A 57,671-nucleotide genomic window follows, 5' to 3' on the forward strand; every position below is an offset into this window, starting at 1 on the left:
AGGACTCAACAAGCAGGAAGATAGAAAAGGTAGTCTTTTTTGAGGAATCTCGAGAGATGAAGACGATGTAACATAAGGACCAATGAGTTTATTATACTCCTATTTGTCGATAGAATCACCTACTTTTTAACACCGCTACTATTGCTCCGATACCAAAAGAACAGTATACTCATAATGTATCCTCAAAATGGATTCCTTTGTGGATTCTAAAAAGCTTGACATCACAGAGGGCGTATGGGGATCGATCATCTCGGCAGAGAGAAAATGGAGGGAAGAAAAAATGAAAAGAACCTTTGCGCTGGCATTGCTGGGCACCCTTATCGTAACTATCCTGTCTACCGCGGTATCGGCGAATCCTAAAAACGGGGGAATCCTCAGATGGAGGATAATAAACGACCCACCGTCGCTAGACCCGGTAACATCCAACATAACCACAGCCACGAGGGGAACCAATCTCTATCTAGAGACACTGGTCAAGACGAGTCCTTCCGGTAAGGAGATACTCCCCTGCCTCGCCGAAAACTGGGAGGTCGACGACGACTCCAGGGTATGGACCTTCCACCTCAGAAAGGGAGTGCTCTTTCACGATAACGTACTGGGAGAACCTACTCTCAACGGAGGCAGAGAGATGACCGCCGAGGACGTAAAATATTCCTTCGAGCGTTTGGTAAAGATGAAATCTGCCAGGGTCTTCTTCGCAGACAAGATAAAGGGCTACCAGGAGCTCAGCGATGGCAAGGTCTCCGAGTGGGCCGGAGTGGAGGTCCTGGACGACTACACCGTTCGGTTTACGTTGGACGAGCCTTTCGCGCCGTTTCTGGCGGTACTGACCTATCCGTCCTTCGGGGTGATTCCTCGAGAGGACGCCGAAAAATGGGGCAAGAATTTCACGTTTCATCCCGTAGGGACCGGCCCCTTCGTCCTCCAGGAATGGAAACACGACAGCGTCGCCTCTTTCCGTAAAAACCCGAATTACTGGGACAAGGACGATAGGGGAGTGAAGCTGCCATACCTGGACGGAGTCGATCTCATGGTCATACCGGACAACGGCGTAGCCTATCTGGAGTTCAAAAAGGGCAATATAGACGTCCTTCCGGACATACCGGACGAGTACTATCAGGAACTCAAGGACGGCTTCGGCCCCTCCTTCCAGGAGCGCCCGGGGCTCAACACCTATTACTACGGCATGAGCCAGTCTGGCGAGCCGTTCATGGACAACCTCAAACTCCGTCAGGCTCTCAACTACGGGGTGAACAGAGAGGGCATAAACGAGCTGGTCCTCAACGGCAGATACCAACCGGCCAAAGGAGTGCTACCTCCTGGAATGCCGGGATACAACGACAATCTGAAGGGCTACGAGTACGACCCGGAAAAGGCTAAACAACTCCTCTCGGAGGCAGGTTATGCGAAAGGTTTGGAGCTTACGCTGTACTTCAACAACAACCCCAGACACCGCTCCATAGCGGAGGCCATGCAGGCCCAACTCGGAGAACTGGGAATAAAGATCAAGCTGTCCTCCTCCGAGGTAGGGGCTCATTACGACGCGGTTAGGCGAGGAGATTTCAAGTTCTTCCGGGCCGGTTGGGCCGGAGACTACGCCGATCCGGACAACTTTCTCTACACCCTGTTCTGTTCCGACAACTTCGGCCCCAAGGGCAACTACTGCCGATATAAAAACGACGACGTCGACCGCTGGCTGAAAGAGGCCAGAAGAGAGACCGACCCCGACAAACGTTGGGAGCTCTACGGAAAGGCGGAGCAGCAAATAGTGGACGACGCGGTCTGGATGTTCCTCTTCTACCAGACCACCAGCCTTGTCACCCGCCCCGACGTCCAGGGGGTAGAGCTGGCATTTTTGGGAGATTACATGACCGAACTGACCGAGGTCTGGCGGGACAGATAGGGGCTCGGGTAGGAGAATCGATCCAGAACTACAAGACGATCGGGAGGCCGCATCCTGCGGCCTCCCGATCTCTAAGTTTATTAAAATAGACCAAAAGAAAGGAATGATGAACTATGAAAAAGGGAAACATGTCGCCTGAGGACCTGCTGGAGTTTCGCTTTCTATCCGGTCCGTCCATCTCTCCCGACGGAAGATCGATCTGCTACTCGGTCCACAAGGCTGACCTGGAGAAAAACCGCTACGATTCGAAGCTGTGGCTACATATCCTGAACTCCGGAGAAAATCGCCCTCTGACGGGATCCGGACGGGAAAAGTGTTTCTGCTGGAACAACGACGGCGAGGAGATCGTCTTCGCCAGCGACAGGAAAGACCCAGAAAAGGGAACCACCGACCTGTACGCCATAGCTCCAGGGGGAGGGGAAGCCCAGCCTATCGGATCCCTGCAGTTCACGATCTCGTCCATCGTCCACCTTGGAGGGAACCGCTATCTCCTGTCGGGAGAGGCTCCCAGGGAATCGGAAAAGCTGGCGGAAGCGGACTACATGGTCTTCGAGCAGGTGCCTTTCTGCTCCAACGGCAGGGGGTACACCGCCCAAAAGAGAACGGCTCTGTACCTCTACGAAAGGGGTGGCAAAGCCAGAAAGCTGACCCCCGACACGCTGGACGTGGATCGCTACAGGCTCTCACCGGACAAGACCAAGGTACTGATAACCGGGCCGGATTTCATCGACGTAAGGCCCATAAAAAGCGGCCTCAGGGAGCTGGACCTTGAAACGGGGGTGATCGTCGAGCTTATCCCCGACGGGACCTTCGCCTGCAAGTGCGCCGACTATCTGGATGGAGCCGTGGTGCTCACGGGGTCGAAACTCGACAGGCACGGCATAAACGAGAACGTCACCTTCCACGTGCTCAAAGACGGCGTCCCAAGTGAGATCACACCCGGACTCGACAGAGGACTCAGAAACTCCATAGGCTGCGACTGCCGTTACGGAACCTCCGATCTCAACCTGGCCTTCTTCGTGGACGGCGGCAAGATCTGGTTCGTCTCCACCGACGGAATCGAGTCGCATCTGCACTCTCTGGACCTGTCGGGAAAGATCGTTCAGGAGACCGTAAAACTCTCCTCCGTGGACGATTACCACGTAAGTGGTGGAAAGGCCGCCGTGATCGGCCTCAAAGGGCTCTCCCTCCAGGACCTCTACATAGTGGAGAACGGAGAGGAGCGAAGGGTCTCGGACTTCAACGGATGGACTACGTCCGACAGGAAGCTGTCCGTTCCCGAACCTCTTACAAGCAGCTCCGACCCGAACTGGCCCATCGACGGTTGGGTGATGAAACCCACGGATTACAGGGAAGGCGAGAGGTATCCCGCCATAATCCACATCCACGGGGGCCCCAAGACGACCTTCGGCGAGGTGTATTTTCACGAGATGCAGCTCTGGGCCGCCAGAGGCTACGTGGTGGCCTTCTGCAACCCCAGGGGAAGCGACGGAAAGGGCAACGACTTCGACGACATCAGGGGCAAATACGGCACGGTGGACTACGACGACATAATGGCCTTCACGGACGAGGTGGAAAAGCTGCCATTCGTGGACGAAAACCGCATGGGGGTTACCGGAGGGTCCTACGGAGGCTATATGACCAACTGGATAATAGGCCATACCGATCGATTCAAGGCCGCGGTATCCCAGAGGAGCATCTCCAACTGGATCTCCAAGGCCGGGATCTCCGACATAGGATATTATTTCGTCCCGGACCAGCAGGACGCCGACATATGGGACGACGTCGAGAAACTCTGGTGGCACTCCCCTTTGAAATACGCGGACCGCGCGACGACGCCTACTTTATTCATCCACTCCGACGAGGACTATCGGTGCGAGCTGTCCCAGGGGCTTCAGATGTTCACCGCCCTTAAGCGCCACGGGGTGGACAGCAAAATATGCGTCTTCAAGGGAGAGAACCACGAGCTAAGTCGAGGGGGGAAACCACGAGAGAGACTGGCCCGTCTGGAGGAGATCTCCCGTTGGTTCGATAGATATCTCAAGGGCTAGAGAAACGATCGGAGGAAGAGCGATATCGCTCTCCCTCCGATTTATCACAGAGATGGATCAGGGAAGTATGGCAAAACAACGGGCGGGGAAACCCGAGCCGTCCTTGAGCTTCGGGAAAGCCGCTATTATCAAAGCCCCTGTAGGTGGCACCTTATCCAGGTTCGCCATCAACTCTATCTGATAGCGATCCTGAGCCAGCACGTAATGCTCGCAGACCATGTTACCGTTGGAGGAATCGACGCCGCAGTCGGTATCGGCGGTCTCGTGTCCCGATGCAGTCACTCCCCTCTCCTCGTAGAGGAACTTGAGGGAATCCAGACTGTACCCGGGATAATGGGCAATGCCCTTCTCGTCCTTGTTGTCCATGGCATCGCAGTCGAGCCAGCGCTTGGACCAGTCGGTCCTGAGGGCGAAAAAGCAGCCCTCCGGGACCCTGCCGTAGGAGTCCTCCCAGGCGAGTATATCCTCCCTGGAGAGACATCTGTCCGGATTTTCCGAGACATCCCGAGAGAGGTCCAGGACGACCAGAGGCAGAAACATCTCCTTCACGTCGATCTGATCCACCGTCCTTCCTCCCGGGACAAAGTGTCTCGGAGAATCGACATGGGTTCCCCATTGGCCCACCAAAGTCATCTTCTCCACCCAGAAACCGTCGTTTTCCACCGTGTAGAGGTCTCGCCTCTCCATATCGTGAAGGGCGGGGTAGTGGGGAATTCCGGGACAAAAGGAGTGGGTGAGGTCGACGAAAGTCCTGCCCTTCAGCTCGCGGTAAAGCTCCATCAAATCCATTACAGACACCTCCTATCGGTCATCCGGACCTTAGGGATCACACCTTGAACTGATCCAGATGCCTTCTCAGCTGCTCCATACCCTCCAAAAGGACCTCTGTCTGAGAGACCACCGATTCGAAAGCGTCCTTGGCCTCCTCGGTAACCCCTCCGATGTCGCCCAGACGCTCGACTATCTCGGAGGTCCCCTTCGCTATGCTGTCCACGGCGTTGGCCATCTCCGTACTGGACATGGACTGAGCCTTGCTCAGCTCTGAGACCTCGTTCATGACGCCATCCACCGCCTCGATCTCCTTCATGCTGGAGGCTAGATCGTTCCTGAGCCTATCGGCCCTATCCACCACCTCACCCAGGATCTCCTCCTCCTCGACCGTTCCCTGGATGGATTCCTTGGCGTAGACCGACAGGGTCTCTATCAGTGAGGATATCTCCTGCGCCGCGGAGTTGGACTCCTCGGCAAGCTTGCGGACCTCCTCGGCGACAACGGCGAAACCCTTTCCGGCGTCTCCCGCCCTAGCGGCCTCGATAGCGGCGTTGAGGGCCAACAGGTTGGTCTGATCGGCTATACCGGTTATGGCCCCCACAAAGCCGGTTATGGACTCCACAGCGTTCTCCAGAGAGGACATTTTTTTTCTGTTCTCCTGGGATTTAACGCTTACGCCGTTTATGTCCTGCACCACCTGCTCCATCTGATTCGATACACCTTCGGTAAACTTATAGGTCTTGGACGAAGCTTCCACTCCCCGTTCCGAGGCCTTCGCCACGGATTCGGCTGTGGCGGCCATCTCCTCTACCCCGGCGTTGGACTCCTCCACGGCGGCGGCGTTGGTCTGAGAGAGCCCCATAATCTCCTCCATCGAGGATTTCACCGTATCTATCGTGCCGAGAGAGCTCTGCGATCTCTCCGCCAAGACGTGGGAATCCTCCCCGAGCCTTCGAGCTATGGACATCATGTCGACCACGAGAGCCGAAAGCTTGTCCATAAACTGGTTCAACGATCCGCAGAGCCTGCCGACCTCGTCGGAGGTCTTTATGTCCATACGGACCGTGAGGTCTCCCTCTCCCTCGCCGAGATCCCTGACTACCTCGGTCATCTTACGAAGAGGCGAGGCGACCCTTAAAAGGACGAAAACGTTCAATGCCAACACGGCGGACAACAGCACTATCGATATGGTTACGGTTCTGTTCCTTATGGCCCTCTCGGTCTCGGAGGCCTGCCGGTTGAACTCGGCTATCAGGTGATCTCTGGTCTCCTCGCTGCCCTTTCTGAGATCTCCCAGATAGGACAGATCGAGACCGACCTCCACGGAGCCGATGACCTCTTCCTCGTGGACGATGTCTGCCTTGAAGGGGGAAAAGCCGTCACCCTCGGGCTTCTCTCCCGCCGCAACCGCACCGCCGTCGTCGTAGATCACTGCATAGGCGACGTTGGGGACCTCCAACATCCCGGCGGCGTAATCCGACAGTGACTCCTCGTTGAAATTCCACAGAGGGGCGGCGGATATCCAGGCCAGATAGCTCGACATGGCCTTACCGTAGTCCTCGGCTCCCTTGGCGTTCATGGCGTTCTTATTCTCTATGTCCTCGTTCAACATACGTTCAGCCACGGAACCGACGGAAAGGGACATATTCTCCACACCTCTGATGGCAACGAAGGCCAGGGCCCCTATCGACAATATTAAACTGAATGCCGTCAGGACCCCCAATTTGGAAACGATGCTACGAGACAAATAAAGCCCTCCTTTTCACTCTCATCTAGGAAAAAAAACAATCCCATACAAGCTATATATGTCAGTATATATCGAATCCATCAAAAAAACCAAAAACTATTTAGGGGGATTACAACGGGAACATGGAGAATATCCCAGGGATTTAGCCTTATCCAAAGACATCGGCTCGCCCTTACCCTTCAGATACGAGCATCCCTTGGAGTGATACTTTTTACCCGTCGCCGTCACGTACACGATCTGTTCCTTTTTCTCTAAGTCTTCGACGTCTTTCGTCGAGGATGGGCTTCCATCCCAGTTCAGGTCCAAAAGCACCATATCGTGATCGGGACTCTGGCTTCTCTTAGTAGACCTGGCGGGGATCGACGTCTCCACCTCGATTATCCTCCACGAGTCGGACATCTCTATTCCGCGGTAGCCGATGTAATCCAGACGGCTCTTTCTATCGTCGTAGCTGTAGCTCCCCTTCGGCAGAGAGAGAAGTGGAAAGTTCGTTCCCTTTGGATCGTCCACGTTGTAATCACCTAGGATGAAGACCGCCCCCTTGAGAGAGCCGACTATCCCGTTTATACCGTCGATCTGAGCCCCTCTCTTGAAATCGTTGTAACGCTTCGCCCTGTCCTGATCTTCCTTGCCCCTGGTACTCTGGCTCTTGAGATGGACGTTGACCATGTGGAACCGCCTGTCTCCCTCGATATCGAGAAAGAGCCCCACCATTGGAGGCCTGTCGTGGAGACGATAGCTTTTTCCCTCGAACCGGAAGGACCCGTTGGCGCCGTAAACAACGGGGCCGTCCAAGATCCGAATCCTGTCCTTACGCCATAGAAAATAGAGGTCCTGTCTGCCTCCGGTGTCGTTGCCCGAATAAGCCCATCCGGGCAGGAATTTGGTGACGAAAAACCTCATGGTAGCGTCGCCCTCTATCTCCTGCAGGGCCAACAGGTCTACATCGCTCTCCTCTATTAGCCGAGCCAGATAGCTACAGTCCTCCGGCGAATATGCCTTTTTTCCCGACACGTTGAAATACTCGATGTTGAAGGTCCCTATGACCAAAGCGGAGGCCTGAGCCGCCCATATGACCGCCAAAAGCGCCCCCAAAATCACCTTTTTCGTAAACCTTCTCATAAAAAAACTCCCTTCTACTACAGACATTACCGAGGTTCGTGAAGATAAGCATACCAAAAAGCAAATAGGGCGGGGATAAATCCCCGCCCTATTTGCTTTTTGCGATAACCCAGAGGATCCCTACACAGCCAGACGTTTTTCGATCGATTTAGCCATCCATGAAACCAATCTGGTCAAGACAAAGTAGATGATAGCTACAGAAAGGTATACCTCAAAGGGACGAAACGTTCTCGTATATATCAATTGTCCCATCCTCGCTATCTCCGTTATGGCTAAAACCGACACGAGAGAGGAATCCTTGAGCAACGAAGAAAACGAATTCACAAGGGAGGGGATAGAGACCCTGAAGGCCTGAGGCAATATCACGAATCTAAGAGCCTGTAGGGTCCCTAAGCCTAAAACCTTACAGGCTTCTTCCTGACCTGACGATACAGACATAAGCCCTCCCCTTACTATCTCAGAGATATAAGCTCCTCCATTTAACCCTAACCCTACGAAAGCGGCTCCCAAGCGAGGCAAAGATATACCGAGACTCGGAAGACCGTAATATATAAAAAACAACTGTATAAGAAGTGGAGTCCCCCTGAAAAACTCTACGTAGAGAGATAACAGCCATTCAAACGGTCCTGGACGCCAACGGAGAACTCCTACAACTACGCCGACCATAAAAGCCAGTGCATAAGAGACAAGAGAGACATAAACAGTAACGCAAAGAGCGTTAAGAAGAGCTGGGCCATTTGACCATATAAGGCCTAATTGAAAACCGCCCACAACATATTCTCAGATCAATCTACGGACAACCATCTATCTACCAAAGCCTGCCACTTTCCATTGGAACGCAAAGAAGCTAGAGCTTTATTCATTTGAGCGGTAAGATCGTCGGACCCTTTAGGCATGACTGCCACTATCTCCGCAGCGTCACCTACAGGAGCGACCACTCGATAAGACGGATCTTCGTTAATACGTTCCACGGCATAAGCCAAGCCGACTATAACGGCATCTATGCGGCTATTTTTAAGGTCCAAAAAAGCCTCGGGATTATAGTTGTAATACATCTTTTCCTTTAGACCATCCAATTTATCCAAGACCTGCATAGCACCAGATCCCTGTTGAGCTCCAACGACCATACCCTTAAGATCTTCTTCGGAGGAGAATCTGTCGTCGTCCGCCCTGACGACTATAACATCTCTTAACTCGTAATACACATCCGAAAAAGAAACGTTTTTACCTCTTCCTTCAGATTTGGACATACAGGTCATGAGAACATCATAGTCACCTTTAAATAAACCACCTATCAGCCCTTGCCATTCACCATCGACAAATTTAACGGAAACTCCCATCTCTTCGGCAAGAGCTTTTCCTAAGTCGACGTCGAACCCCTCGAACTCTCCGGACTTTTCGTTTCTTGACTCAAACGGAGGATAGGCCGCACAAAAACCGACCAACAAGCAACCTCTATCCTCGACTTTTTTCCATGAATCATCGGCACCAAAAGCGACAGATCCGAAAGCAATAAACGTTATAGCCATCAAAGCACAAATAGATTTTTTTACCAAAATTAACCCTCCCTTGAATTCAAACCCAACTTTAGCTCTATAGAGTTCCAAAAGAGCTCCTCCGGATTTTCCTCGTCCACCGCCGCAAAAGGTAAAGCGATATCTCTTTCTTTGAACATATCCGACAATACCTTCATGAAAACCCCTTGTCCCGAACCCATTCTGCCTGACTCTACGCTTCGGGCAACGGCATCCCCTCCTCCGATCATGCCTCCGGTGTAACCGTAACAGGTGCAGTCGACCCCGCAGCTCGGACTTCCGTCCACCCCCACAACGCCTAGAACCGACACTCCGTTGGCTAGATCGTCCTCGACCTGATCTACCACCTGTTCCAACAGCCATCTACTGTGACGACGATAGGCCGGTATATCGTACTGTTCGACGGTCATTCCCCATCGCCTAGCTCCGGCGAAGGTGGCCTCGGGACATGGAAGCTGAAAGATCCCTATCCCCGACTTTATCAACGGAAGGACCAGAGGCTCCAGAGCTCCGGGATATAGCCCGTAGCCATCGACTTTAGCGTTTACGTTCAAAAGGCAATGAGATATAAGTACATAGCGCCGAGATCTGTTCACAGGCACCCCTCCAATCAGGCATCTTGATTATAACAAAAAAGACGCCTTTATCTGCACGGGAAGACGGCTTTTCCGAAAAGATATCCACTAGTACAATGGGAACCGAAAGGAATGGTGGTCATGAAGGGAAAGATACTGACGATGCTCAAGAAAAGACAAGGCGACTTCGTCTCGGGGCAGTCCATCTGCGACAGTTTGGGGGTAAGCAGGACGGCGATATGGAAGCACGTCAATCAACTTAAAGAGGACGGCTACCGGATCGAGTCCGTGCCTAGAAAGGGATACAGAATTGTCTCGTCTCCCGATATCCTGACCTCGGAGGAGATCGTTCCTCTTCTATACACCGACTTCATAGGCAGAAACGTGATAAACCACCGCGAGGTGGAGTCGACGAACTTGACCGCCAAGGAGGAGGGGAGATCGGGCTGTCCGAACGGCACGGTCGTTACGACGGAGCATCAGACCGGAGGAAGAGGAAGGAGCGGCAGAAGCTGGAGCTCCTCTCCCGGCGAGGCCGTTCAGATGTCCATCGTGCTCAGACCGGGAACCCCTCCGGCAACGGCGCCGCCGATAACCCAGATAGGGGCGGCCGCCGTCGCAGTGACCCTGGAGGCTATGGGATTCGCTCCCAAGGTAAAGTGGCCCAACGACGTCCTTATATCCGGTAAAAAGGTATGTGGCATACTGACCGAGATGACCTGCGAGCTGGACAGAATAGACTTCATAGTGATGGGAATAGGCATAAACGTCAACGTAAAAGCCTTTCCGAAGCCGGTGGACGAGGTGGCGACATCGCTTCTGTTGGAAGGGGGCAGGTCTCTCGACCGAAGAAAAATCTCCGCTGAGGTTCTGAACCGTTTCGAGCCTCTCTACCGAGGATACCTGGAAGGAAACGGGGATGCCTATCTTGAGATATGCCGCAGGCTTTCCTGGCTCGAAGGCAAGGAGATATCCTTCGAGAAAGACGGAATCACCGTGACAGCTACGGCAGGAGACATCGACGAAGATGGAAGACTGGAGGTCCATTTTCCGGATGGACGCAGCGAAAAGCTTCTGTCCGGAGAGGTGCATCTAGGATCCGTTTAAAACGGATAAAATCGGGAGAGGAGGAAAAAAACCTCCTCTCCCGATCGCATCAGGAAATAGAGTTTCTGGCCGATACGACCTCCTGGGAGGACAAAACGCTCTCGGGAGACAGGACCAAGACCATCCTCTCGCCCTCTACGTCCGTTCTGGCCACCTGGGACACGAAGTCCCTGGCCCTTCCCAGCTCCTTCATGGAAAGAGGGGGCTCGCTCATGTGGGACAGGGGGACCTCCATCACTCCGGTGACATCGTCGACCATGAAACCGAGAAAGGAGTCGTCCAGCTCGACCACCAAGATCCTGCCGTCCTCCTCGGAGCCCTCGCTGGGGTTAAGGCCCAGTCTCTTGCAGAGGCTCACGACAGGTATGACGTCCCCTCGAAGGTCCAACACTCCCTCCACGAAATCCGGCATACCGGGGACCTCGGACAGGTTGCCAACCCGATTGATCTCCTTGATCCTGGTTATCGGAAGACCGAAAGGCTGGCCGCTGACCTTGAAGACCACCAGGGTCTCCGAGCCTCCGCCGTCCTCCTTATCCGCAACGGCCCTGTCGTCCTCCGAGGCCATCTCCCTCAGCCTCTCACGATCCACCAGACCGTCCTTATCCAATATGGTCACGATATCATCGTCGTGATGGACGATGGCGCTCACCGTCTGCCTGTTCGAATCGCCTCTGACCACGGAAGGGGGCTCGCTGACCTCCGACATGGGGACCTCCAACACCTCTTTTATCGCGTCCGCGACGAATCCTAGCCGGAAGTCCCCGTAATCCGCCACGAGGATCTTACCCTTCTCCTGGTCCAGCTCCCCGCCTCGGTGAAGCCTTTCCCTCAGGTTGACCACAGGAAGGATATTGCCCCTTACCTGGAGTACTCCCTCGACGAAAGGAGGCGCATCGGGAACCGACACCGGAGGCTGGTACCGAAGGATCTCCCTGACCTCCTCCAGGCGAAAACCATAGTTATCCCCGTCTAGATCGAAGGTCACTATTCTCATCGTTTCGTATTTACTCTGAGAGTCCATGTGATCGTCGTTGTTTTCAGCGGCTATGCGCTTCAACATCTCCCTGTCCACCGACAGTATGTCCGCCGCGTCGAGAAGAACCACAAGACGGTCTTCGTGTCTGACCACTCCCTTGACGGCACTCCTGTCCAATCCGGCACCTTCATTCCCCTCCGGTTCGGAGAGGTCGCCGAGATCCAGCTCTGCGACCTGCGACGCCGAATCCACCATGACCCCTGCGGTAAGACCGTCCAGGACCAGAATAAGGACCTCGGAGCGATCGACCTTATCTTCGCTGCTTCCCAATCGTATCGCCAGATCGACCACCGGAATAACGTCACCTCGAAGATTGATTATCCCTCTGACGTGTTTCGACGCCATGGGCAAAGGGGTAATCTCAGGGCGGGAAATTATCTCCTTGACGTTCTCCAACGGCAGAGCAAAATAACGCCCGTCGAGGACGAACTCGATACAGCTGTTTTTAGCCATCATCTCACTTACCTCCCTCCACAGATTCAAATCCACTCTCAAAAAGACTACATATAACACCCCGAATGGGTCATTCTACGACAGCGACACCGGGTCTTTCCGCTCAATCTATCGGAAAACCGGAGAAGAAAGACAACATAAACTTGCCTAAGGCACCGTTTTTGTTTAAAGTGTCGGAGGCTGCCTACACGATCTCTCGGAAAAGAGCTGTTATTCATGAAATTGCGATCCCAATCTCTATCGGTGATAGTCATAGCCACGACAGCCCTGCTGTTCATGGCAACATTGCTGGTGGGGACCATCCAGATGGCTCGCTTCCGGAAACTGGAGGTACAGCAGCTGGAGGACCTCTCGACACATATGACCTCCGCCGCCGAAAAGATGCTGGAAGCCCAGCTTCGTCTGAACGAGGATTGGTCCTGGTGGGACGCAACCTACGACTTCGCTCGAGACGAAGACCTCTCTTATATAGATGAAAACATCCCCCCCGAATCTCTATGGGACAACGGACTAGCCTTGATAGCGGTCTTCGGCGAGGACGGTATGCCGATCTGGACCGCTCTTAGAGGCGAAGAGCGGCCGACCGTCGTAACCATCCCCAACCCTATAATACATTCTATTCGAGAAATTCTCACGGGTCAGATTCAATATGAAAACTGTAGCCTATCCGGGTACGGAGCACTGCCCATACTCGGGATAACCGCCGTCACGGCGTCTCCTATTCTCCACAACGACTGTTCCGGGCCGTCGGCGGGATGGATGGTCATGGCATCGATCCCGGATAAAAGCTGGTTCACCCCTTCGAGAGAGACGACGGAGGTAAGGCTGATCCCGGAGGACGGCATACCAGGGAGGTCGTTCCCGGAAAACATCTTCCAGGATCGGGTGTACCTGACGGTCGACCTACCAGAGATAAAAGGCCTTACCCCCGTAAAGATGGTCGTCGACCGCCCGTCTCATCTGGTGCACGCCGGTGAAAGCCTCCTTCTTTGGTGTATATTGGCCTTAGTCGTATCCAGTCTTATCGTGGGGTCCGGAACGTTGTTATGGCTGGACCGAAAATTCTTCAAGAGGCTCGAGTCCCTGGAGAAACAGGCAGCCAGGGATACCCCTCTTTTGTTGGACGACTATCAAGACGACGAAATAGGGACGCTTTGCCGGGCCTTCAATAACCTTCTCAGGACCAGAAAGAGAGAGTCTCTCGAGGATGTCCTGACCGGTCTCGAAAACCGAAGAGCACTGGAGGAAAAACTCACCGGCGCCCTCGACAAATCCCTACCGGAAAAACTTCAGGTGGGACTGATAATGATAGACCTCAACGGCTTCAAGGCCATAAACGACAGGTTCGGACATTCCGTGGGAGACCGATTGCTGAAAGAGGTCAGTCTTCGGTTTTTATCGGTCATGGACGGAAGGAACTCCATCGCCCGAATAGGAGGGGACGAATTCTCCGCCGTAGTGGTAGGACAAGACGATATATTTTCGAACACCATGGCACAGAGCAAGAGAATCCTGAACTCGCTGAGAGAGCCCTTCGCCATGGAGGACTCCTCCCTCCTTGTGTCGGCCAGTTTAGGGATCGCTTTTTATCCTAAAGATGGCGAGACCCCCGATTCTCTCTTTCGATCCGCCGACTCCGCCATGTACAGGGCCAAGAGAAAAAGTCTGGGCATCGCGGTGTACGACGAAAAAGAGGACGGAGTCGACGAAGAGGGAATGAAGCTCGACAAAAACATCCGAGAGGCAATGGAAAAGGACGCCTTCCACCCCCACTACCTACCGGAATTCCACATACAGAGGGACAAAGACCTCAGGGCTATAAAGGTCGTCCCCAGATGTGACGAACTAGAAGGGCTACCCTACATGGAAAGAGCGGAAAACACGGGAATAGCCACACAGATCGACCTGGCGGTTCTCAGAAGAGCCATGAAGGAAAAGCCTATGACACCTCTGACCATGGATCTTTCTTCCTGGCATCTCTGGAACGGCGGCCTCTCGCTCTGCCTCTCCGGGATGCTTAAAGACGAGGGCAGAGACCCGTCGTCTTTGGAGCTGTCTATCGACGACGCTCTTCTGACCAAGGACGTAGAAAGACTGATCTCCCTGTTGGACGAGCTATCCTCTATCGGGGTTTCTCTGGCCATAAGAAACTTCGGCAAACACTACATCCCGATCGACGTGCTGAAGAAGTTGCCGCTTAAATCGCTGAAGATCTACCCGGAGATGACGAAAAGAGACCGAACGGAGGAAGAGCTGTCCTATTTCGCCCTGAAAACCATGATCGGCCTGGGTGAAAAGCTGAGTCTGGACACTGTAGCGACGGGGATAGACACGGAGGAACAGCTGGATTTCGTCAGAAAAGCCGGGGCGTCCGCCGCGGCAGGAACCGCTCTAGGCTAGTGATAGGCGTTCTTGACAGGGAAAGATGAGATGTTATAGTTAGTAAAGGATAAAATCATACCAAGGGAGGCGGAATTATGGCAGGGTATTTCGAACCCTATGAAGCGCTTGACGACAAAACCAGAGAGATCTCTCGTGCTATCAGCAGCCTGAGAGAGGAACTGGAAGCTGTTGACTACTACAACCAGAGGGTGGCGACGTCCACCGACGCTCAACTGAAGGCCATAATGGCCCATAACAGAGACGAGGAAATAGAACACGCCTGTATGACCATCGAGTGGCTGCGCCGCAACATGGACAAATGGGACGCTGAACTGAGAGATTACCTCTTCACCGAAGCCGAGATACTCTCTCTGGAGGACGGCGGGGACGCCGATTCCAGTGGAACATCGGCCGGAGGATCGGACCTCGGCCTCGGCAAGCTTAGCTGACGAATAAGGAGGAACAGACATGGACCTTTTGAGAAGATCTTTGGCTCCTATCACTCAGGAAGCCTGGGACGCTATAGACGAACAGGCAAGGGACGTCCTCAAGGGCTGCCTCTCGGCCAGAAGGGTCGTTGACGTCAAGGGTCCCTTCGGCTGGGATTACCACGGCTGGCCTATGGGGAGATTGGACGTCTCCGATTCCCCTTTCGTGGAGGGAGCAAGCCATGGAGTAAGGAGAATTCAGCCTCTGGTAGAGGTCAGGGTTCCCTTCTCCATGAGCCGCTGGGATCTGGACGATATCAGCAGAGGCAGCGAGACCACCGATATGGGGCCCCTTGAGGAAGCGGCCAGAAAGATCGCCCTCTTCGAGGAGAAGGCGATCTACACCGGAATGGACTCCGGCTGCATACTGGGGATGGAGAACTCCTCCGAAAACGGAGCTGTAAAGGTATCCTCCGACGACGACGGAGCCATACAGGCCATCGCCGACGCCGTAATGACCCTGAAAGCCAGCTCGGTAGAGGGACCGTACGTCCTCATCGCCCAAAAGGAACTGTGGAAGAGGATAGCCACCCTCTCCAAGGGATATCCCCTCAGGAAAAGGATAGAATCCATGGTGGACGAAGTCGTGTTGTCCCCCATGGTGGATCGTTCCTTCGTCATCTCCAAGAGAGGCGGAGACATGGACCTGGTTCTGGGGCAGGATCTCTCCATAGGCTACTCCGGATCCTCCAACGGAATGGTGGAGCTGTTCCTCACCGAATCCTTCACCTTCTTCGTTCCCGGACCGGAGGCAATCGTACCTCTGAGTCTGTAATAACGGAAAAACGGCATAGCCGACGGGGAGGAAGCGATATCGCTTCCTCCCCGTTTTTTCGCTACCCGCGGTAGACGGGCCGTCCGTCCATAAAGGCCGTACTAACCCAAGAGAAACTCCAGGCAGGTTCTGACCCCGAAGGCGGTGGCCCCCTTACCGTAGCAGTCGAAGGCCTTCTCGTAGAAGTCCACCCCGGCTATGTCCATGTGAGCCCAGGGTATCTCGGAGCTCACGAACTCCCTGAGGAACATACCGGCCGTGATCATGCCGCCACCGGGGCCGCCGGAGTTAAGGACATCCGCGACGGGAGAATCTATCTGCTCCCTTAGTTTCTCGTCGTCCATTGCGAAACGATGGAACCTCTCCCCCGACTTCAGGGAAGCCGACAACAACTCACTGCTCAGATCGTCGAAGTCGCAGACGAGACCTGCGGTGTAGTTCCCGAGGGCAGTCACGGCGGCGCCGGTGAGGGTCGCCATGTCGATTATGGCATCCACCTCCAGCTCGGAGGCGAAGGATAGACTGTCCGCCAAGGTTACCCTGCCCTCGGCGTCGGTGTTGACTATCTCTATAGTCTTACCGTTTCTGGCCCTAACTATATCGTCCGGACGGTAGGAGGCCCCGTCGGGCATGTTCTCCGCCGCCCCCACTATTCCGTGGACCTCGACGTCCGGCGTAAGCCGGCCGACCGCTTCCATTATCGCCAGGACGTTGCAACCTCCGGTCTTGTCGCATTTCATCGTCCTGATGCCGGTCCGGCCTTTTATACAGAGGCCACCGCTGTCGAAGGTTATTCCCTTGCCCACCAAGGCCACCTTTCGACGAGGCTTTCCCGCGGGACGATAGACCATGTGGATAAAGCAAGGCTTGTTCTCCGAACCTTTCCCAACGTGCCACAGGGCCGACATCCTTTCCTCCTGGAGGCGATCTTCGTCCCAGATATCGCACTCCATACCGTATTTTTCCGCAATTCTCACGGCCTCGTCGGCCATCGTCTCCGGGATAACGTCGTTTCCGGGACGATTTGCCAGATCTCTCGAGGCGGCCTGGGCCTCGCCTAGGACGATTCCCCTGTCGAGTCCAGCTCTCTGTCCGTCCTTGAGGTACAGGGTATCGACCGATACGGAACGCTCCTCTTCCTTGGGGGAACGGAAACGGTCGAAACGATAGTTCCCCAAAACGGCTCCTTCCGCCACGGCGGAGCTGATCGCCTCGTCGGGAGTTATCGGAAGGACGAAGGCCAACTCGGAGATTCCAATGGCCCCGACCTTCCTCACGACATCGGACACCGCGTTTCTGTAGTTCCCAAGACCGCATTCATCCCTCTTCCCCAGGCCGACGAGGAAGAGATCCCTTACCTCTCCATCCAGGGGATAACGAAAGAACTCGCCCTTTTTACCCTTGCCATCGAAATGGGCCATAGCCCTGGTCGGAGCTCCATCCAACACGTCCTCCGAGACTCCATCGTCAAAAAACAAAACCGCCACCGCCCTAACGGCGGGGAGTTCACCGCTGAAAACCTCTATATCCATCGGTATCACCTCCGAAAAAATGTATCCGTTAACGAGTATAACACCCAAAATCCAAAAGAGAGGTCCCCCCCAAAGGAGGACCTCTCCGTTTTTTCGATCGAAGATTGGGTTACTTCTTCTCCATCCATACCTCGGTGAGATCGGTGGTGTAGTCTCCCATAGCCGGAAGATAGACGTTCTCAATGTCGGCGCCGTGTACCAGGCTGGTGGTGTAGTGAAAGAGGAAGATCCACGGGGCGTCGTCCACTATCTGCTGCTCCGCCTTCTGGTAAAGCTCGACCCTCTTATCCCAGTTCGTCTCGGAACGGGCGGCCCTGAGCCACTCGTCGACCTGAGGATTGCTGTAGCGGGAGTAGTTACCCTTGGAGCCTATGTTCGAGGAATCGAGCAGTACGAAGAGGAAATTGTCCGGGTCGGGATAGTCGACGACCCAAGCCATCCTGAACATCTCGAACTCGCCTCTGGAACAGGCGTCCAGATGGGTTCCCCAGTCCTGAACCTTCAGGTTCAGTTTTATCCCCAGCTCCGACACCTGAGCCTGTATAGCCTCGGCGATGGATCTATGTCTGGGGTTGTTGTTATACATGAGGGTAAGCTCTATACCGTCGGGATATCCGGCTTCCTTGAGAAGCTGCTTGGCCTTCTCAGGGTTGTACTCGTAGCCCTTTATGTTCGGGTTGTAACCGGGCATTCCGGGAGGCAGTATTCCCTTGGCGGGGCCGTAACGTCCGTTGATGACCAGCTCGCTGATCCCCTCACGGTTGACGGCGTAGTTGAGAGCCTGACGAAGCTTTTTGTTGCTCTTGAAGGGCTCCTCGGCGTTGTTGAAACCGTAGTAGTAAGTTCCCATATGAGCCCTCTCCTGGAACTGACCGCTCTCGGAGTAAGAGCCCTTGATCTCCTCGTAGAACTCGTCTGGGACGTCCTGAAGGATATCGATGTTGCCCTTCTTGAACTCCAGATAGGCCACGCTGTTGTCGGGAATGACCCTGTAGACGATCTTGTCCAGATAGGGAAGGCTGTTGCCTTCGGCATCCTTCTTCCAATAATCGGGGTTTCTGACCAGGACGACCTCGTTATCGTGATCCCACTTCTCCAGCATGAAGGGACCGGACCCTACGAGGTGGAAGTTGAAGTCCTTGCCCCACTTCTCGGCGTCCTCCTTGGGGACGACGGTGAATGAGTTATAGGCAAGTATGGACAGGAAGGGAGCGAAGGAATAGTCGAGAGTAAAACGAAGGGTATAGTCGTCCACGGCCTCTATGCCGACCCACTCGTCCGCCTTGCCATCGGTGAAATCCTGATAGCCCTTTATCTGCTCGACGAAATAAGCCCTGGGGGAGTTCTCCTTCACGAGGCGCTCGAGGGAATACTTGAAGTCCTGAGCTGTGACCTCCCTCCCGCCGTTGGCGGTGGGCTGTCCCTCGCAGGTCTTGTGGAACTTGACTCCCTTGCGGAGGTGGAAGGTCCACACCGTGGCGTCGTCGTTGACGTCCCAGCTTTCCGCTATCTCCGGAAGGACTCCCTCTCCGTCGGGATGGTACCCTACGAGCCCCTGACAGATCATGTTGAGGGCACGGCTGGACGTAGTATCGGTTGAAAAAGCCGGATCCATCTTGGGAGGATCGTTGACCAGACGCCATACCAGAGTCCCGCCGTAGACGGGCTCCTCCGCCGCCAGGGAAACCCCGGAAAGACAGAAAGCCAGAGCTACACCGAGAGCCAACAAAGCACATATTTTCTTCATTCGCCAAAACACCTCCTGATATGATAGCCTCTATACTTAGACATATTACGAAACGGCTGAGGCTCAACCGTTCATTTTCATAATACCACCTCTGTCAATATATTGCTAAAAATAAATACACCCAATCTCATGACAGAGCCCGACAAGGAAAGTATAATAAGTCGGTATACGGCTTGGGCCGTGGAAATCAGTTCGAGGAGGATTTTCTATGCAAAGCTTAACCGATCTACTGGTAAACAACCCCTTCATACAGGGCCTGGTGTTGGGCCTGGCCGTAGCCGCCATCGCCTGGCTGCAGGGGATAGTGAAAAACGGGAAACTCAACAAGGAAGTCAACAAACTCAAGGACGGTCTAAACGCCCAGATATCCACCTCGGCTCAGAACAACGCCCAGTACATCAGGGAAAACGAGGAGATGAAGAAGAAGCTGGCCAACATGGAGATGACCCTGGCCACTCTCTCCCAAAAGCCGAAGAGAGCTGAGCTCAAGACTCTCTACGTCTACGACAAAGCGGTCCACCTGATGTACGCCAGGACCCCGGGATTCGCCACCGCATGGGAGAGCGTGATAAAGGAGGCCGAACAGGAGGTCGCCAAGGCGGAATCGGGAATCATACCTCTGATGAAAAAAGTCTTCCATCCGTCTCTATCGGCCAAGACCGAAAGCGACGAGACCGTGACGGAGACCGACACGGAACGAAGCGAAGAGGTGCAGTAGACGAGGAGGGGATCGGTTCCCCTCCTTTTTTGGAATCAGGAGGTGCTGCTATGAGAAAGGGAGCTATCTGTTTCATCGTCGCCATCTCGTGGGCGATACTGGGCACAACCTGCACCTTTCAGCCGAAAGCGGAGGCGATCGTCCTCCCCTGGAACAAGGAGCACGCCGACGCACTGAGGGTCTTCCAGTTTCTGAACTACATAGATTTCGGGCTATCCGAAGCTATACAGACCGAAGACGCCCTCGTACTGGCCAGACAATACGAGATACTGGCGGGAAATTTGGATCTAGCGGTCATCAAAGACGAACAGTTGATAGAGGTGATAGAAGCTCTAGGAGAGCTGGTCGACAGGACGGAGACGGACAGGCTCGACGAACAGGTCAGAGCCGTCTTCTCCGCCAAGACCAGGGAACGGATCTACGGGAACCTATCCGGATCCGAAGACATCCTGGACTCTATAAGACAACAGATACCCCGTCTAGGAGCCCCATGGTACGACTATCGCAAGAACCGGGACGAATACGCTGCCATACTGCGTGGAAAGATAAAGCTTACGGAGGGGCAGCTCAGAAAACTGACGGAGCTGCGAAAGGAGATGCTCAGGGTCTCTTGGGAACTCTTCGGAAAGTACCAGATAGGCGAGGAAGAGAGGATCATGGAGAAGGAGATAGACCGATTCGTCGCGGTGATAGACGAGTACGATCCAGATCTCATGGCAAGACAGCTCAGAAGACTCCTCAAAGACCAGCCAGCCTTCGAAGCCTTCCCCCCCTTCTGGTTCTACTCGGGAATGGCAGAGATAGAGGCAGGAAGAGTCCACGACAACTACGGACTGAACTGCTTCAACCGATATCACCAGACATACAGGGACCTATTCAAAAAGGACCCGCTTCTGGCCATGACGGCGGTCGAGAGACTTTACCTCCTTCATGCCGGAGAGAGGGTCCAGCGGCTTAAAAACCTGGAGCTTGTGAGAGCTAACTGCTCGTCCACCGACTGGCAGTTCTATCTCTTCGCCTCCATCCTGGAGGGCGAGATGGGGATGATACCCCAGGCTCGAGAGGACCTCTACAGAAACATCGACAACGGAAGACAGGTCTCCCTTTGCAGCGCCGTTCTCGGAAGGATCCTTATGGACAGCAAGGACATAAGGGGTTTCTCCGATGTAATGGCGGATTTCATCGATGACGACAGAGTCCTTCCAGGAGACATACTCATGCTGGCCTCCTACTGCGACCTGAAAGGATGTCGGGAATGGCTGGACGGCGAGATGTTTAAATTAAACCTGTCCATAGCGAGAAGCGACGAAAGCTGCATCAGGATGGAGATACCGTCGGGATGGCTATCCTTCCCCTGCTCTATGGACGTAGACGTCTCGTGGTCGAGGGACGAGAGGGGATGGAATACGTCACTTTCGCCTACCGCCATAGCGGTCCTGCCGGAGGGAACTGTCGACGATAAAAACCGTCTCGTCGAGACATACAGCACCCCTAACGGACCGGAACTTCCAGAAAAACTGTATGCCCATATAAACCACCGGCTCTTCGAGGTCTCCTCCGAGTGGAAGCTGATCCCTCCGGACGAGGGGATCGGCAGAGACGTAAGGTTGGCCTTGGGGAAGGCATTCCCCTTCTATAGACCGGAGATCGGCCGTTACGAGCTGGTCTATTACCGTATCGGAGACAGATCCATAAGAAAAGAGCCGGTGGAGCGGGAACATCCCTCCGAAGAGGAAACCACCGCTCCATCCGCTACCCCGTCGGACGACACGATATCGGAGGACTCTCTGCCGAATAGACCGGGAGATGCAATATCGGAGGACATCGCATCTCCCGATAAAATCCTCGAAGAGAAGGTCACGAACATATCGGAGGACCTTTAGGCTCCCTCTAATAACTCACGTCCGAGTTTTCTCGGAAAGGTCCCACATGTCTCCGCCCTGTCTCGCACGGCACATCCCTTGGGGCGACATCCTGTCGCCCCATTCGTATTATTCCATTAGATCGCTTGCATAGTACGTAAGAGGGATCAGGTCGCTTCTATCCAGATATTTAAGATCAAACTTACGATTTAAGGCTGCAAAATGTCTCAGACCGCAGCCTAGCTTGTTGAGATAGGAGAAAACCCCAACGGCTCCGGTGGAAAAACTATCCGCTTCCTTTCCGTATATTGCCCTCAGGTCCGCCAGATCATGGAACACCTCGTTAACGGTGTTACCGAACTTTTTGAAAAGCTCCGGCGTATTGCCCGCTTTTATATCATCTCCAACTTTCTTTCCCGTCATGGCAGCTGCCATAGAGGCACGGCAGACACCGATGCCGCTTATAAATCCGTCTCCAAACGCGAGGGACTTGAAAAGCTGATCTTCACTGGCGAAACCACCGGCCATTACCATGGCAGGAAGGATCTTGCCCTGTTTTTCCAGTTTTGAACAGATATCCACGACAGCCTTTTCGAGCAGGATCGTCGGTAGAGACCATTCGTTCATCATCTTTGAAGGGCTGTAACCCGAACCGCCACCAGCACCGTCAAAGGTTATCATGTCCACTCTGTTTTCAATGGCCATGTCGATAACCCGTTCGATATCTGGAAGATCAAAGCCAGCCATCTTAAAGTAAACGTTCTTCATACCCATGGCACGAAGCTCGGAAATTCTCTTTGCCATGGACTCTTCGGTCCACATCGGGAGCCTGCCGTATGTGTAGAAATTAGGACAGCAGCCCTTTTCTCTAAGAGCCAGTATTTCAGGATCGAATGGGTCTGGCATGACGAGGTTCCCACTCTCTACTTTTCTCACAGCCTCGTCATAATCCTTAAGCCTGTTAACCGGCTGAGTCCCCTTTGCACCCTGTCCAAACTTAAACTCCAGGGCCTCAAAGCCGTATTTATCGAGAGCAATCTCGGGAACTCCCATAAGATGGTCGTCTACGTTACACTGAAGCACCATCTGACCGAAACCCCGGTGATATTTATAATAACTATCGTGAATTTCCTTGAGCATGGGAAACGAGGTGATCTTACCCTTCTCTATTTCAAGCCTGGAGTCCTTATTTCTAGCGTCTTCCCCTACCATACAGGTAACGCCTGACATGGCAGCTCCGGCAAAGTAATCTGCCCAGTTCATTTTAACCAGTGCGGGCAGGACGACAGGCAGCTCAAGCTTTATTTTATCGTCATAGCCATATTCGGAAGCCAAGTTAACCTTGAATATCTCAGCATCTCCGCAATCGAGATCCAGCCCTACCGCACCGAAAGCCCGACCATTTATATTAAAATGAGAAAAATCGACAGGGTAATCTTTTTCCGACGCTATTTGATTGGAACCTGTAGTCGTCGGATAGACAGACAGCTTTCCTAAAACCGCGGCCTGAGCGATCTCACAAGTTCCTGCACATTCCTCCGTACATAAAGAACACATTCCAGATTGAGGAGAGATAAAATTACTTCTGTTCCTCGCTGCCGTAAAACCGGAACTCAAACTAGGTGAAAAGGACATCACAATACCCCCTATAAAAACTCTCAACGATTACTTCCTGTAACTACGCCGTACTATCTCTCATAATACTGCAAAAAAACAAAACATTACTATCGGAAAGATCGTTTCGGCGGAGCCCGTTAGAGCCCGTCTCTCCGAGCTGCCGTCGTGTAATACAAATGGGGCGACATGACGTCGCCCCAAGCAACTCGGCTTTTGCCGTCATTTAGTCCCAGGAGAGCAACGGAGTCCCTCAACGAAACCATTTATCGTATAGGGTCCTCCGAGCCTCAACCACCACGGAGTCGACCACCTTCCTAAGAGCCTCCTCCCCTTTGGGAAACACCACCCCGTATCTCTCGGTGGTAACCATTCCCTCGAGAGCGATCAATCCGTCGTACTTATTAGCCGCAGAGATCACTATGGTGGCATCGGAGAGAGCACCGTCGACCTTCCCGGCCCTTAGGGCATCGACGGTCTCCTGAGGGCTATCCATAACCACCGTCTGGGCAGCCAGATCCCTCTTGGCCGTCTCATAGCCGGTGGAACCGGCCATCACCGCGATGGTCTTCCCCTCCAGATCGAGAGGGGTCTCGTAACCGTCACCCTCTCTGACCAAAAGCTTCTGTCCCGTGTAGAAATACCAGTCCGAGAAATCGCAGGCTCTGGCTCGACTCTGCCTTATGGTTATGCTGGCGATCGCCATATCGTAACGACTCCAGGGGTAACGGCTGTACCAGGCCAGGGCTATCAGACCGTCCCATGGAACCCTGACGAAGCGGACGTCCACCCCGATTTCCTCCGCTATCATCCTGCCCAGATCGACGTCGAAACCGACGAGATCGCCATCATCGACGAAGAAAAACGGCTCGTTCTCGAAATCGCCGACAGCCACAACCATCTCGCCCCGTTTTACTATATCGTCCAGTCTGTCTCCGGCCCAAGCGCAGGAGGCGGAGATAAAAACCGTCAACAAAACCGAGGATATAAACCGCACAAAGGCACCCGCTTTAAACGTATTGAACATCGCCGATATCCCTCCCTGCTACCATTTAAGCCCGGCCACGAAGATGACCAGTATACATATCGGAGCCACGAAACGGAGGATGAAAAGCCAGATCCTCTTTCCTCCGAACGGCCTGGTTCCTTCGTTGGTGATGCCTTCTTCCGCGACCGAGGGGACGACCCAACCGAGAAAAACGGAGATGAGGAACCCGACGATCGGCATTATCAGATTAGAGGCGAAAAAATCGGCTGCGTCCAGAAAGGAAAGCCCGAAAACGTTTATCCTCGCCGCCCCCTGGGATAGGGCGGATGGGATTCCGACCAAAGTTATAAGACATCCCAAAAAGATCGTCGCCCTCCGCCTCGCCCAGCCTAGACTGTCGATGAGATAGGACACAGCCACCTCGAGAAGGGACACCGACGAGGTCAGAGCCGCGAAGAAGAACAATACGAAGAAGGACGCCGACCAAAGCACTCCCCCGGGCATCTTGGAGAAGACCACCGGCAATGTTATGAAGGTCAGTCCGGCCCCGGCCCCTGGTTCCATTCCGAAGGCAAAGAGAGAGGGAAATATTATCAGACCGGCCATCAGGGAGATCAGAAAGGTGAGGAAGCAAATCTGGAGGCTGGACTTGGGGATGTCCGAATCCTCGGGAAGATAGCTGCCGTAGATTATCATGGCCCCGATACCGAGGGAGAGCGAGAAGAAAGCCTGTCCGAGAGCGGAAAGGAAGACCTCACCGGTGACCTTGCTGAAGTCGGGCTTTAGAAAAAAGGCGACCCCCTCCATGGCTCCCGGCAAGGTAACCGATCTCCCTATCAAAAGCAGCATCAGGACGAACAAGGCCGGCATACAGAAGGTACAGAGTCTCTCGATACCTCCGCTGACCCCTCGAAAAACGACGAACACGGTCGCCCCCATGAAGAGACATTGGAAAAAGACCATCTGAGTCCCGCTGGATATGAAATCCTGAAAGACCCTGGCGACCTCACCGGCACCGGTAACCTCCATAAGCCCGAAAAAGGACTTGAAGATATAGGCTATGGTCCATCCTCCTATGACACCGTAGTAGGATAATATGACGAAAGCCGCCACGACGCCTCCCCAACCGACCAGAGACCATCTCCGTCCGCCCAGCTTACCGAAGGATCCTACGGCGTTTAGCTTTCCCTTTTTGCCTATGACTATCTCCGCCATCATCAGGGAGATCCCGATCGAAAAGACGAGGACGAGATAGACCGCCACGAAAGCAGCGCCTCCCGATTGCCCCGCGATATAGGGAAACCTCCAGATACTTCCCAACCCTATGGCGGAACCTGCGGCTGCAAGAATGAAACCGATCTTACTGCTCCATTCGCCCCTGGACGATTCATCCTTCACGATAACGCCTCCTTATGATAGAAAGTTAGTCAGACTACTCACACAAGGAGTGTATCATAAGCCATAAAATAATAAAAAAGACTAAAAATAAATAATCTGCAGATTACTGCATCTTAGAACATTCCCCATGTCGAAAACAATCCACTAGGTGGTCGTTGACCAAGCCTGCCGACTGGATCAAGGAATAGATTATGACGGGACCGACGAAGCGGAATCCCCTTTTCTTCATATCCCTGGAGATCCTCCTGGACAGATCCGTCTCTGCCGGGACCTGTGAGATAGAGTTCCATCGATTCTCTATAGGCCTTCCGTCGACGAAACCCCATAGATACTCGGAGAAGCTCCCCTCCCTTTCCTGCAAAGCCAGAAAAACCCTGGCGTTTTCCACGACCGATCGGACCTTGAGCCTGTTTCTTATTATCCCTCGCTCCGTCAGGATCTCGTCTATCCGTCGCTGGCCGTAACGGGCCACCGCCCCAGGATCAAACCGATCGAAAACCCTTCGGTACGCCTCCCTTTTCTTGAGAACCGTTATCCAGCTGAGACCAGCCTGAGCCCCCTCGAGACACAAAAGCTCGAAAAGCGCCCTGTCATCCCTCAGAGGCACACCCCATTCTCTGTCGTGATAATCGACGTAGAGGGGATCTTCCCCGCACCATGGGCACCGAAAGATATCTTTCACGAAAATCGTCCTCCCGACTAAAATCCAATCCTGAAATAAAAGCTACTCTAAGCCCTTGGGTAAATAAGAGCAACAACCGTCACATGGACGACCTCTCTGCGGGATGCTCCAGCAAAATGGGGGATCCTATCCCATCAAGAGGAAAAGAAAGCCCTTACGATTTAGACATTTAAACTATATACGGCAATTGTGAAAACAGACCATGAAGCGTATAATCCATACGCTTCATTTACGTTTCTTCATAGGGCATGCTTCACCGAAGCATCCCCACGTTTTCAGGCAAATCTCCTTCAGCCGAGGTGTAATGATTGTCCATTAAATTAAGATCTTTTTTATCGTCGTTGGCTGCATCGATCTGTGTCCTTTGTCTTTTCGGTCTGATCGAGACCTCCGAGGGAACGATCATATACGTCAAGGCCGGTTCGTCGGGAGACGGATCCTCCTGGGGCGCCGCCAGCTCCGACCTGACCGCAATCCTGGACGGCGCCGTAAGCGGAGACGAGGTGTGGGTGGCAGCCGGGACCTATCGGCCCGATGCTGCGTCTCGAGACGTATACTTTACGCTCAAGGACGGAGTCGGCCTCTACGGCGGCTTCGCAGGCACGGAAACGGACCTCAGCCAGAGGGACCCGGCGACGAATGAGACGATTCTGAACGGCGGGGATCTCAGCTACCACGTCGTCTACTCCGGTCCGGGCGTGACAGCCTCGGCGATCCTGGACGGCTTCACCGTCACCGGCGGCAAAGCCAACGATCCGACCGTCGACAACCAGGACGTCGGCGGCGGGATGTTCAACGTCGACTCCAGCCCCACCGTCTCCAACTGCACCTTCCGCGACAACAACGGGAGAAACAACGGCGGCGCCATGTTCAACTACAGGGCAAGCCCGACGGTGACGAACTGCACCTTCTCGGGAAACCTGGCCTCCAACTACCACGGCGGTGCGATGTACAATTTGCAGGGCTCCCCGACGGTGAGGGGCTGCACCTTCTCGGACAACTGGACCAAGGAAAGGGGCGGAGCCATCTACAACGACGGGGAAAGCCCGACGGTGACGGACTGTACCTTTTCGGACAACAGAGCGCTCACTGAAAGCGGCGGGGCGCTGTACAGCAGCGGCGGCACGCCGTCTGTGACGGGCTGCACCTTCTCGGGTAACAGCGCCGCCGGCGACGGAGGCGGGATGTCCAACGCCAGCGGCGCCGCGACGGTGAGTGCCTGCACCTTCTCGGGCAACAGCGCTAGATGCGGAGGCGGGATATCCAACGCCAGCGGCACCGTGACGGTGAGTGCCTGCACCTTCTCGGGCAACAGCGCCTCCGTCTGCGGAGGCGGGATATCCAGCAACGGCGGCACCGATGAGGTGATGAACTGCACCTTTGCAGACAACAGCACTGTCGGCAACGGCGGCGGGCTATACGCCCTGGGGAGCGTCGCGACGGTGAAAAACTGCACCTTCTCGGGCAACGGCGCCCTGGTCGGCAGGGGGATGTGCCAATCTGGCGGCACCCTCACGGCGACCAACTCCGTCCTCTGGGGGCCGGACGCCACGGCGGGCCAGCTTTTCAGCGCCGGAAGCGCGGTCACGACCATCACCTACTCGGTGACGGATTGGGCCGACACTGGCAACGTCGAGGCCGATCCCAGGCTAGGTCCCCTGGCGGCCAACGGGGGGTCCACCAAGACCTGCGCCCTGTTGGCGGGAAGCTCGGCTCTTAACTCCGGTACCTCCATCGGTGCTCCTGCCACGGACCAACGTGGCGTAGCCAGGCCCCAGGGGCTCTCCTTCGACATGGGGGCCTACGAGGCGGAGCCGACTCCGGTCCCTCCTCCCGCTCCGACGCCGACGCCTACGCCGGAACCGACTCCGACCCCTACGCCGACTCCAGAGCCGGAGCCCGAACCTGTGCCGGAGCCCATACCGGTTCAACCCTCTTTGACGCCGATTCTGTCCTCTGACGTGATCCTGCCCAGGTCGGACCGGGTGACCGTGGCTGTTCCCATAATCGTCGAAATATCCGGCGACGCCACGGAGCAGGAAAGGACGGATCGGCTGATGGAGGCCCTGAGAAGGGCCCTGGTCCCGGAGCCCCTTATAGAGGATCTGGTTCCCCTTCTGGCCATAGACGATACGGGGCAGGTCTATATAAAAGGCGAAGCCATGGACGGGCTTTTGCCCCTATCCACCGATATGGAGATAAAGGAAGGGACCTCCGGTCTGTCTCTGCCCTTTTTCAGGGCCCTGATCCAGGCCAGGGCCCAGGACCAGGCTACGAACGAGCCGACAACGGCTGTGGTGTTCTTCCAGATCCCGGACTGCTTCAGGGGTAAGAGCTCCGACCTGCTACAGATAGTGAAGGTGCTCTCCTCCGATATGGTTCTGCCCTACTCCAGGGTCTACGATCTGTCGGATCTCACCGACGGATGCTTCGCCGTGTTGGATACCGAGGCGACCTCGGTGGGACCTGAGGTCAAAGGAGCTATTTCTGGGGACGATACTGTCTCGGACCGATGCGTCGTGGCCATGGCTCTCTCCGACGGTGGCAGCTTCGACCTGGACGGCAGGGAGGACGGCGGCGTGACCGACCCGGCCTTCATGATAGAGGGCGTAAGGAGAGAAAAGACCCCTTCCTCGGGAGGTGGCGGCTGTTCGGTGGGGCACATCGGCGGATGGGCTATCTTCATGGTCCTGCCTCTGCTTGTGTTCGTGAAGAAATAAAATCTGAGATCTTTTTTTGATCCATAGGATCCCGAAAAGCGATTGAGGAAGTATAATAAACCCTTCAACTGTGGCTATTTTCTGACTCTATGTCGATGGGGTGCGTAAGTATGTCCGTGATGCGAAAAAGTAGCTTCTTAGCGTTGTTTTTTCTCTCAATTATCTGGGCTCTATCATTTCCGTGGATCTCCGAGGGGACGGTCATCTACGTCAAACCGGGAGGGGGCGGAGACGGATCCTCCTGGGCCTCCGCCAGCTCGGACCTGACCGCGATCTTGGACAGTGCCGTAAGTGGAGACGAGATATGGGTGGCGGCTGGAACCTATCGGCCCCATACAGTGTCTCGAGACGTATACTTTACGCTCAAGGACGGAGTCGGCCTCTACGGAGGATTTGCAGGCACGGAATCTCTTCGCAGCCAGCGTGACCCGGTGGCAAACGTGACGATCCTGAGCGGAGGAAATCTGAGCTATCACGTAGTATACGCAGGGCCGGGTGTTAGCGCATCGACGGTTGTCGATGGCTTCACAGTCGCTTACGGTAAGGCTAACGGTTCTTCAGGGAGTTACCAGGGCGAGCGCGGAGGGATGTTTAACCAAAACTCCAGTCCTAAAGTAATTAATTGTATATTCAATAACAATGAGAGCAATACTGTCGGAGGGGGCATGTACAACCTTCAAGGGAACCCCACCGTGATTGGTTGTTCCTTTGGGCTAAACCAATCCATATTGAATCACGGTGGAGGCATGTGTAACATTATTGCCAATACGACCGTGACAAGCTGTACCTTCTACAATAACATCGCGGGACAAAACGGCGGTGGAATGTACAACGAAGGAGGAGAGGTCACGATAACAGACTCTTCTTTTTCCTCCAACGGAGCCAACCTCAGCGGAGGTGGAATGTTCAACCAAGGCACCATTTCCACTGTCATCAACAACTGCACTTTTTCGGGCAACTCCGCAGCAGGTGACGGAGGGGGTATCTTCAGCGTTTTTTCATCTTCAACGCTAAAAAACTGCACCTTTTCTGGAAACCACGCAAACAACGGCGGAGGGACATACGCCGCCGGTGGTTCTTTTACGATGACGAACTGCACCTTTTCGGCAAACACGGCTACCACCAACGGCCATGGAGCATGCAACAATAGTTCCACCTTTACTTTGACCAACTGTATCCTCTGGGGCTCAGGTACCACTGTAGGCCAGATAACCAACAGCGGAGGAACGCCGACCTTCGCCTACTCGGTGACGGACCAGGTTGGGACGGGCAACACGTCTGCCGATCCCAGGCTCGGGCCCCTGGCGGCCAACGGGGGGTCCACCAAGACCTGCGCCCTTCTGGCGGGAAGCTCGGCTCTTAACTCCGGTACCTCCATCGGTGCTCCTGCCACGGACCAACGTGGCGTAGCCAGGCCCCAGGGGCTCTCCTTCGACATGGGGGCCTACGAGGCGGAGCCGACTCCGGTCCCTCCTCCCGCTCCGACGCCTACGCCTACGCCGGAACCGACTCCGACCCCTACGCCGACTCCAGAGCCGGAGCCCGAACCTGTGCCGGAGCCCATACCGGTTCAGCCCTCTTTGACGCCGATTCTGTCCTCTGACATGATCCTGCCCAGGTCGAACCGGATCACCGTGGCGGTTCCCATAATCGTCGAAATATCCGGCGACGCCACGGAACAGGAAAAGACGGACCGACTGAGGGAGGCCCTGAGAAGGGCCCTAGTCCCGGAGCCCCTTATAGAGGACCTGGTTCCCCTTCTGGCCATAGACGGCACGGGACAGGTCTATATAAAAGGCGAAGCCATGGACGGGCTTCTTCCCCTATCCACCGACATGGAGATAAAGGAAGGTATCTCCGGTCTGTCTCTGCCCTTTTTCAGGACCCTGATCCAGGCCATGGCCCAGGACCAGGCTACGAACGAGCCGACAACGGCGGTGGTGTTCTTCCAGATCCCGGACTGCTTCAGGGGTAAAAGCTCCGATCTGTTACAGATAGTTAAGGTGCTCTCCTCCGATATGGTTCTGCCCTACTCCAGGGTCTACGATCTGTCGGATCTCACCGACGGTTGCTTCGCGGTTCTGGATACCGAGGCGACCTCGGCGGGCCCTGAGGTCAGGGGAGCTATTTCTGGGGACGATACTGTCTCGGACCGTCGCGTCGTGGCCATGGCCCTCTCCGACGGTGGCAGCTTCGACCTGGACGGCAGGGAGGACAGCGGCGTGACCGACCCGGCCTTCATGATAGAGGGGGTAAGGAAGGAAAAGACCCCTTCCTTGGGAGGTGGCGGCTGTTCGGTGGGGCACATCGGCGGATTGGATATCTTCATGGTCCTGCCTCTGCTTGTGTTCGTGAAAAAATAACCCCATAAAAAGCTTTCTTTGGTCCTTAAGCCCCACTGGAATATAAAGTCGAATAAGTATAATATATTTGTTAACTACGACTATTTATCGACTCTAATTCTATGGGGTGCATAAGATGTTCGTGACTCAAAAAAAGGGATTGTTATCGTTGTGCGTTCTCTCTCTCCTTTTGGTCCTCTCAGTTCCGTGGATCTCCGAGGGAGCGGTCCTCTACGTCAAACCGGGAGGGGTTGGAGACGGATCCTCCTGGGCCTCCGCCAGCTCGGATCTGACCGCGATCTTGGACTGTGCCGTAAATGGAGACGAGGTATGGGTGGCGGCTGGGACCTATCGGCCCCATACAGTGTCTCGAGACGTATACTTTACACTCAAGGACGGAGTCGGCCTCTATGGTGGATTTGTGGGCACGGAATCTCTTCGCAGCCAGCGTGACCCGGCGGCAAACGTGACGATCCTGAGCGGAGGAAATCTGAGCTATCACGTAGTATACGCAGGGGCCGGAGTCACGACCTCAGCGGTGCTGGACGGCTTCACCGTCACAGGTGGAAACGCCAATGATAGTTCATCAGTTCAGGTCTATGGCGGGGGGATGTGCAACAACGAAGCCTCACCGACTGTGATCGGCTGTACCTTTTCGGGCAACAACGCCAGCAACGGCGGGGGGATTTACAACTACAGATGCTCCCCTAGGATAATAAACTGCGCCTTCTCTGACAACAACGCCAGCGGCGGTGGTGGGATGTACAACTATAACAGCATCACTACCGTGATCAACTGCACCTTTTCGGGCAATCACACCAACATCCACGGCATTGGTGGAGGAATGTATAACCTCGGAGGTTCCCCGACTGTGACGGACTGCACTTTTTGGGCCAATACCTCCTACTTAGGAGGCGGAATGTACAACTACAGCAGCAACGCTAATGTGACAAACTGCGCCTTCTCCGGCAACACCACCACCAACTATGGTGGCGGAATATACAATTACAACAACAACACTACTGTGACCAACTGCACCTTCTCGGACAACAGTGCCGCCCACTATGGTGGGGGGATGTATAACAATACCGGCTTTCCAAGGATAACCAACTGCACTTTTTCGGCAAACACCGCCACCGACGGCGGCGATGGGATGCATAACTACAACAGCGACGTTACAGTGATGAACTGTATCCTCTGGGGATCGAACACCACGGTTGGCCAGACCACCAACGACGTAGGGACCACCACAATAACATACTCTGTAGTGGACACTACCCTCTTCGGCAACCCCACTAATATTTCGGCCGATCCCAGGCTCGGGCCCCTGGCGGCCAACGGGGGGGCCACCAAGACCTGCGCCCTGCTGGCGGGAAGCTCGGCTCTTAACTCCGGTACCTCCATCGGTGCTCCTGCCGCGGACCAACGTGGCGTAGCCAGGCCCCAGGGGCTCTCCTTCGACATGGGGGCCTACGAGGCGGAGCCGACTCCGGTCCCTCCTCCCGCTCCGACGCCTACGCCTACGCCGGAACCGACTCCGACCCCTACGCCGACTCCAGAGCCGGAACCCGAACCTGTGCCGGAGCCCATACCGGTTCAACCCTCTTTGACGCCGATTCTGTCCTCGGACGTGATCCTGCCCAGGTCGGACCGGATCACCGTGGCGGTTCCCATAATCGTCGAAATATCCGGCGACGCCACGGAACAGGAAAAGACGGACCGACTGAGGGAGGCCCTGAGAAGGGCCCTGGTCCCGGAGCCCCTTATAGAGGATCTGGTTCCCCTTCTGGCCATAGACGATACGGGGCAGGTCTATATAAAAGGCGAAGCCATGGAGGGGCTTCTGCCCCTATCCACCGACATGGAGATAAGGGAAGGGACCTCCGGTCTGTCTCTGCCCTTTTTCAGGGCCCTGATCCAGGCCAGGGCCCAGGACCAGGCTACGAACGAGCCGACAACGGCTGTGGTGTTCTTCCAGATCCCGGACTGCTTCAGGGGGAAGAGCTCCGACCTGCTACAGATAGTTAAGGTGCTCTCCTCCGATAAGGTTCTGCCCTACTCCAGGGTCTACGAACTTTCCGACCTCACCGGCGGGAGCTTCGCCGTGCTGGAGACCGAGGGCACACCAGCGGATCCCACGGTCAAGGGCGCTCTTTCAAGGGACAACCTGGTCTCCGATTGCTGTATCGTGGCCATGGCCCTGTCCGACGGGGGCAGCTTCGATCTGGACGGCAGGGACAACGGCGGCGTGACCGACCCGGCCTTCATGATAGAGGGCGTAAGGAGGGAAAAGACCCCTTCCTCGGGAGGTGGCGGATGTTCGGTGGGACACTTCAACGGCTTCGCCCTCGCTCTGATTCTGCCGCTTCTGCTGATGGTCGGACGATACAGATAAAGGAGGCTCCCTAGGAAGCCTCCTTTTCTTCTATACGACCTTGTAAAAGAACTCCGTCAGTCCTGAGCCAGAGATACTATGGCGGCGGCCATTATCTTGGTACTGGTCATCATGTTCTCGATGCTCCAGCACTCGTCGGCCTCGTGTATGTTGGACGGCTCGCCAGGAAGGGTGGGACCGAAGGCCAATACGTTCGGCATGGCCTTGGCGTAGGTGCCTCCTCCGATGGACATGGGCTTGTCGTCCATCCGACCGGTCTCCCTACGATAGACCTCCATCAGCTTGACCACCAGTTCGGAATCCTCCGGCATATAAAGAGGCTCGTCCTTTCTCATGGACAGGATCTCGAATCCAGCATCGGAGAAGGTCTTCTCCAGGATCTGCACCATGTCCTCGGTGCGATAGCTCACGGGGAACCTCGGGTTAAGGCTGAAGACGACCCTGTCCCCCTCGGTCTTCATGGTGCCCCAACAGACAGAGGTGTATCTGGATACGTCGTCGTAGACGCAGACTCCCAGGCTCTCTCCGTGACAGTCGATCCCCACGTAGCGATCCAAGGCGGCCAGGATACACCCCTGCTCGCCGGTAACTCCAAGTGTGAGCAGGACCTTGACCAGCCAGGCCACTGCGTTGACTCCCTGCTCCGGAAGACTCCCGTGGGCAGGAACTCCCTCCATGGACAGCAGGAAACGTCCCTCACCCTTATCGTCCAAAGAAAGCTTTGCCCTCTCGGGGCCGTGCCAGTTCGATACGGTGTACTTGACCCTTTCGGCCATATCGGTCTTCACGAGGATCTCCGCCTTGGCCACCGAAGGCACCGAGTTAGGCGCCACGCCTCCGTCGAAGGAAACCACCTGAACGTCTCCTTCTGCCTTGAAGGGAGCGGAGAGCCTGGCTATGACGATACCCTTTTCGCCGTTTATCAGCGGGTACTCCGCATCGGGGGTAAAACCAGCGACGGGGAGGTCCTGTCCTGCCTCTACGTAACGGGCTACGGCCTTGCTGCCGCTTTCCTCGTTCGTTCCGATCAGGATCCTAACCCTCTTTTTGAGGGGGATCTCGAGATCTTTTATGGCCTTTAAAGCGTAGAGAGCGCAGATCACCGGACCCTTATCGTCCATGACTCCTCGACCGTAGAGTTTGCCGTCCTCTATTTTGCCCTCGTAGGGATCACAGCTCCAGCCGTCTCCCTCTGGGACCACGTCGACGTGACCGAGTATGGCCACCATGTCGGCATCGGGATCTCCGAATTCGGCCCAACCGACCATATCCTCGAAGACACCTGTTTCGAAACCGAGGCGACCGGCTATCTGAACGAAGTTATCCATCGCAGCTTTAGGCCCGGGACCGAAGGGAGCTCCCGGCTCGGCGGGACCTTCCACGCTCTTGACCGCTACGTTTTCCCTGATGGCCGCTACGATATCGTCCTTCATGGCATCGATGCTCTGTCTAAGTCGTTCCACGTCTCTACCTCCTAAAATATTTCGATAAAATTCACCGAATTCGATTATAGGGGATATCCGACGGAGCCGGGATAACACTTGTTTACAAAACCGGGCAGGTCTCCTTGATTATGGATAGTCCAGAACTGGTTCCGAAGACGTCTCCTCCGACCACGACGAACCTCTCAAGGTCGGCCATAGACCGTACCCCTCCGGAGACCTTTATCCTCTTCTCGCCCATCATGGTCTCCGCCAAAATCCTTACCTGGTCCTCCGTGGTGGGGCTTCCGCAGAAACCGGAAGAGGTCTTGACGTAGTCGAGCCCGTCGACGCCGGCGCAGATACGGCCAATTTTACGTATCTCGTATTCGGATAAAAGAGGTGTCTCGACTATAAGCTTGAAGATCCTGTCCGAGAGCCTACCGGCCAGAGCTCTTATCTCGCTTTCCACGTAATCCCACATTCCGGACTTCAAGGCAGACAGGTTCAAGACCACGTCGAAATCGGTCACCCCTGACCCCATTTCCATATAATGATCTATCTCGGCCAACTTCACTCCAAGAGGATGGTACCCCAGGGGAAAACCGATGACGACGGATACCCCGGTTTCGCTGTTCTCCGTCATGGAGACTGCATGGGCTACCATCCAGGGGGGAACCACCACCGTACGAAAACGGGCCTCCATCGACCGGGAGACGAACTCCTCAACCTCGACCACCGACACATCCTGACGGAGAAGGGTGTTATCTATCGTTCTGCAAAGATCCCGCAACGAATCCAAGACATCGACCTCCTTTTATCATCGGATACATAATATCCCTTCCTCCTAAGGGGGAACAGGGACGAGGGTACCGTTATAGAGAGTATAATGGCTCATGAATCGGAAAGGAGAGATAATTTTGAGGCTAAAAGAAATCGACGAAATCCGCCGCTGGTTCGACGACTATGTGGCTTCTTTCTACAGCACCTGCGGGAGACTTCCTCAGCTGGAATTGAAGGAAAGACACAGCCACAGGGTCGCGGAAAACGCCGGACTCCTGGCGGACGAACTCGGATGGGACGAAACGAACAGACACCTGGCAGTTGCGGCCGGTCTCCTTCACGACTTGGGAAGGTTTCCTCAATACAGGGACTACGGGACATTCTACGACTTCAGATCTCTGGATCACGGAGACAGAGGGGAGAGGGTTCTCAGAGAGGATTTCCCCGGGAACATTATCGACCCTATCGAGCTAGAGCTTATCGCCTTCACGACGAGAGAACACAACAAGAAGGACCTTCCGGTAGAACGCACAGACAACGAGATGGAACTTCTGAAACTCATAAAAGACAGCGACAGGATAGACATCTTCCGGGTGGTCCGAGAGCACATCAAAAGAGGGGAGACCGACTCCATATACCCCGGGATAGGCCCGGAAGGACGGTTCACCCCAGCGGTGCTGGACGAATTGAGACGTTACGGCAAGGCCCGCTACGACCAGTTAAGGACTCTGTCGGATGTGCTGCTGTTTCAGCTCTGCTGGATCAAGGACATGGCTCACCCTCAATCGGTAGAGCTCCTAAGGGACAGAGGGGACCTAGAGTGGATTCTGGACCGTCTGCCGGAGGATTCCACCGCCGCCGAGATTCTGGAATCCCTGACGGGATCCGTGCTGCCATCGCAGACCTGCCGATGATGTTGACAGCTCTTACATTCTTGTAGATAATCCTTTTTATAGACCCTAGGCATAATAGAGGAGGGGGAAAAATGAGAAAGGCTACGATTTTAATAGCTTTATCGGCGGTCTTGGCGGTGGCCTCTATCTCGTTCGCACAGACGGACAAACCCTTGGCAGGGCAGAGCATCAGCATTTTCGTCGCCGCCACCGGCATAGACGAGACCTTCGCCGAGTTCACCAAGGATACGGGGATCAAGGTCAACTATCTGGAGATGTCCTCCGGAGAGGTCCTCACCAGGCTTAGAGCGTCCAAGGGCAAGAATCTGGCGGACGCCTGGTTCGGAGGCGGAGTCGACAGCTTCATGGTCGCGGGCCAGGAGGGGTTCCTGGAAAGCTACGTCTCTCCCGAGGCGGAGAAGATCCCAGAGGAATACAGGGATCCCGATGGATTCTGGACCGGACTGTCCCTTGTGGCGGTTGATTTCATCGTCAACAAGGACATATTGAAGGAAAAGGGACTTCCCGCCCCTAAAAGCTGGATCGACCTGGGCAAGCCGGAGTACAAGGACGAGGTAATGATGAGCAACCCGACCATCTCCGGCACCAACTACTCGGTTATCTTCGAGATCCTCGAGATATTCGGAGAGGAAAAAGGCTGGGAGGTCATCCGAAACATCGACGCCAACATCCCGTTTTACACCAAGAGAGGCTCCGCTCCGCCGAACAAGGCAGCCATGGGCGAGGTGGCAGTCGGAATAGACCCCTACGACGTGGGAGTCAAACTGATAGCTCAGGGACATCCGGTGATCTCCGTCTTTCCCGAGGAAGGCACCCCCGGATCGTTGGCTCCGGTCGCCATAATGAAGGGAGCAAAGAACATGGAGGCGGCTAAAGCCTTCGTCGACTGGTGTCTCTCCAAGAGGGGCCAGGAGGTCCAGATGGCAAACACCGCAAAGGTCGGGACCAGGCCGGACGCGGAGGTACCGGAGTATCTCAAGGGACTGAAGGACGCCAAGATAATTCTGGTGGATCCGATAAAATCCGGAGAGAAACGCAAAGAGATACTTGGCAGATGGCAGAAGGAATTCGGTGAGAAAACCGAGTAGACACGCAAGAGGGGCATCTCACGATGCCCCTCTTTTGCCGTTCGTCCTTCTCTCCGCCGGGGTGTTGGCATTCGTCCTGTGGCCGACCATCGCAATCCTAAGGGAGAGCCTTTATCCCGACGGCAGCTTCAGCCTGGCCTGCTATGAAGACCTCATCGTAAAAAACTACGGACTGATCGAAAACAGCCTGTTCATAGGGTTCTGGACCACGTTGTTCGCCCTGTCAATCGGACTATGCTGCGCCCTATACGTCACCCACACGGACTACCGCGGCAAGAGAGCCGTTCTGGCGGTGCTAATGATGACCCTGATATCGCCGCCATTCATGTCCTCTCTGTCCTACATCATGCTGTTCGGCAGGAGGGGCCTGATATCGTGGAAACTGCTGGGACTTCACTGGAACCCCTACGGTCCTCACGGCATAATACTGATGGAGTCGGTGGGATTGGCATCCATAGCCGCCTTTCTCATAATGGCGGTGCTCAAGGGAATGGACAGGGACCTCGAGACGGCGTCTCTGGACCTCGGAGCCGGGAAGGGAGCTACCCTGACGAAGATCACCCTCCCCCTGGCCAGACCGGGCATAGTTACGGCGGGGCTTATAGTCTTCATAAGATCTCTGTCCGATTTCGGAACCCCCATATTCATAGGGGGAAACTACAGCGTCCTCGCCACCCACGCCTACACCACCGCGGTGGGATCCTACGACCTTCCCAAGGCCGCAGCCATATCCACTCTGCTGCTTCTGCCCGCCCTCGTGGCCTTCGTGATATACAGAAGGCTTATGGGGAAAAACTCCCTCTTCTCGGTGAAACCCGGAGGCGGAACATCGTCCGAATCCCGCCTTCCCAGGGCACTGGGGACGGTCATATACCTAGTGGTCTGGAGCTACGTCGCCTTCGAGATCGCCAAATACGGTGCCATCTTCTGCGGTGCCTTCGTGAAGACCTGGGGAGTGGATTTCTCCCTCACCTACAGACATATGGAAGCCCTGAAGATAGCCAAGATGGGCAGCCTGTTCAGGAGCCTTAAGTACGCCTTTACGGCGGCGACGGCGGCGGGGCTCATGGGGGTGCTCATGGCCAGATACCTCGGACGTGCCGAAGGTCCTCTGGTCAGGATGATAGACTTCGTGGCGGATCTGCCCTTCATACTGCCGGGACCGTTTTTCGGCATAGCCTATCTCCTGGCCTTCAACTGGATGCCAGAGGCAGTACTGGCCTCGGGGTTTCTGATAGTCACGAACTGCGTCTACAGACAGCTATCCATAGGTATAAAAAGCGGGATATCCGTCATGGGACAGATCAACCCCGAACTGGAGGACGCGGTAAGGGATCAGGGCGGAGGCCCACTGGCGGCTCTCAGGGACGTGACGATTCCCCTGATGACACCGGCCTTCGCTGTAAGCTTCATAAACACCTTTACCTTCACCATGACCACCGTGGGGGGGATAATCTTCCTGATAACCCCCTACACGAAGGTGATGACGGCGGAGATGTTCGAGGCCATACAGAGCGGCGACATAGGAGCGAGTTCCGCCATGGCCTCCGTCATAGTGGCCGTAACCATGGCGGTCAACCTGATATTCTCCCGAGTGATCCTAGGCGGGAAGAGACGGGAGGATCGAGATGTATCTTCGACTGAACGACCTTAAAAAAAGCTTCGAAGGGATTCCCGCGGTGAACGGGCTTTCCATCGACATAGAGGAAGGCGAGATGGTTTCCCTGCTGGGACCTAGCGGATGCGGCAAGACGACGACTCTCAAGATGGTGGGAGGTTTTGTAAGCCCAGATGGGGGCACTATCACCCTGGACGGAGAGGACATCACGGAGCTTCCACCGGAGAGGAGACCGACCGCCACCGTATTCCAGAGCTACGCCCTCTTCCCACACATGACGGTGCTCCAGAACGTCGCCTACGGATTGAAATTTCGAGGAATAAAGAAAAAGGCGGCGCTGAGGACGGCGGAGGAGATGCTCGAGAGGGTCGGACTTCCCACGTCGCAGGAAAAGACGATACATCAGCTGAGCGGAGGGGAGCAACAGCGTGTGGCACTGGCCAGAGCGCTGGTGATCCGTCCCAAGGTGTTGCTGATGGACGAGCCTCTCAGCAACCTGGACGCCAAGCTCCGGATCAGGATGAGGTCGGAGATAAGAAGGGTTCAAAGGGACATGGCAATAACGGCCATATACGTCACCCACGACCAGGAGGAGGCACTGGCCCTCTCGGACAGGATCGCCGTCATGGAAAGGGGGATCGTAGCCCAGACCGGAACGCCCTACGAGATATACAGCCATCCCGATACCTCTTTCGTGGCGGATTTCATCGGAAGGAGTAATTTCGTGGACATGGGCGACGGACGCAGAGCGGCCGTTCACCCGGAAGACGTATCTCTCTCCTCGGACGGAGGAGACTTCACCGGAACGATTATCGGCCGACAGTTCAAGGGTGCCATGACCACCTACTCCGTAAGGGTCGGACAATCGACGATAGAGGCCGACGTTCTGAGCAGGGACGATCCGCGATGGGACGAGGGAAATTCGGTGCATCTAAAGCTGAACAGGGACAAGCTGGTCCATCTGGACTAGCTTGTCCCTCCTCTTCTGGCCATCAAGGTATAGATTGAGACCGACACCACTATGATAAGCCCATAGACCAGTCTGGTCCAGAACCCGGCCAGCCCGGCGCTCACTATGCCAGCCTCTATTATGCCTATTATGGCGGCCCCTATCAACGAACCGTATATGGTGCCCTCTCCTCCGTAGGCGGAGGTACCCCCCACGAAAACCGAAGCGAAGACCAACAACATATACCCCTCGCCCTGGGTCGGCCACCAATTGGCCAGCTCAAAGGTGGACAACAACCCAGCAAAGGCAGATAAAACGCCCATAAGGACGAACGCCTTTGTCCTAACTTTCGCCACGGGTACACCCATCATGAGGGCGGTGCGACGGTTGTCGCCGATAAACAGCAATGCATCGCCAAAGATATGTCGATTTAGGATAAAGGCCAACAAGACGGCTAAGGCTAAACACCATACCGTCTGGGCAGGGATCTCCCCTCCTATTCGACCGACGAAGAGAAGATGAAGTAAAGATCCTCGGATTTCAGCCAGACTGATGGCAACGCCATCGGAGAGAAGAAGTATCAGGCCTCGCCAGAAAAACTGAGTTCCTATGGTAGCTATTATGGACGGCACCCCTATGCGGACCACCACGATCGCATTGATCCACCCCATAAAGACGCCAGAGACCATGGCACCCAAAAAAGCTAGCAACAGAGAGCCGGTTCGGACGAATATCTCGGCAAAGAAGTATGAAGCTGCGGCGGCTATCGACGGAAAACTAAGGTCCATCTCCCCCACTACGACAAGCAGAGTCATCCCCAATGCGAGTATGGCGGTAACCGGTATGGTCGACATAAACGATCTGTAGATCCTCATACTCAGAAACGTCTGAGGACTGGCGATCATGAAAGAAGCCAAAAGCCCGACAAGAGCCAACGTAACCAATAGATGCAACCTATATTTCCTGAGCAACCACATTATCATGAAATATCTCCATTAACCAAATGAAGCATAACTCCCACCAGTTCCTCCGTAGATATTTCACCGTTGTTATAAGAGGCCACCACCCTGCCTCTATCCATGAGGACGAAACGATCGGCTACACTGGTGATATGTCCCAGATCGTGGCTTATAACTATGCAGGAACGCCCCTCGTCTCTTATGGACCTTATAAAGGAAAGTACTTTCTCCACTTCGCTCAGTGCCAATGCGGTGGTAGGTTCGTCTAAAGCTATTATCTCCGCTCCAAAATACATGGCTCTTGCTATGGCAAGTCCCTGTCTTTCCCCACCCGAAAGAGTTCCCACCCTGGCGTCAGGACTAAGGCCTACTCCCTTAAGGCCCAATACAGTCGACAATAGATTCAAGGTCTCTCTTTTTTCTCGGGCTACGTCTATGAAGCCCAGACGATCAGTTATATGACGTCCTATGAAGACATTCCTCCAAAGCGGCTGTTTTTCGCCTAAAGACCTTTCCTGATACACCGTCTCTATCCCAAGAGATCTGGCCATCCTCACATCGTAGAGACTAAAGTCCACGTCCTGTCCCGAGACAGCCATGGAACCCATATCAGGACGATAAACTCCGGACAAGATCTTTATCAGAGTGGATTTTCCCGCACCGTTATCACCCAATAAAGCCACTATTTCCCCCTTTTCCAGGGAAAAATCCACATCCTTAAGGGCTTCCACGGAGCCAAAAGATTTCGTTACTCCACGCATCTGAACAAGTCTTTCCAAATCCCCACCACCTTCAGATTAGTCAACCACGAAGGGGGGACGAAAGCATCTACGCTCTCGTCCCCGTTCGACTCTTTCACATCTATCGAAATATCAACGAATTCCCTTGGCGGCCAAAGGAGCGATATCCTTTATGTTTTCGGCGGTAACATAGCTTCCGCTCGTATCGATAACCAAACCGCCGAATCCATATTTTTTAGTCTGGACGACCTGAACCACCGACAAATACCCCAGCAGATAAGGCTGGTGTTCCGATACCAAGGTAAGATAGCCATCTTCAATGGCCGTCGCAGTTGCAGGGGACAGACTGAAGCCAGCGGTGAATATCTCGCCTGGTTTCACTCCAGCGGCCCTAAGAAAATTTCCTACCTGCGAGGTGAGAGCCCCATGATCCATGATCATCAGCTTGCAATCTGGATGGCTAGATAGATAGCCGGTGATTATTGGAGTTCCTAAAGAGGTATCCTTGTCTATCTCAGGAGATATCTCCAGGTAGTCTACAGTGAGCCCCGCTTCTTCAAGTACCTTTATGATGGCTCGGGCTCTTATTCCGCTGTTTTCGTTCCTCTTACGCCCCCAGAGGAAAGCACGATCGCCTTTCTTAAAGTTTCCTCTCCTCAGAGCCTCCAAGGCCAGAGTTTCACCCTGCTTTCTATTGTTCGCTCCGATGTAGCCAAATCCCTTCGACTTAAAATTTTCCTGTAACCTCAAAAATTCGGTATCTACGGCGGTTACCACTATACCTTTTTCCAAAGCCTCTTCAATCAGAGGCTCGTAGGCATCGTCTCCCGGAACGCCATAGACCACCATACCGTCGGGGTTCATTGCCAGGCCGTTCTTAAAGTTTTCCAGCATTTTCTCCGGACTCCAGTCCGAGTACACCAGAGTAAGCTCACAACCGAGATCGGTCGCGGCCTGTTTGGCACCGTTGGCCACTATCGTGTTGTATGGTCCCCCTACCGGACCTCCCGTATCGAACCAGACCTTCATTCCTTCTCCGCTTCGTGTCTGCCCACCGAAGGACATTCCAGCCGCCATGACGACACAGAACACTAAAACCGCAGCTATCTTAGATAAAACCCTCATAGAACCACACCTCTCCGTCGTTTAAAGATATAGATTTATATGGAAAAACGTTACAGCATCTCCAAAAAGGCGCCTATTCTGGTGGAGAGCTGGCCTATGTCGCTCTTGGAATAATCGGTCTCGACGGACATATAAGGCCGTCCGGTGGAACGAACCAGCTCTCTGACCTCGTAGGTCTCCACTGCGTAGGTATGGCAGGCCTGAAGGACCACCTCCACCACTCCGTCTACACTGTAGTTTTCGATAAGTTTTTTCAGGTTATCCATCCGGGAGGTATTGGGGGTCATGACGGAGCAGCCCACGTTGAGATATTTATCCGTCAGGGCCTCCATCGGAGGTCTGTCCTCGTCCACCAGGAAGCCCAGCTCCTTGACGCCTCCGCAGTTCTCGTAACAGACGACCACGGCTCCGGCGTCCTCTATGGCGTGGATGACCTTCTGAGCTCCTCCCAGAGGACAGCCCGTTATCAATATCCTCGGGGCGTCCTTGCAAACCCGCCTCTCCCCTAGGTCGTAGGCCTCTCGGATCTGAGAGACCAGGTTCTCCAGCCAGGGGACCAGATCTTCCTTGTGGAAGTGGAACTCGCAATACTCGGATATGAGGAACTGCTCCCTGCCGGTTATGGCGGGAGGATCCAACCTGGACAGTTCCCAGAGGGATTTCAGGGCCAGACGCTCCCTGTTTCTAAGGGAGATCCTCTCGGAGATAGCCCCGTCGTTTATGGAAACGTCGAAAGCCCTTTCCAGTCCGTCTTTTAGCCTGTCCAGCTCGGCACGCCACGCCGACCGGGATCCGTCTCCCTCGGCGGTCTGAGGCAGCATCATCAAGTGTAGGGGCTTCATCCTCGACATAAGCTCGTACATCTTCTTCTTGCCGTCACAGGTGCTTTCCGCTATGACCATGTCGCAGAAGTGAAAGTAGGGACATTTATCGGTCAAGGCGTAGCCGTAGCTCGATTTTATCAGAGGGCAGAGGTTCCTGGGCAGATGCTCCTCCGCCGCGGTTATGGGGTCCTCTCCTCTGGCGCACAATGTGGCCGGGATGGCTCCGGCCGCGGTGATAAGCTCCCATGGAGCGAAGGTACAATAGGTTCCGACGATGGGACGCCCCTTCTCGGACGCCTCCTTTACCTGAAGGACCCCGTCTTTTAAATGGGCCTCCACATCGGCCAGCAGTTCGTCTATCCTCGACACGCGCTTCATCCTCCTCACAGCTCGGAGGCTATCAGGGCGGAGCCAAGGGCTCCGGCGTAATGAGAGTCTCCGTAAGTTCTAACGTCGCAGCTCAGCTGCCCCTCCAGAAGAGAGACCAGGGAAGGACAGCGGGAAACCCCGCCGGTAAAGCCCACTACGGGCTTTATCCCCAGACGGCCCAACATGGAGGAAGCCCTGACCGCCACCGACTCGAGCAACCCCAAGGCCACCGCATCCTTACTGACTCCTTTGGCCAGATGGCTGACGACCTCCGACTCGGCGAAGACGGTGCACATACTGGAGATCTTCTGCATCTCTCCATCCGGGTCTACCGCCCCGAACTCCTCTATGGAATACTCCAGCAAGGTCGCCATTACCTGAAGAAAACGGCCGGTACCGGCGGCGCATTTATCGTTCATCATGAAATCCAAGACCCTGCCTTGATCGTCCAGGAGAATCACCTTGCTGTCCTGCCCTCCTATATCCAGAACGGTACGGATCTCCGGGTCCATGAAGTGGGCTCCTCTGGCGTGGCAGGTTATCTCCGTGACCGCCTTATCCACCTCCGCGAAGGACTTTCTGCCGTATCCGGTGGAGACCACGCGGTCGATCCTGCCTGGCGACAACGAGTTCCTTTTCAACAGGGACTCCATGGCCCTATGCCCCGCCTCCGAGGGATTCCAACCGGTGGACTCAAGATGCCGGTCCACTATGTCTCCGTCGAACAGAACTGCCTTGGTTCCCACCGACCCTATATCGACACCTATGGTCAGCAAAGGATCACCCCTATCGGTAATATTATTTATTTACTTTGATTATGATCCAAGCGAATAGTATATAGGTCACGGATAAATGAGTCAACTGCGTCATGACCGATGGCGACAGGACTGATATACTTAAAAAACAAAGTGGACCCGATAGGAGGGAGACCTATGTCTAGAATTATGGTGGTGGACGACGCCGCTTTCATGCGTATGATGTTGTCCAACATGCTTACCAAGATGGGACATGAAGTGGTGGCCGAAGCGGACAACGGAAAGACGGCCCTGGAGATGTACAAGAAACACTCTCCCGACGTGGTCACGATGGACATAACCATGCCTCATGTGAACGGCATAGAGGCGGTAAAGGGCATCATAGGGTTCGATCCGAAGGCGAAGATAGTGATGGTAAGCGCCATGGGACAGAAGGAAATGGTAATAGAGGCGGTAAAGGCGGGAGCGAAGGACTTCATCGTGAAGCCCTTCAAGGAAGACGCGGTCTGGAAGGCGATAGAACAGGCCATGGGAAGCTGAAAAAACGAGGTGGGGACCTCTCTAGTCGGATGTCCCCACCTTTTTTATCTTTATCCGATCGTTAAGACGACGCTACACGTCCAGATTTTGGACCTCATGGGAATGAGCCTGAATAAATTCCCTTCTGGGCTCGACCTTGTCGCCCATCAGTATGCTGAAGTACTCGTCCGCGGCCAGGGCGTCGTCCACCTCTATCCTCTTCATTACCCTGTTTTCAGGATCCATGGTGGTCTCCCAAAGCTGCTCCGGGTTCATTTCTCCCAGCCCCTTATACCTCTGAACCCCTATCTTCTTTCCCGTGTCCTTATGGCTGTTCATGAACGTACGAAGGTCCTTGTCGCTGAAGATGTACTCCGAATGTCTGCCGATCTGAACCCTGTAGAGAGGCGGCTGGGCCAGGTATATGTATCCTCCCTCTACAAGTTCCTTCATGTAGCGGTAGAAGAAAGTCAGGAGCAAGGTGCTGATGTGAGCTCCGTCGACGTCGGCATCGGTCATGATTATTATCTTGTGATACCTGAGCTTCGTTGTGTCGAAGTCCTCCCCTATTCCACAGCCGAGGGCCTGTATGATGGTCCTTATCTCCTTGCTGCTGAGGATCCGATCCAGGCGGGCTTTCTCCACGTTGAGGATCTTTCCCCTCAGGGGAAGGATGGCCTGAAAGGCCCTGTCCCTTCCCTGTTTGGCACTTCCTCCGGCGCTGTCTCCCTCGACTATGTAGACCTCGCAGTTTTCCGGGGTACGGCCCGAGCAGTCAGCCAGCTTTCCCGGCAGGTTCAAGCCGGTCATGGCGGTCTTCCGGACGAGCTCCCTGGCTTTCTTGGCGGCCTCTCTGGCCTGACGGGCCCTTACCGCCTTGTCCACCACCGGTTTAAGGACGGAGGGGTCGTCGTCCAGGGCCACCAAAAGCCCTTCGTAGACTATGGAGTCGACTACCCCCTTGACCTCGCTGTTGCCGAGCTTGGTCTTCGTCTGACCCTCGAACTGGGGATCGCCGAGCTTCACCGATATAACGCAGGTCAGACCTTCCTTGAGGTCCTCTCCTGTCAGGTTGGCGTCCTTGTCCTTGAGGACCTTGTTCCTCCTGGCGCTTTCGTTTATGGCCCTCGTGATGGCAGAACGCAGGCCTATTACGTGGGTTCCGCCCTCCATGGTGTGGATCAGGTTGGCGAAGGAAAACAACCTCTCGTGATATCCGTCGTTGTACTGAAGTCCCACCTCGACGAAGGTGGAGTCCTTCTCTCCCGACACCACTATGGGCTTGGGAAACAGCGAACTCTTGTCTCGGTTGAGGTATTCCACGAAGGACGCCAGTCCTCCCTCGTAGTGAAAGGCCCATTCCTTTTCCTCTCTATCGTCGACCAGGGTTATCTTCAGCCCCGGGTTCAGGAACGCCATCTCCCTGAGCCTGTTGCCCAGGATCTCGGCGGAAAAGCAGACCTCTTCGAATATCTCGTCGTCGGGCATAAAGTGGACGGTCGTACCGCTTTTATCCGTATCGTAGCCGCCCTCCAGATCGGTCACAGGGATGCCCTTCTCGAACCTCTGCCCCCATGTCTTGCCGTTCCTGCATATGTCGAGCTCCAGCCAGGACGAAAGGGCGTTCACCACCGATACACCGACTCCGTGAAGTCCACCGGAGACCTTGTAGGTATCGTTGTTGAACTTGCCTCCGGCGTGCAGCACGGTCAAAACGACCTCGCAGGCCGGACGTCCGTTGGAGGGATGGGGATCGACGGGTATTCCTCTACCGTTGTCCGACACGGACACGCTTCCGTCGGTATGTATGGTTACCTTTATCTCGGAACAGTAACCGGCCAAGGCCTCGTCAACGGCGTTGTCGACGACCTCGTAGACACAGTGATGAAGTCCCCGGGTCGCGGTGTCTCCTATGTACATTCCCGGGCGCTTGCGTACCGCCTCCAAGCCCTCGAGAATCTGTATGCTCTGTGCCGTATATTGAGACTGGGCCGAAGTTGCCGTCATATATTCATTCTCCTTCCTTTCGGGAAACCAGATCGGTTCGCCTCGGAAAACAGCGCCGTGCCAGAGTATCCGGTCTGAAGACCGAACGCTCAACGGTCCCGTCGTCGCGATATATACATGTCCCATCTCCGTCCTTGACGAGAGCCACTACGGTCTCGAGAGACAGGACACCTTGGGATTCCAACATCAAAAACATAGCATCCCCCTTTCGGGAACACTGTTCTCAACCGATCTATTATAACTCAACAGAGGTACATATAGTAACAGGACTACCGAACTCCCTCGGAATCGAACTTGGTCTTGAACCATTCCCTGACCTCCCTGGGGAGGACCCTGAAACCGAATCTCTCCTTGGTAAGCCATAAATAGTAGTCGTTGGAAAAAGACGATGCCAGCCCCTTTATGGACTTGCCCCTGTTCTCCTTGAGAAGCTCGTAGGTGTTTTTGAACTCCCTGTCCTCGTCGGCATCCCATCTGAAGGTCGCCAGGGAATAGGCCACCGCCCTCTCGGCACTGTGGCTCGGAAAAAGGGGAAGCATAAAGGTATTGTCCGTCCAGTCGTACGTACCGTATCCCTGACCGGGAACTATTATCACCCTGGGAATTCCGTACATTCGCACCCTGGGGACCCTGAGCATGTCGTTATCCAGAGGTACGAGACGGTTCAATATCTCCGATACGGTCTCGAAGGTCAGAGGAGGTTGATGGGACTGCTGACACAGAGGGGACGTGTCGGTTCGGGCCATCCCGGCCATCTGCGCCGCTATCTCCTTCTTCACCTTCAAGGCCTCTTCCATCTGGACCAAACGATCTCCGTCCGATTCGGCGTCGAACTTGGAGGCGCTTCTATCCACCGCCCTATCCCAACGGTCCATCTCGTTTCTTATGTGTATGGTCACCGATCCCAAGAAAACGACGTCGTCCAGAAGCCCCTTGAGCTTGCGCCTCTGGCTGTCCTCGAATCCCTCCACAGACCTGACGGCCCTCGTGAGGATCGACTCTATCTCCTTCCTTGCATAGAAGAAAGAGTTAGCCCCGTCCACGACCTCGTTATATTCCTTTTTCTCCAGCTCTCTGAAATAGCGGGTCCTCATGTGACGTTCAAGGAAAGGCTCCAGGTTCTTCTCCAACCTGTCGACCAGTTCGTCCGCCTTTTCCTTGGGACATTCGGGGATCTGAGGCAACATGGCCCTCAGAGAAAAGGCCGCCCTCTTCACCGCTCCGGAAAGCTGGGTCTGATACCGCTGAAGCTTGTCTCCGAACCTTCCGATACCGCTTCTTTTATCCCTGTTGTAGAGTAAGGCGTATTTCTCGATCCAAAGATCCGTGAAGGAAAAATAACGGAACATATCGTCCGGTACCTCCTGGTCCAACCAACTTGGCAGATCCTTGTTGAACGGGGTCACACCGGGGGAGAGAAAGCCACAGTCCAGAAAGAGCCTCTCCTTCGAGGAAAAAGAAAGAGACACCGGAAGGGTCTTGATCATGGCCATAAGCATCTCCCTGAAGATCTGCCAATAACGATCGGACATGGAGACCCAGAGCTTTCTAGCCTCCACTCTGTCCTCTCTATCCGAGGACTCCTGATATTTTTTATATGCCCCGATATCCTTACCGTAATCGGAGCAAAGGGTCCTTATTCCTTCCTCCTGTTTCCACCGTTCCACGAGAGCGGAAAGTATTACCTCTTGTGCCAAGGGGGACTCCCCTTTCATAGTTAGATATATACATTCCCTATTGTACCGTAACCAGGCGAGACCTGTGCCACTTGAGCAGGTATTTCAGGCCTATCTGGTTATGGAGCCTGGGAACCAAAAGGATTACAATCCAAACAAAGCTAATCGAGGTTAAAAATCCGGAAAGGATGACGACTATGAAAAAGACTCTAGCTCTGACGATCGGGTTCATAGCCCTGGCTCTCTCTGTCTCCTCCGCAACCGCATCCCAGAAAACCCTGAGGGCCTATACTATATGGTCCGAACGATATGCAAAGGCGATCTTCGACGCATTCACTTCGGACACCGGGATAAAGGTCGAATGGATGAGGTTCTCCTCGGGGGAGCTTCAGGCCAGGCTGGAGGCAGAGAAAGCCAATCCCCAGGTGGACGTGGTTTTCGGCAACATGGCTGAGGCATTCGTGGACGGAATGGCTAAGGGCCTGTTCGATCCCTATCTCCCGGAAAAGGCGGAGAAGATTCCCCCGGAGTTCAGGGACGAAGAGGGTTACTGGACGGGAGTGGCGCTGGACCCCATATGTTTCATGACGAACCAAAAGTTTCTACAGGATAAGGGCATGGCCCCACCGAAATCCTGGGATGACCTCCTGGACGACCGCTACGGAAAGAGGCTGCAGATGGCCGACGCCAGGACCTCCGGAACGGCCATGTACAGGGTACTCAGCCTGGTTCAGGCCATGGGAGAGGACGAGGCCTACGCCTATCAGATGAAACTCAACGATAACGTACAAGTATACACTAAGAGCGGATCGGGAGGAGCCCTGCCGATCGCCCGAGGCCAGGCCGCCGGAGGCATATTCTTCCTGGTCGACGCTCTGGAGATGAAACAGAAGGGCTACCCCGTCGTGGTAAGCTATCCGGAAGAAGGGGTGGTGGCTGGGATAGAGGCCATGGCCCTCGTGAAGGAAGCGTCGCGCCCCGATCTGGCTAAACTCTTTCTCGACTGGGCCTCGGGAGAGAGAATGCAGCGCCTCTACGGGGAGAACGGCATCAACCTCGTTCCCACAAATCCCGACGTTCCTCCAGCGACACCGGAGCTGGATATCAAGTCGATAAAGATCCTGCCACTGGACGTCGAATGGGCGGGAGCAAACAGGGACAGACTGGTCGAGAGATGGGTAGAAGAGGTGCTTCGCTAGCTTTATGGGCGGCCTTGGGGATATTCGTGCTTTATCCCCTGGGCCGTCTCTTCGTCGTAGCGACCACCAATGGCGGAGGATTCTCGCCGACCCACCTGCTGAACGTGATGACCGACGGCTACAGCCTCGCCGCCATGAGGAACACAGCGGTACTGGCGACGGCTGTGGCCACGGCGGGAACGGCGATAGGCTTCGCCTTCGCGCTCTGCTCCTCGGGGATGCCGATTCCCCGTTGGCTCGGCAGGACCGTCGACAGCGTAGTCGTGCTGCCGCTGGTCTCCCCGCCCTTCATGACCGGGATATCCCTGTCGATACTGCTGGGACCGGGGGGAACCATACCGAATCTGATCGGCATGCCCGATCTGAACCTCTACGGGTTCTGGGGAACCTGGCTCGCAGAGATCATGACCTATTTTCCTCTCGCCTATCTGGCACTGTCGGCGGTCCTCAAGGGGATAGGCGGAGAACTGGAGGAATCGGCCATGACCCTGGGGGCCACCAGGCTTCAGGCTTTCCGAAAGGTGACCATTCCTATGGCGATCCCTGGCCTGGCCAACTCGTTCCTGCTGCTCTTCGGAGCCTCTTTGGCCGATTTCGCGTCGCCTATGGTGATGGGGGGACACGGTTTTCCCGTCCTGACCACCCAGGCCTATCTCAGGATAACGGGCATGTACGACCTCCAGGGAGGAGCGGCCCTCTCTCTTTTTCTGATAATACCCGCCATAGGGGTTTACCTGATCCAGAGAAGGTGGACCGAGAACCGGGAGTTCACCACCATGTCGGGGAAAGGCGGCAGGGACCGCCCTCGAAGACCGGTCGAGACGTGGGAAAAGTGGATCCTGGCCGTCGTGGCGTCCATATCGTCGTTCCTGCTGGTCGTATACGGCACCATACTGACGGCGTCTTTGGTCCGGGCGTGGGGACTGGACAACAGCTTTACGCTGGAACATTACGGCTACGCCCTGTCGTCGGGGCTGAGCTCCATAAAGGACACCGTCCTGCTGGCTGCCACCGCTACCGTGATCGGCACGGTCGTATCGGTGACGGCGGGCTATCTGGTAACTAAAAGGGAGACTCCCCTCAGACGGACCATGGAGGCTACCTCCCTTCTGAACTCCATATTGCCCGGCACAGCCGTCGGGATAGCCTACGTGATAGCCTTCAACTCCGGCCCGATCGTCTTGACCGGAACCATGACCATACTGGTGGCCCTGTGCGTTTTCCGCTACGGTGCCGCAGCGATGAGGCTCACGATAGCGTCGCTGAGCCAGATGGACCGTTCCCTGGAGGAGGCCGCCATGAACCTAGGAGCCTCGGGATTCACAGTGTTCAGGAAGATAACCGTCCCTCTTATAGCCCCGGCCATATCGGGAGGGATGAAATCACTGTTCGTGATATCGATGACGGCGATAAGCGCCATGATATTTCTGGTCTCGGTCAGATGGAACCTCCTCACGGTTAGGATACTGGAGTGCATCACCGAGCTTATGTTCGGCCAGGCGGCGGCCCTGTCGGTGGTGCTGGTCACCATCGTCTTCTCCGTTTCGAAGCTGATAGACCGGCTCTTTCGAGTCAGATGGAGAAATTGAGCTTATCCAACATCTCCTCTATCTCGTCGTCCGTCACGTTCAGGGCCGGCAGGAAACGTATAGCCCCTCCGGCTACGTTGAGCAGAACTCCTCGATCGAAGGCCACCTGGCGAACCGCACCGGCGTCTTCCGTGACGGCACCTATCATGAGCCCCAAACCTCTGACCGAATCGACCCAGGGAAGCCCTCTCAGCCCCTCGGACAGAAGCCGCCCCTTACGGGTCACCTCCGACAGAAATTCGTCGGTCATGGCCCGCAGGACGGGAAGCCCCGCCGCAAGGGATAAGGGGTTTGGCGCAAAGGTGGAGCCGTGTTCCCCCTGGGCGAAGGGAGAACATCCGAAGGCCATGAGGGCTCCCAGAGGCAGCCCACCTCCCAGCCCCTTCCCCAAGGTGACCAGATCGGGCTTAAGGCCGTAGTGCCGATAGCCGTAGCCCTTTCCGGTTCGTCCCAGTCCGGACTGGATCTCGTCGGCCACCAAGAGGAACCGACCTTCCTCGTGAAGGGAGCGTATGGTCTCGGCCAGATCCTCCGAGCAGGGAAGAATTCCGCTGTTGCCCTGCACCGTCTCCAGAAAGACCGCCGCCACCTCGTTGGCCTCGCAGAAGAGCCTCAGGCATTCGCCGCTTCGAGGTAAAAATATGCCGTCGGAAAGCAGCGGTTCGAAAGGCTTCCTTATGCCCGGGCCCCAGGTGATGGACAGGGAGCCGCAGGTCCTGCCATGGAAGTTCCCCTTAAAGGAGATTATCTTGCCCGGTCTGAGGGCCTTAACAGCCTTGATAGCCGCCTCGGTGGCCTCCGCCCCCGAGTTGGAAAATGCGACCTGTCCTTCTCTTCCGTCCAGAGCCAGAACGGCCTCGGCCATGGAAAGGGCGTCGGGGTCGAGAAAGTAGTTTCCCAGGTGAAGATGTCGGCCTGCCTTGGCCTCGATGGCCTTCAAGGTCGGTCCGTAGGAATGGCCCATGGCCATGACTCCTATGCCGGAGTAACAGTCCAGAAACTCTCCCCTGTCGGTGAAGATCCTGACCCCCTCGGCACGTTCCACCGTGATCGGGAGGGGACTGTAGAGAGGTGCCAGCATCAGAATTGTTCCTCCCTACGGTCGAACTCCGCCACCAGAGCTTTGGCGGCGTCGCCGGCCTGATCCCTCGGAACTAGCACCGATATCTTTATCTCCGACGTGGTGGTCCCCAGAACCGAGACCTCCGCTCCGTCCAGAGCGGAGAAGAAACGGGCCGCCACGCCGGAGCTGGTCTTCATTCCGACTCCCACGGCCGACACCTTGGCAACGGTGGAGTCGTCCGACAGGGACCAACCGTCGATACCCTCCAGACTCTCCCTCACGGAATCACGGACCTGACATATATGCCCCGACACCACGGAGAAGGTTATGGATGTCCTCCCTCCGGCGGAGACGGTGGATATCATGTCCACGTTGACCCCGTCGGCGGCGAGACATCCGAATAACCTCGTGAGAAGGTCGACCCCGTCGGGCAGACCCTCCAGAGTGACCTTCATCTGATCCATGTCGACGGCGATACCGGTTACCACAGGTTGTTCCAGCCACTCCGGAAGCGTATTCACTATTCTCGTCCCCTCCTCGTCGGAAAATGTGGAGCCGCAGTAAAGGTCCACCTCGTATTTCTTAGCTATCTCCACCCCTCTGGAATGAAGGACCCTGGCTCCCAACGCGGCCATCTCTAGCATCTCGTCGTAGACCACGTAGTCCAACTTCTTGGCCTCCGGCACGACTCTGGGGTCGCAGGCGTATATACCGGCCACGTCGCTGTATATCTCGCAGGGGACCCCCAGCTTGGCCGCCACGGCTATAGCCGAGGTGTCCGAGCCACCCCTGCCCAACGTGGTCACGTCGCCGTCGGGCGATATGCCCTGAAATCCGGTGATGACCACCACCTGAACGTCCTCGAGGCGATGCCTGAGCTTTGATAGGTCCAGATCAACTATGCGGGCGTCGCGAAACCGTCCGGTAGTCTCTATGCCGAGCTGAAAGGCGTTGAGAGACAGGGCGGAGACCTCCATGTCGTGCAGGGCCATCGCCAGCAGGGCGGCGGAGGTCTGTTCCCCCGTCGAGAGAAGCATGTCCATCTCCCTGGGGCTCGGCGACGAACTAACCTGCTCCGCCAGGGAGATCAGGTCATCGGTGGTATCTCCCATGGCGGAGACCACCACGGCCAGCCTATCCCCTCGGGCTACCCTGTCTACTATCTTTCGGGCGACCGCCTTTATGTGCCCAGCAGTGGCGACCGACGAACCTCCGTATTTCTGGACCACCAAGGCCATGGCTAAAGTTCCCTCAGATCCGCCACTATGCGGGTTTTATCGGCGGTCTGGGCATCCACGTCCTTTACCACCCTGGCTGGGATACCGGCCACCACTACTCCGGGAGGAACGTCCTTGGTGACTATGGCTCCGGCCGCCACCACAGAACGGGCTCCGACCCTCACTCCCTCGAATATGACGGCGTTGGCCCCCACCAGGACGTCGTCCTCCACCACCACAGGCAGGGCGCTAGGGGGCTCTATGACTCCGGCCAGCACCGCTCCGGCACCGATATGACAGTTCTTCCCCACCGTGGCCCGACCTCCAAGCACGGCGTTCATGTCTATCATGGTGCCCTCTCCTATCACCGCTCCGATGTTTATGACAGCCCCCATCATGACGACGGCCCCTCTGTCTATCTCCACCATATCGCGGATGATCGCACCGGGCTCTATTCTGGCCTCGTATCTGGTCAGGTCCGCCATCGGCACGGCCGAGTTTCTGGCCTCGACCTCGACCTCGAAATCGTCGATGCGGTCCGAGTTGGCCTCCAAAAAGGCCATAACCTCGGCTCTGTCTCCCTTGACGACGCCGAACTCGGATCCTCCGACGAAACGGAGATCGCCCCAGTTCAGCCCATCCAGTTTGCCGGAGAGAAAAACCCTGACCGGCGTTTTCTTGACCGACTCCTTTATTAGTCGGATCACCTCTTCAGTGCGCATCGAACGACCTCCTCGAAATCGTAAAGTCCCGGCTCGCTATCCAGGGCGAAACGAGCCGCCCTGTAGGCTCCCATGGCGAATACCTTTCTGGACAGTGCCCTGTGTCCGAAGGACAGAACCTCCCCCTCGTTGGCGAAGGATACGGAGTGATCCCCGGGAACTCCGCCGAGCCTGAGCGAGTGGGTGGGGCAATCCCTGCCGACAGCGTCTTTAAGTAGAATGGCGGTACCGGAAGGGGCGTCCACCTTGTGTACGTGGTGGGTCTCGCATATCTCGACATCCCAGTCATCGAGGGCGGCGGAATAATCCCTAAGGACCATCTTCAACAGTCCGATGCCCATGGAAAAGTTGTATCCCTGGACCACCGGTACGGTCCTAGCCAGGTCGGCCAGGGCCTCGAAATGCCTCTCCTTCAGCGCCGTTGTGCCGAGGACCAGGGCCGACCGATATTCCCTGCATATGCCCATGGTCCTCTCCAGAGCCTCGGGACGAGAGAAGTCGACCATCACCTCCGGCCGGTCGAGAACGGCCTCGTCCTCCAGGGACACTGTGGCCACACAGTCGTCCGGGCCGAATACCTCCAGCAGCTCTCGCCCCATCCGGCCGGATGCCCCGGTTATTCCGTACTTCATATCAGAGACCCAGTTCGTCCATCAGGCAGTCTAGGCCGTCTCTGGCTTTCTCCGACAGGGGTACCAGAGGCAGGCGTATCTCCTGAGAGCAATAGCCGAGACGGGCCACCGCGTACTTGACCGGTATGGGATTGGTCTCCACGAAAAGCCCCTTCATCATGGGGAAGAGTTTCATATGGGCCTTTCTGGCCGCAGGCAGATCCTCGTCCAGGACGGATCTGATCATGGTCGAGGTCTCTCGGGGAACCACGTTGGACAGAACGGAGATCACTCCGTCCCCTCCGCTGCAGACCAGGTGGAAGGCCTGGTCGTCGTTGCCAGAGTAGACCTTGAACTCCGGACGGACCTTCTTGACCCTCCGTATGAGGTCGTCCACCTGGGCCATGTCGCCGCTGGCCTCCTTGATTCCTGCGACGTTTTCCAGATCCGCCAGTCTCAGGACCGTATCGGGATGGATGTTGCATCCCGTGCGTCCCGGGACGTTGTATATCACCATCGGTATGGATATGGCCTTGGCCACCTCCCGAAAATGACGATAGAGCCCCTCCTGTGTGGGCTTGTTGTAATAGGGGGTTACGACCAAGACGCCGTCCGCTCCCAGCTCCTGGGCCCTCAAGCTGGACGACACCGCATGATCCGTCGAGTTGCTGCCGGTTCCCACTATCACAGGGACCCTGCCTGCCGCAGCAGCGACGGCACAGGAGATTATCTCCGTCCTCTCCTCCTCGGAGACCGAAGGAGCCTCCCCTGTCGTGCCGAGGACGATCAGGGCCTCCACACCGCCCTCTATCTGAAACTCTATGAAACGACGAAAGGATTCCTCGTCGAAACGCCCCTCGGCAAAGGGGGTTACCAAAGCCGTTCCGGTTCCTCTGAACATCTCTCCATTCCTCCTCTCGAATTTCGGGACCCTCCGGGATCCCAGTAAATGATATCCCTATTATACGAAAAAAGCTCGCCCCCGAAATAGGGACGAGCTTGAGCCCGCGGTACCACCCTGATTGGACGATCGGAAGTATCACCGGGGAGATCCCGCAAAGGTCTGTCCTAAAGACAAGGCCCGTCCCTCGTCGAGGGACGGGCCTAAAACCCGCGGTACCACCCTGGTTGAGCATCTTCCGACGCCCCGCTTACGGCCCTGTGACGGGAGCCTCCCGGAGAGCTTACTACGACGACCTCCGTAAAGATCGCCTTTCGGCCTCGGCTCGCCGGACCTTATCCCCCGAAACGACGTCTCAGGTCCCTTCCAGCCGATGGAGACCTCTCTCTGGCAAAACGTCTTACGTCGCAGGGGCTTCCGGTTCATCGCCTTTGACGGTATGCTTGTGTAACTCCGATATCCGGAGATTTCCGAGAATTATATACGCCTATATATGTGAAGTCAAGTGGAAAGGATGAGATAAATGGATACCATGGTTCAGGCCAGAGAGCTCAGCAGTTGGCTCATCGATCTTCGCCGGGAGATACACCGTAGACCGGGGCTGGATTTCGACCTGGAGGAGACGGCTCTGCTTGTAGAGAGAGAGCTCGACGAGATGGGAATACCGTTCAGAAGG

Annotated in this window: 47 protein-coding genes (1 of these 47 running past the window's edge); 19 read left to right on the forward strand and 28 right to left on the reverse strand. The window is 55.4% G+C overall.

Translation table 11 applies throughout. From position 1 onward, the window contains the following. Window positions 1-280 precede the first annotated feature (280 nt). Window positions 281-1,903 (forward strand): ABC transporter substrate-binding protein, encoded by a 1,623-nt coding sequence (locus L2W58_RS05495; protein WP_236102230.1) that lies wholly within the window; start codon window positions 281-283, stop codon window positions 1,901-1,903. Window positions 1,904-2,016: 113 nt separating this feature from the next. Beyond that, window positions 2,017-3,954 carry a S9 family peptidase gene (locus L2W58_RS05500; RefSeq protein ID WP_236102232.1) on the forward strand — a complete coding sequence of 646 codons (1,938 nt, stop codon included), beginning with the start codon at window positions 2,017-2,019 and terminating at the stop codon, window positions 3,952-3,954. 57 nt (window positions 3,955-4,011) lie between these two features. On the opposite strand, the gene L2W58_RS05505 is transcribed toward L2W58_RS05500, so the two are convergent. The 6 genes from L2W58_RS05505 to L2W58_RS05530 all read right to left on the reverse strand — a co-directional run bounded on the left by L2W58_RS05505 (window position 4,012) and on the right by L2W58_RS05530 (window position 9,725). Beyond that, on the reverse strand, window positions 4,012-4,743 hold the full coding sequence (locus L2W58_RS05505; RefSeq protein WP_236102234.1) for a cyclase family protein: 732 nt from the start codon (window positions 4,741-4,743) through the stop codon (window positions 4,012-4,014). Between the two features lie 37 nt (window positions 4,744-4,780). Then, window positions 4,781-6,472, reverse strand: a complete 1,692-nt coding sequence (locus L2W58_RS05510) for a methyl-accepting chemotaxis protein (protein WP_236102235.1) — start codon at window positions 6,470-6,472, stop codon at window positions 4,781-4,783. A gap of 96 nt (window positions 6,473-6,568) precedes the next feature. Next, window positions 6,569-7,594: an endonuclease/exonuclease/phosphatase family protein gene (locus L2W58_RS05515; RefSeq protein WP_236102237.1), complete on the reverse strand. Its 1,026-nt coding sequence runs from the start codon at window positions 7,592-7,594 to the stop codon at window positions 6,569-6,571. 120 nt (window positions 7,595-7,714) lie between these two features. Then, window positions 7,715-8,365, reverse strand: coding sequence for an amino acid ABC transporter permease (locus L2W58_RS05520; protein WP_236102239.1), 651 nt, complete (start codon window positions 8,363-8,365; stop codon window positions 7,715-7,717). 14 nt (window positions 8,366-8,379) lie between these two features. Next, entirely contained in the window at window positions 8,380-9,201 is an 822-nt protein-coding gene (locus L2W58_RS05525) for a substrate-binding periplasmic protein (RefSeq protein WP_236102241.1), read from the reverse strand. Continuing rightward, window positions 9,153-9,725: a CD3072 family TudS-related putative desulfidase gene (locus L2W58_RS05530; protein ID WP_236102243.1), complete on the reverse strand. Its 573-nt coding sequence runs from the start codon at window positions 9,723-9,725 to the stop codon at window positions 9,153-9,155. The genes L2W58_RS05525 and L2W58_RS05530 overlap by 49 nt, the downstream gene beginning before the upstream one ends. Before the next feature lie 120 nt (window positions 9,726-9,845). On the opposite strand from L2W58_RS05530, the gene L2W58_RS05535 reads away from it, so the two are divergent. After that, complete coding sequence (locus tag L2W58_RS05535; protein ID WP_236102245.1) at window positions 9,846-10,811, forward strand: biotin--[acetyl-CoA-carboxylase] ligase; 966 nt, start codon at window positions 9,846-9,848, stop codon at window positions 10,809-10,811. A 49-nt stretch (window positions 10,812-10,860) separates the two neighbouring features. On the opposite strand, the gene L2W58_RS05540 is transcribed toward L2W58_RS05535, so the two are convergent. After that, window positions 10,861-12,303, reverse strand: coding sequence for a chemotaxis protein CheW (locus L2W58_RS05540; protein WP_236102247.1), 1,443 nt, complete (start codon window positions 12,301-12,303; stop codon window positions 10,861-10,863). A 216-nt stretch (window positions 12,304-12,519) separates the two neighbouring features. Between L2W58_RS05540 and L2W58_RS05545 the strand changes: the two genes are divergently transcribed. The 3 genes from L2W58_RS05545 (at window position 12,520) to L2W58_RS05555 (ending at window position 15,948) form a co-directional block, all read left to right on the forward strand. Beyond that, on the forward strand, window positions 12,520-14,703 hold the full coding sequence (locus L2W58_RS05545; protein WP_236102249.1) for a sensor domain-containing diguanylate cyclase: 2,184 nt from the start codon (window positions 12,520-12,522) through the stop codon (window positions 14,701-14,703). A gap of 77 nt (window positions 14,704-14,780) precedes the next feature. After that, window positions 14,781-15,134 (forward strand): encapsulin-associated ferritin-like protein, encoded by a 354-nt coding sequence (locus L2W58_RS05550; protein WP_236102251.1) that lies wholly within the window; start codon window positions 14,781-14,783, stop codon window positions 15,132-15,134. A 19-nt stretch (window positions 15,135-15,153) separates the two neighbouring features. Continuing rightward, entirely contained in the window at window positions 15,154-15,948 is a 795-nt protein-coding gene (locus L2W58_RS05555) for a family 1 encapsulin nanocompartment shell protein (RefSeq protein WP_236102253.1), read from the forward strand. A 101-nt stretch (window positions 15,949-16,049) separates the two neighbouring features. On the opposite strand, the gene L2W58_RS05560 is transcribed toward L2W58_RS05555, so the two are convergent. Both L2W58_RS05560 and L2W58_RS05565 read right to left on the reverse strand, forming a co-directional pair. Beyond that, the gene (locus tag L2W58_RS05560) at window positions 16,050-17,480 is read right to left on the reverse strand and encodes a leucyl aminopeptidase family protein (RefSeq protein ID WP_236102254.1); all 1,431 of its coding nucleotides are present in this window, start codon (window positions 17,478-17,480) and stop codon (window positions 16,050-16,052) included. Between the two features lie 109 nt (window positions 17,481-17,589). After that, window positions 17,590-19,227 carry an ABC transporter substrate-binding protein gene (locus tag L2W58_RS05565; RefSeq protein ID WP_236102257.1) on the reverse strand — a complete coding sequence of 546 codons (1,638 nt, stop codon included), beginning with the start codon at window positions 19,225-19,227 and terminating at the stop codon, window positions 17,590-17,592. Between the two features lie 208 nt (window positions 19,228-19,435). Here L2W58_RS05565 and L2W58_RS05570 point away from each other — a divergent pair, with 208 nt between their 5' ends. Together L2W58_RS05570 and L2W58_RS05575 are read left to right on the forward strand one after the other, a co-directional pair. Next, a complete protein-coding gene (locus L2W58_RS05570; protein WP_236102259.1) occupies window positions 19,436-19,945 on the forward strand; it encodes a hypothetical protein in 510 nt (169 codons plus the stop codon). Between the two features lie 50 nt (window positions 19,946-19,995). Beyond that, complete coding sequence (locus L2W58_RS05575) at window positions 19,996-21,828, forward strand: hypothetical protein (protein ID WP_236102261.1); 1,833 nt, start codon at window positions 19,996-19,998, stop codon at window positions 21,826-21,828. Between the two features lie 108 nt (window positions 21,829-21,936). On the opposite strand, the gene L2W58_RS05580 is transcribed toward L2W58_RS05575, so the two are convergent. The 4 genes from L2W58_RS05580 to L2W58_RS05595 all read right to left on the reverse strand — a co-directional run bounded on the left by L2W58_RS05580 (window position 21,937) and on the right by L2W58_RS05595 (window position 26,489). Beyond that, window positions 21,937-23,469, reverse strand: a complete 1,533-nt coding sequence (locus L2W58_RS05580; RefSeq protein ID WP_236102263.1) for a glutamate synthase-related protein — start codon at window positions 23,467-23,469, stop codon at window positions 21,937-21,939. A 205-nt stretch (window positions 23,470-23,674) separates the two neighbouring features. Beyond that, entirely contained in the window at window positions 23,675-24,448 is a 774-nt protein-coding gene (locus tag L2W58_RS05585; protein WP_236102265.1) for an ABC transporter substrate-binding protein, read from the reverse strand. Window positions 24,449-24,466: 18 nt separating this feature from the next. After that, window positions 24,467-25,807 (reverse strand): sodium-dependent transporter, encoded by a 1,341-nt coding sequence (locus L2W58_RS05590; RefSeq protein ID WP_236102267.1) that lies wholly within the window; start codon window positions 25,805-25,807, stop codon window positions 24,467-24,469. Window positions 25,808-25,910: 103 nt separating this feature from the next. Further along, window positions 25,911-26,489 carry a DNA-3-methyladenine glycosylase I gene (locus L2W58_RS05595; protein ID WP_236102269.1) on the reverse strand — a complete coding sequence of 193 codons (579 nt, stop codon included), beginning with the start codon at window positions 26,487-26,489 and terminating at the stop codon, window positions 25,911-25,913. Between the two features lie 308 nt (window positions 26,490-26,797). Here L2W58_RS05595 and L2W58_RS05600 point away from each other — a divergent pair, with 308 nt between their 5' ends. The 3 genes from L2W58_RS05600 to L2W58_RS05610 all read left to right on the forward strand — a co-directional run bounded on the left by L2W58_RS05600 (window position 26,798) and on the right by L2W58_RS05610 (window position 33,946). After that, on the forward strand, window positions 26,798-29,209 hold the full coding sequence (locus L2W58_RS05600) for a right-handed parallel beta-helix repeat-containing protein (RefSeq protein ID WP_236102271.1): 2,412 nt from the start codon (window positions 26,798-26,800) through the stop codon (window positions 29,207-29,209). 110 nt (window positions 29,210-29,319) lie between these two features. Further along, the gene (locus tag L2W58_RS05605) at window positions 29,320-31,572 is read left to right on the forward strand and encodes a right-handed parallel beta-helix repeat-containing protein (protein ID WP_236102273.1); all 2,253 of its coding nucleotides are present in this window, start codon (window positions 29,320-29,322) and stop codon (window positions 31,570-31,572) included. A 148-nt stretch (window positions 31,573-31,720) separates the two neighbouring features. Beyond that, complete coding sequence (locus L2W58_RS05610) at window positions 31,721-33,946, forward strand: right-handed parallel beta-helix repeat-containing protein (RefSeq protein WP_236102274.1); 2,226 nt, start codon at window positions 31,721-31,723, stop codon at window positions 33,944-33,946. 56 nt (window positions 33,947-34,002) lie between these two features. On the opposite strand, the gene pepV is transcribed toward L2W58_RS05610, so the two are convergent. Together pepV and deoC are read right to left on the reverse strand one after the other, a co-directional pair. Next, window positions 34,003-35,409 (reverse strand): dipeptidase PepV, encoded by a 1,407-nt coding sequence (pepV, locus tag L2W58_RS05615; RefSeq protein ID WP_236102277.1) that lies wholly within the window; start codon window positions 35,407-35,409, stop codon window positions 34,003-34,005. Window positions 35,410-35,491: 82 nt separating this feature from the next. Next, entirely contained in the window at window positions 35,492-36,169 is a 678-nt protein-coding gene (gene deoC / locus L2W58_RS05620) for a deoxyribose-phosphate aldolase (RefSeq protein WP_236102278.1), read from the reverse strand. Window positions 36,170-36,287: 118 nt separating this feature from the next. Between deoC and L2W58_RS05625 the strand changes: the two genes are divergently transcribed. The 4 genes from L2W58_RS05625 (at window position 36,288) to L2W58_RS05640 (ending at window position 40,740) form a co-directional block, all read left to right on the forward strand. Further along, window positions 36,288-37,064: an HD domain-containing protein gene (locus tag L2W58_RS05625; RefSeq protein WP_236102280.1), complete on the forward strand. Its 777-nt coding sequence runs from the start codon at window positions 36,288-36,290 to the stop codon at window positions 37,062-37,064. A 71-nt stretch (window positions 37,065-37,135) separates the two neighbouring features. Continuing rightward, the gene (locus L2W58_RS05630; RefSeq protein ID WP_236102281.1) at window positions 37,136-38,152 is read left to right on the forward strand and encodes an ABC transporter substrate-binding protein; all 1,017 of its coding nucleotides are present in this window, start codon (window positions 37,136-37,138) and stop codon (window positions 38,150-38,152) included. Further along, window positions 38,136-39,806 (forward strand): ABC transporter permease, encoded by a 1,671-nt coding sequence (locus L2W58_RS05635; protein WP_236102283.1) that lies wholly within the window; start codon window positions 38,136-38,138, stop codon window positions 39,804-39,806. Before L2W58_RS05630 ends, L2W58_RS05635 begins: the two co-directional genes overlap by 17 nt. Then, the gene (locus L2W58_RS05640; RefSeq protein WP_236102285.1) at window positions 39,781-40,740 is read left to right on the forward strand and encodes an ABC transporter ATP-binding protein; all 960 of its coding nucleotides are present in this window, start codon (window positions 39,781-39,783) and stop codon (window positions 40,738-40,740) included. Before L2W58_RS05635 ends, L2W58_RS05640 begins: the two co-directional genes overlap by 26 nt. Here L2W58_RS05640 and L2W58_RS05645 read toward each other — a convergent pair. The 5 genes from L2W58_RS05645 to L2W58_RS05665 all read right to left on the reverse strand — a co-directional run bounded on the left by L2W58_RS05645 (window position 40,737) and on the right by L2W58_RS05665 (window position 45,512). Then, window positions 40,737-41,702, reverse strand: coding sequence for an ABC transporter permease (locus L2W58_RS05645; protein ID WP_236102287.1), 966 nt, complete (start codon window positions 41,700-41,702; stop codon window positions 40,737-40,739). The genes L2W58_RS05640 and L2W58_RS05645 overlap by 4 nt on opposite strands. Then, entirely contained in the window at window positions 41,699-42,457 is a 759-nt protein-coding gene (locus tag L2W58_RS05650; RefSeq protein WP_236102289.1) for an ATP-binding cassette domain-containing protein, read from the reverse strand. Before L2W58_RS05650 ends, L2W58_RS05645 begins: the two co-directional genes overlap by 4 nt. Window positions 42,458-42,550: 93 nt before the next feature. Beyond that, complete coding sequence (locus tag L2W58_RS05655; RefSeq protein ID WP_236102291.1) at window positions 42,551-43,543, reverse strand: sugar ABC transporter substrate-binding protein; 993 nt, start codon at window positions 43,541-43,543, stop codon at window positions 42,551-42,553. A 50-nt stretch (window positions 43,544-43,593) separates the two neighbouring features. Then, on the reverse strand, window positions 43,594-44,745 hold the full coding sequence (locus L2W58_RS05660) for a double-cubane-cluster-containing anaerobic reductase (protein ID WP_236102292.1): 1,152 nt from the start codon (window positions 44,743-44,745) through the stop codon (window positions 43,594-43,596). A gap of 5 nt (window positions 44,746-44,750) precedes the next feature. Next, the gene (locus L2W58_RS05665) at window positions 44,751-45,512 is read right to left on the reverse strand and encodes an acyl-CoA dehydratase activase (protein WP_236102294.1); all 762 of its coding nucleotides are present in this window, start codon (window positions 45,510-45,512) and stop codon (window positions 44,751-44,753) included. Window positions 45,513-45,668: 156 nt separating this feature from the next. Here L2W58_RS05665 and L2W58_RS05670 point away from each other — a divergent pair, with 156 nt between their 5' ends. Continuing rightward, on the forward strand, window positions 45,669-46,031 hold the full coding sequence (locus L2W58_RS05670) for a response regulator (RefSeq protein WP_236102296.1): 363 nt from the start codon (window positions 45,669-45,671) through the stop codon (window positions 46,029-46,031). Window positions 46,032-46,103: 72 nt separating this feature from the next. Here L2W58_RS05670 and gyrB read toward each other — a convergent pair whose 3' ends face one another. The 3 genes from gyrB to L2W58_RS05685 all read right to left on the reverse strand — a co-directional run bounded on the left by gyrB (window position 46,104) and on the right by L2W58_RS05685 (window position 49,714). Beyond that, the gene (gyrB, locus tag L2W58_RS05675; RefSeq protein WP_236102298.1) at window positions 46,104-48,017 is read right to left on the reverse strand and encodes a DNA topoisomerase (ATP-hydrolyzing) subunit B; all 1,914 of its coding nucleotides are present in this window, start codon (window positions 48,015-48,017) and stop codon (window positions 46,104-46,106) included. A gap of 4 nt (window positions 48,018-48,021) precedes the next feature. Beyond that, complete coding sequence (locus L2W58_RS05680) at window positions 48,022-48,213, reverse strand: hypothetical protein (protein ID WP_236102300.1); 192 nt, start codon at window positions 48,211-48,213, stop codon at window positions 48,022-48,024. A gap of 73 nt (window positions 48,214-48,286) precedes the next feature. Beyond that, window positions 48,287-49,714 carry a hypothetical protein gene (locus tag L2W58_RS05685; protein ID WP_236102301.1) on the reverse strand — a complete coding sequence of 476 codons (1,428 nt, stop codon included), beginning with the start codon at window positions 49,712-49,714 and terminating at the stop codon, window positions 48,287-48,289. Window positions 49,715-49,890: 176 nt separating this feature from the next. Here L2W58_RS05685 and L2W58_RS05690 point away from each other — a divergent pair, with 176 nt between their 5' ends. Both L2W58_RS05690 and L2W58_RS05695 read left to right on the forward strand, forming a co-directional pair. Further along, on the forward strand, window positions 49,891-50,892 hold the full coding sequence (locus tag L2W58_RS05690; RefSeq protein WP_236102303.1) for an ABC transporter substrate-binding protein: 1,002 nt from the start codon (window positions 49,891-49,893) through the stop codon (window positions 50,890-50,892). Next, complete coding sequence (locus L2W58_RS05695) at window positions 50,868-52,481, forward strand: ABC transporter permease (protein WP_236102305.1); 1,614 nt, start codon at window positions 50,868-50,870, stop codon at window positions 52,479-52,481. The genes L2W58_RS05690 and L2W58_RS05695 overlap by 25 nt, the downstream gene beginning before the upstream one ends. Here the strand turns inward: L2W58_RS05695 and L2W58_RS05700 are convergent. Genes L2W58_RS05700 through dapA form a run of 5 tightly spaced genes read right to left on the reverse strand, consistent with a single transcriptional unit; the run spans window position 52,465 to window position 56,995 of the window. Next, window positions 52,465-53,562, reverse strand: a complete 1,098-nt coding sequence (locus L2W58_RS05700) for an aspartate aminotransferase family protein (RefSeq protein WP_236102307.1) — start codon at window positions 53,560-53,562, stop codon at window positions 52,465-52,467. The two genes, L2W58_RS05695 and L2W58_RS05700, sit on opposite strands and share 17 nt — an antisense overlap. Next, window positions 53,562-54,782 (reverse strand): aspartate kinase, encoded by a 1,221-nt coding sequence (locus tag L2W58_RS05705; RefSeq protein WP_236102309.1) that lies wholly within the window; start codon window positions 54,780-54,782, stop codon window positions 53,562-53,564. The genes L2W58_RS05700 and L2W58_RS05705 overlap by 1 nt, the downstream gene beginning before the upstream one ends. A 2-nt stretch (window positions 54,783-54,784) precedes the next feature. Beyond that, window positions 54,785-55,483: a 2,3,4,5-tetrahydropyridine-2,6-dicarboxylate N-acetyltransferase gene (gene dapD / locus L2W58_RS05710; protein WP_236102311.1), complete on the reverse strand. Its 699-nt coding sequence runs from the start codon at window positions 55,481-55,483 to the stop codon at window positions 54,785-54,787. Continuing rightward, complete coding sequence (locus L2W58_RS05715) at window positions 55,465-56,115, reverse strand: 4-hydroxy-tetrahydrodipicolinate reductase (RefSeq protein ID WP_236102313.1); 651 nt, start codon at window positions 56,113-56,115, stop codon at window positions 55,465-55,467. The genes dapD and L2W58_RS05715 overlap by 19 nt, the downstream gene beginning before the upstream one ends. A 1-nt stretch (window position 56,116) precedes the next feature. Further along, window positions 56,117-56,995, reverse strand: a complete 879-nt coding sequence (dapA, locus tag L2W58_RS05720; RefSeq protein ID WP_236102315.1) for a 4-hydroxy-tetrahydrodipicolinate synthase — start codon at window positions 56,993-56,995, stop codon at window positions 56,117-56,119. 523 nt (window positions 56,996-57,518) lie between these two features. On the opposite strand from dapA, the gene L2W58_RS05725 reads away from it, so the two are divergent. Beyond that, on the forward strand, window positions 57,519-57,671 hold the 5' end (the start) of the coding sequence (locus tag L2W58_RS05725; protein ID WP_236102317.1) for a M20 metallopeptidase family protein. Its footprint extends 1,041 nt past the window's final position; 153 of the gene's 1,194 nt are visible here — the first part of the coding sequence; the start codon lies at window positions 57,519-57,521; its stop codon lies off the right edge, out of view.

This window comes from Dethiosulfovibrio faecalis, assembly GCF_021568795.1.
GTDB lineage: Bacteria > Synergistota > Synergistia > Synergistales > Dethiosulfovibrionaceae > Dethiosulfovibrio > Dethiosulfovibrio faecalis.

What these genes read in the sequence shown, in the direction of transcription:
- L2W58_RS05495 (WP_236102230.1), top strand. Translation starts at nt 281, where the DNA reads ATGAAAAGAACCTTTGCGCTGGCATTGCTGGGCACCCTTATCGTAACT.
- L2W58_RS05500 (WP_236102232.1), top strand. Translation starts at nt 2,017, where the DNA reads ATGAAAAAGGGAAACATGTCGCCTGAGGACCTGCTGGAGTTTCGCTTT.
- L2W58_RS05505 (WP_236102234.1), bottom strand. Translation starts at nt 4,743, where the DNA reads ATGGATTTGATGGAGCTTTACCGCGAGCTGAAGGGCAGGACTTTCGTC.
- L2W58_RS05515 (WP_236102237.1), bottom strand. Translation starts at nt 7,594, where the DNA reads ATGAGAAGGTTTACGAAAAAGGTGATTTTGGGGGCGCTTTTGGCGGTC.
- L2W58_RS05535 (WP_236102245.1), top strand. Translation starts at nt 9,846, where the DNA reads ATGAAGGGAAAGATACTGACGATGCTCAAGAAAAGACAAGGCGACTTC.
- L2W58_RS05540 (WP_236102247.1), bottom strand. Translation starts at nt 12,303, where the DNA reads ATGGCTAAAAACAGCTGTATCGAGTTCGTCCTCGACGGGCGTTATTTT.
- L2W58_RS05545 (WP_236102249.1), top strand. Translation starts at nt 12,520, where the DNA reads ATGAAATTGCGATCCCAATCTCTATCGGTGATAGTCATAGCCACGACA.
- L2W58_RS05550 (WP_236102251.1), top strand. Translation starts at nt 14,781, where the DNA reads ATGGCAGGGTATTTCGAACCCTATGAAGCGCTTGACGACAAAACCAGA.
- L2W58_RS05555 (WP_236102253.1), top strand. Translation starts at nt 15,154, where the DNA reads ATGGACCTTTTGAGAAGATCTTTGGCTCCTATCACTCAGGAAGCCTGG.
- L2W58_RS05560 (WP_236102254.1), bottom strand. Translation starts at nt 17,480, where the DNA reads ATGGATATAGAGGTTTTCAGCGGTGAACTCCCCGCCGTTAGGGCGGTG.
- L2W58_RS05565 (WP_236102257.1), bottom strand. Translation starts at nt 19,227, where the DNA reads ATGAAGAAAATATGTGCTTTGTTGGCTCTCGGTGTAGCTCTGGCTTTC.
- L2W58_RS05570 (WP_236102259.1), top strand. Translation starts at nt 19,436, where the DNA reads ATGCAAAGCTTAACCGATCTACTGGTAAACAACCCCTTCATACAGGGC.
- L2W58_RS05575 (WP_236102261.1), top strand. Translation starts at nt 19,996, where the DNA reads ATGAGAAAGGGAGCTATCTGTTTCATCGTCGCCATCTCGTGGGCGATA.
- L2W58_RS05585 (WP_236102265.1), bottom strand. Translation starts at nt 24,448, where the DNA reads ATGTTCAATACGTTTAAAGCGGGTGCCTTTGTGCGGTTTATATCCTCG.
- L2W58_RS05605 (WP_236102273.1), top strand. Translation starts at nt 29,320, where the DNA reads ATGTCCGTGATGCGAAAAAGTAGCTTCTTAGCGTTGTTTTTTCTCTCA.
- L2W58_RS05630 (WP_236102281.1), top strand. Translation starts at nt 37,136, where the DNA reads ATGAGAAAGGCTACGATTTTAATAGCTTTATCGGCGGTCTTGGCGGTG.
- L2W58_RS05640 (WP_236102285.1), top strand. Translation starts at nt 39,781, where the DNA reads ATGTATCTTCGACTGAACGACCTTAAAAAAAGCTTCGAAGGGATTCCC.
- L2W58_RS05645 (WP_236102287.1), bottom strand. Translation starts at nt 41,702, where the DNA reads ATGATAATGTGGTTGCTCAGGAAATATAGGTTGCATCTATTGGTTACG.
- L2W58_RS05655 (WP_236102291.1), bottom strand. Translation starts at nt 43,543, where the DNA reads ATGAGGGTTTTATCTAAGATAGCTGCGGTTTTAGTGTTCTGTGTCGTC.
- L2W58_RS05660 (WP_236102292.1), bottom strand. Translation starts at nt 44,745, where the DNA reads ATGAAGCGCGTGTCGAGGATAGACGAACTGCTGGCCGATGTGGAGGCC.
- L2W58_RS05670 (WP_236102296.1), top strand. Translation starts at nt 45,669, where the DNA reads ATGTCTAGAATTATGGTGGTGGACGACGCCGCTTTCATGCGTATGATG.
- gyrB (WP_236102298.1), bottom strand. Translation starts at nt 48,017, where the DNA reads ATGACGGCAACTTCGGCCCAGTCTCAATATACGGCACAGAGCATACAG.
- L2W58_RS05680 (WP_236102300.1), bottom strand. Translation starts at nt 48,213, where the DNA reads ATGTTTTTGATGTTGGAATCCCAAGGTGTCCTGTCTCTCGAGACCGTA.
- L2W58_RS05690 (WP_236102303.1), top strand. Translation starts at nt 49,891, where the DNA reads ATGAAAAAGACTCTAGCTCTGACGATCGGGTTCATAGCCCTGGCTCTC.
- L2W58_RS05695 (WP_236102305.1), top strand. Translation starts at nt 50,868, where the DNA reads ATGGGTAGAAGAGGTGCTTCGCTAGCTTTATGGGCGGCCTTGGGGATA.
- L2W58_RS05700 (WP_236102307.1), bottom strand. Translation starts at nt 53,562, where the DNA reads ATGCTGGCACCTCTCTACAGTCCCCTCCCGATCACGGTGGAACGTGCC.
- L2W58_RS05705 (WP_236102309.1), bottom strand. Translation starts at nt 54,782, where the DNA reads ATGGCCTTGGTGGTCCAGAAATACGGAGGTTCGTCGGTCGCCACTGCT.
- dapD (WP_236102311.1), bottom strand. Translation starts at nt 55,483, where the DNA reads ATGCGCACTGAAGAGGTGATCCGACTAATAAAGGAGTCGGTCAAGAAA.
- L2W58_RS05715 (WP_236102313.1), bottom strand. Translation starts at nt 56,115, where the DNA reads ATGAAGTACGGAATAACCGGGGCATCCGGCCGGATGGGGCGAGAGCTG.
- dapA (WP_236102315.1), bottom strand. Translation starts at nt 56,995, where the DNA reads ATGTTCAGAGGAACCGGAACGGCTTTGGTAACCCCCTTTGCCGAGGGG.